Genomic DNA, 56,886 nt, shown 5'->3' with positions numbered 1-56,886 from the left:
TCCTGGTGCTATCGCCGCTACACCCGCGCCTTGCGGCTGGCGGAGACGCAGTGGCCCCTGCCGGACGGGCTTCCCGTCCCGCCCGGCGAGCAACCGCAGCCATGGCGGCGCTACCGGGCGATGCGTACGCCGCACCAGTTCAGTTTCGACTTCGATCCGGTGCTGGCGCTGGACGTGCCGCTAGCGGACCAGCGCTTCCAGTTCCTCGAAGGCGGACCGTGGCAGGCGCCGCCCCTCCTTGGCCGCATTGACCTGTAGCGCCACCTGCGCCACCTCGAACATGGCCGGCGCGATCGCATAGCCGCCCCTGGCCTTCAGCCAGGCCAGCACGTCGGCCAGATGCCAGATCGACGCGCTGCCCTCGTGCACCGGCGCCGGGAAGCTGCCCGCATTGACCAGCATCAGCTTGCGCATGTTCTGCCGCGACACGCCCACGATCTCGGCCACGTCGGTGAGCCCCACCAGGTCGGGCGCCACCTCGATCAGCCGCGCGCCGGGCACCGCGCGGCGCACGTCGGCCAGTGCGCTGCGCACGGCGGTTTCCGCGTCGGCGGCTTCGCGGGTGAACTCCAGCGCCAGGCGGCCCGGCAGGCCGGTGCCGATCAGCGCGTCATCGCAGCCGGCTTCGCCCAGGCGGCCGACCAGGGCATCCGGGTCGCGGTCGTCGTCGGCCAGCTGGTATTTGAGGGTGAAGATGTATTCCATCGTGCTGCTCCCCGGCATCGCCGTCGGTGTCGCTAGTGATACGCCGTGCAGTTGTCCACCACGCGCCGCAAGGCGCGCGCATGGTTGTGCGGGTTCTTCGGCGTGCTCCAGATGCTGCTGATGCAGAACTCGCCGCAACGGCAGTCCTGGCTGTTGCGCGGGCAATACACCCGGCCCCAGGCATGGCTGCCGCCGGCCTCGACGCGCCAGCCCCGCTCTTCGGCGTGCCGCAGGGCGAGCTCGACGTTTTTCTTGGGATGAGAGGGACGGGCCATCCATGGTCTCCAGTCTGAGGGGGACTGGCCGGGTTGTCAATTGACAACTTATCCGAATCTTGGACATCGACACCGAGCGGCATCGATATCGGGCAAGCGGCCCGGCCACCTGCGTGGTGGCTCACCCTCGCGGCGCATGGCGCATCGAACCGGCCAAATTAGGCCTAGTTCTAGATTTCCTGGCGAGGAGCATCCGTGCTCGTGCGCCAGTTCGAAAAATCAAAGATTTACGACAACTTCCTATGGGCCGATGAAGCGGCGCGGGTCAGGGGAACTCACTCCCACTCAATGGTCGCCGGCGGCTTGCCGCTGATGTCATAGACAACGCGAGAAACACCGCGCAACTCATTGATAATACGATTGGAAACCTTACCGAGGAACTCATACGGCAAATGCGCCCAATGCGCCGTCATGAAGTCGATCGTCTCCACCGCGCGCAGGGCGATCACCCATTCGTAGGCCCGTGCATCCCCTACTACGCCGACAGATTTCACCGGCAGGAACACGGCGAAGGCCTGGCTGGTCTTGTCGTACAGGTCCCAGCGGCGCAGCTCCTCGATGAAGATGGCGTCGGCGCGCGCCAGCAGCTCGGCGTACTCCGGCTTCACCTCGCCCAGGATGCGCACGCCCAGGCCGGGGCCCGGGAACGGATGGCGGTAGACCATCTCGCGCGGCAGGCCGAGTTCGACGCCGATGCGGCGCACCTCGTCCTTGAACAGCTCGCGCAGCGGCTCGACCAGCTTGAGCTTCATGTGCTCCGGCAGGCCGCCGACGTTGTGGTGGCTCTTGATGACGTGGGCCTTGCCGGTCTTGCTGCCGGCCGACTCGATCACGTCCGGATAGATGGTGCCCTGGGCCAGCCACTTCACCTGGCCGCTGCCCGCGGCGGTGACCTCGGCCGATTCCTCGTCGAAGATCTCCACGAACAGGCGGCCGATGATCTTGCGCTTGGCCTCCGGATCCGCCACGCCTTCCAGCGCCTTGAAGTAGCGCCCGGCAGCGTCCACGCGGATCACCTTCACGCCCATGTGCTGGGCCATGGTCGCCATCACCTGGTCGCCTTCCTGCCAGCGCAGCAGGCCGGTGTCGACGAACACGCAGGTGAGGCGGTCTCCGATCGCACGGTGCAGCAGCGCGGCGACCACGGAGGAATCCACGCCGCCGGACAGCCCCAGCAGCACGTGGTCGTCGCCGACCTGGGCGCGCACGCGCTCGATCTGGTCTTCGATGATGTGGGCGGCCGTCCACAGGGTGCGGCAGCCGCAGATCTCGGTGACGAAGCGCTTGAGCAGCGCGGTGCCCTGCTTGGTATGCGTCACTTCCGGATGGAACTGCACGCCGTACCAGCGCCTGGCTTCGTTCTCCATCACCGCGACCGGGATGCGGTCGGTGGTGCCGGTGACGACGAAGCCCGGCGGCGCCTTGGCGACGTGGTCGCCGTGGCTCATCCATACGTCCAGGCGGTGCGCGTCGGCGTGGTCGCTGAGTCCCGCGAACAACCGGCTCGATGCGTTGATGTCGACTTCGGCATGGCCGAACTCGCGCGCATCCGCCGCTTCGGTGGCGCCGCCGAGCTGGGCGGCCAGGGTCTGCATGCCGTAGCAGATGCCCAGGATGGGCAGGCCCGCCTCGAACACTTCCTGCGGCGCGGCGGGCGCGCCTTCCAGCGTGGTGGACTCGGGGCCGCCGGACAGGATGATGCCCTTGGCGCCGAACGCGGCGATCTCGGCCGGATCGTGGTCCCAGGCCCAGATCTCGCAGTACACGCCGATCTCGCGCACGCGGCGGGCGATCAGCTGGGTGTACTGCGCGCCGAAATCGAGGATGAGGATTTTGTCGCTGTGGATGTCGGTCATGAGGGCCGGGAATCGGGAATGGAGAATCGGCAATAGAAAAGGGCAAGGCGCCGTGGCGCGCCCTGCCCCGATTGGCTTTGGCGAGGGGGCACGGGGAATGCAGGAGATGCTTTCACTATTCCCTTCTCCCGATTCCCTATTCCCTCAAGAATTCAGCCGGTAGTTCGGCGCTTCCTTGGTGATCTGGATGTCGTGCGGGTGCGCTTCGGTGACGCCGGCCGAGGTCACCTTCACGAACTGCGCCTGGTGGCGCACGTCCTCGATGGTGGCCGCGCCCAGATAGCCCATGGAGGCGCGCAGGCCGCCGATCAGCTGGTGGATGATGTTGCGCAGCGGGCCGCGGTAAGGCACGCGGCCTTCGATGCCTTCGGGCACCAGCTTGTCGGCGTCGGCTTCGTCCTGGAAGTAGCGGTCCTTGGAACCGAGCGCCATCGCGCCGAGCGAACCCATGCCGCGGTAGCTCTTGTACGAGCGGCCCTGGAACAGCTCCACCTCGCCGGGGGATTCCTCGGTGCCGGCGAACATCGAACCGAGCATCACGCTGGACGCGCCGGCGGCGAGCGCCTTGGGGATGTCGCCGGAGTAGCGGATGCCGCCGTCGGCGATCAGCGGGATCTCGTCCTTCAGCGCGGTGGCGACCATATCGATCGCGGTGATCTGCGGCACGCCCACGCCGGCCACCACGCGGGTGGTGCAGATGGAACCCGGGCCCACGCCGACCTTCACCGCATCGACACCGGCGTCCAGCAGCGCGCGCGCCGCTTCGCCGGTGACGATGTTGCCGGCGATCACCTGCACCTGCGGGTAGTGCTTCTTGACCCATGCGGCGCGCTCGATCACGCCCTGCGAATGGCCGTGCGCGGTGTCGACCACCAGCACGTCCACGCCGGCGTCCACCAGCGCGGCCACGCGCTGCTCGGTGTCGCCGCCCACGCCCACCGCCGCGCCGACCAGCAGGCGCTCGTGGCGGTCCTTGGCGGCGTGCGGGTTGTCGCGGGCTTTCTGGATGTCCTTGACGGTGATCAGGCCGCGCAGCTGGAAGTCGTCGTTGACCACCAGCACCTTCTCGATGCGGTTCTGGTGCAGCAGCTGCAGCACGTCGTCGTGGCTGGCGCCCTCGCGCACCGTGACCAGCTTCTCCTGGCGCGTCATGATGTTGCGCACCGGGTCGTCGTGCTTGCGCTCGAAGCGCAGGTCGCGGCTGGTGACGATGCCGACCAGCTTCTCGCCTTCCACCACCGGCACGCCGGAGATGTTGTGCGCGCGGGTGAGCTGCAGCACTTCGCGGATGGAGGTGTGCGGGGCGACGGTAATCGGGCTGCGGATGACGCCGGCTTCGAACTTCTTTACCAGGCGCACTTCGGCGGCCTGCTGCTCGGCGGTCATGTTCTTGTGGATGATGCCGATGCCGCCCTGCTGGGCCATGGTGATGGCGAGGCGGGCTTCGGTGACGGTGTCCATGGCGGCGGACACGATCGGGATATTCAGCCGGAGGTTGCGGGTGAGCCGCGTGGAGGTGTCGACGTCGCGTGGGAGGACGGCCGAGTGGGCCGGAACGAGGTACACGTCGTCGTAGGTGAGGGCCTCGGCGAGGATGCGCATGCGATTTTGTCCCGCTGCAAAGATGGAATTATACGCTCCCGCCCGTGGCGCCGCCAGAGCGCCACGGCTGTACGGAACGTCGCAGCCGCCGCCGTTCGTGGCCTCCCGGAAGCGGGCGTTTCCTCAATGCACCTTGTGCGTGGCACCGCGGGTTTCGGCTGCTTCCAGCGTGTTCTCCAGCAGCGTGGCGACCGTCATCGGACCGACGCCGCCCGGCACCGGCGTGATCCAGCTGGCGCGCTCGGCGGCCGGTTCGAATTCCACGTCGCCGACCAGGCGGCCGTCGTCCAGGCGGTTGATGCCGACGTCGATCACCACCGCGCCCGGCTTGATCCATTCGCCCTTGATCAGGCCCGGGCGGCCCACCGCGACGATCACGATGTCGGCCTGGCGGATATGGCTTTCCAGGTCGCGGGTGAACTTGTGGCAGGCGGTGGTGGTGCAGCCGGCGATGAGCAGTTCCAGCAGCAGCGGACGGCCGACATGGTTGGACACCCCCACCACCACCGCATGCTGGCCGCGCACCGGCCGGTCGGTATGGCCCAGCAGGGTCAGCACGCCGCGCGGCGTGCACGGGCGCAGGCCGAAGCGGCGCAGCGCGAGGCGGCCGATATTGATGGCCTGGAAGCCGTCGACGTCCTTGGCCGGGTCGATGCGGTCGACCAGGGCGTCCTCGTCGATATGTTCCGGCAGCGGCGACTGCACCAGGATGCCGTGCACGGCAGGGTCGGCGTTCAGCTGGTCGATCAGCGCGAACAGTTCTTCCTGCGTGGTGCTGGAAGGCAGGTCGTAGCCGAAGGAGTTGAAGCCGACCTGCTTGCAGGCGGCGCGCTTGTTGCGCACGTAGACGGCGGACGCCGCATCGTCGCCGACCAGCACCACCGCCAGGCCCGGCTCGGCCAGGCCCTGCGCCTTGCGTTCGGCCACGCGGCGGCCGATGCGGTCGAGCAGCTCCTTGGCGATGCGTTTGCCGTCGATGATCCGTGCGCTCATGGTGTCTGCCCGCCTGCAAAGATGCCTATTATCCGGACTCGCTCCGACCCGCACAAACCGCCCATGTCTCAGGACCAAGCTCCCTGGCCTTCCTTTCCGCTGCCGCCCGGCACGCTGCGGGTGCGTCCGTGGCAGCCGGAAGACGCCGACGCGCTGTTCGCCGCGGCCAGCGAGTCGATCCAGAGCGTGGGACGCTGGCTGCCGTGGTGCCGCGCGGGCTATGCGCGCGAGGACAGCGTGGCGTGGATCGCGCACGCCCAGGGCTGCTGGCAGCTGGAGGAACTGTTCGCCTTCGCCATCGTCGACGAAGCCGACGGCAGCGTGGCCGGCGGCGTGGGGCTGAACCAGTTCAACCGGCAGCACCGCAGCGCGAACCTGGGCTACTGGGTACGGCAGTCGCGCCAGGGCCAAGGCATCGCGCCTCGCGCGGTGCCGGCGGTGGCGCGTTTCGGTTTCGGGACGCTGGGCCTGGTGCGGGTGGAGATCGTCGCCGCAGTGGACAACGTGCCCAGCCGCCGTTGCGCGGAAAAAGCCGGCGCGCGGTTCGAAGGCATCGGACGGCAGCGGCTGGTCATCGACGACACCGCCGTGGATGCGGCGGTGTATGCCTTGATTCCGTCCGACCTGGCCTAGCGCTCAGGCCGAGGCGCAGAGTTCGGCGATGTCTTCGTAGCCATGGAAGACCGCCTCATGCCCACAGCCGGGGCATGCCGGGTCGCGCCGCAGCCGCGTCTCGCGGAAACGCATGGCCAGCGCATCGACGTGGAGCAGGCGGCCGGACAAGGTCTCGCCCAGATCCAGGATCAGCTTCAGCGCTTCGGTCGCCTGCAGCAGGCCGATCAGGCCGGGCAGCACGCCGAGCACGCCGGCTTCGCTGCAGTTCGGCGCTTCCGCCGCCGAGGGCGGTTCCGGGAACAGGCAGCGGTAGCACGGCGCGTCGTCGCGGCGCGGATCGAACACGCTGACCTGGCCAGTGAAGCGCTCGACCGCGCCGTAGACCATCGGCAGGCCCAGGCGCCGCGTCGCGGCGGCGATCAAATAGCGCGCGGGAAAATTGTCGGCGCCGTCGATCACCAGATCGTGGCCGGCCAGCAGGCGCTCGACGTTGTCGGCGCGCAGGCGCTCCTCGCGGGTCTCGATGCGCACGCGCGGATTGAGCGCGTTCAAGGCCAGCCGCGCCGATTCGGTCTTGGCCATGCCCACGCGCGCATCGGCGTGGATCACCTGGCGATGCAGGTTGGAACGCTCCACCCGATCGTCGTCGATCAGGGTGAGCTGCCCCACTCCCGCGGCGGCGAGATAAAGCGCCGCCGGCGCGCCAAGGCCGCCGGCGCCGAGCAGCGCGATTCTTGCCGCGCCCAGCTTCGCCTGCCCCGCTTCGCCCACCTGCGGCAGGCGCAGCTGGCGCGAATAGCGTTCGGCCGCGTCGGCGTCGAGCGCGCCGGTGACGATGGGCAGGCCTTCGGCCTTCCAGCGGTTGAAGCCGCCGGCCACCGACGACACCTGCCGATAACCCATGCGCTGCAACGCCTCGGCCGCCAGCAGCGAACGCTGGCCGCTGCCGCACAGCGCGAGAATGGGACGTTCGCGGTTCGCTTCGGCCTGCTCGATGCGCAGCTCCAGAAAACCACGCGACAGGCCCAGCGCGTCGGCCGGTGTGCCGTCGGCGCGTTCGTGGTCTTCGCGGACGTCGATCAGGAGGGCGCCGCCGGCCTGCCGGGTGAGCGCTTCCGCCGGGGAGATCTCCGGCACCTGCTGGCGCAGCTGCGCGAGCCAGCTCTCGCGATTGAATGACTCGGTCATGCGGGGGAGTTTAGGACGATCCGGGGAGGGGCGCGCGATCGACCGACGACGCGCCCCTGCTCGTCATTCCGGCGCAGGCCGGAATCCAGTGGCGATAACGCGAGTACAAGCTTCACCGCCCGGGACGCTTTTAAAGCATTGAGCCTGGAGCACATCGCCAGGTCCAGCTCTTCCGCTACTGGATTCCGGCCTGCGCCGGAATGACGAGGGTGTGGGGTGGCGCCAGGGACGAGGATGCGGGGTGACGCCAGGATCGAATCAGCGCTTGCGCTTCTTCATCTCGCGGATCATGCGCTGGCGCTTGCGCATCTGGCCTTCGGTGAGCACGTTCTTCTTGCCGGCGTAGGGATTCTCGCCGTCGCGGAACTCGATGCGCACCGGCGTGCCTTCCAGGCGGAAGCGCTTGCGGAAGAAGTTCTCGAGATAGCGGCGGTAGGCCGGCGCGATGTGCTTGGTGCGGCTGCCGTGGATCACGATGGTCGGCGGGTTGCTGCCGCCGGGATGGGCGAAGCGCAGCTTCGGCGCGTGGCCGCGCACCAGCGGCGGCTGGTAGCCCTCGTAGGCGCGCTCCAGCGTACGGGTCAGTTCCGACGAGCCGAGCTCGCGGTTGGCCGCGTCGTGCGCGCGCACGATCGCGCGCATCAGCTCGCGCAGGCCGGAGCCGTGCAGCGCGGAGATGAACACGTTCTTGGCCCAGTCCACGAACTGCAGGCGGCGCTCCAGCGCGCGTTCGCACTGCTCGCGCTGGTACTGGTCCATGCCGTCCCACTTGTTGACGGCGATGACCAGCGCCCTGCCCTCGTCCACGGCGTGGCCGATCAGGGTGAGATCCTGGTCGGCCAGGTTCTCGCGCGCGTCGACCATCACCACCACCACCTGGGCGGCGGCCATGGACTGCAGCGTCTTGATGACGCTGAACTTCTCCACCGCTTCTTCCACGCGCGCCTTGCGGCGCACGCCGGCGGTGTCGATCAGCACGTAGCGCCGGCCGTCGCGTTCCAGCGGCACGCGGATCGGGTCGCGCGTAGTGCCGGCGACGCTGGAGACGATCAGGCGCTCTTCGCCGAGCAGGCGATTGATCAGGGTGGACTTGCCGGCATTCGGGCGGCCGACAATGGCCACGCGGATGGCGCCTTCGTCTTCCGGCGCGAGTTCCTCGTGCGCGTCTTCCGGCAGCAGCGGCAGTACGTGGCGCACCAGCTCGTCGGTGCCGCGGTTGTGCGCGGCCGACAGCGGCAGCGTGGACCCCAGGCCGAACACGGCGAACTCGGCCAGCGCGTTCTGCAGGTCCAGGCCATCGGTCTTGTTGACCGCGGCGATGATCGGCTTGCCGCTGCGGCGCAGGTCGTCGAGGATCGCGCGGTCCTGCGGCAGCAGGCCGTCGCGCGCGTCGAGCACGAACACCAGCACCTGCGCTTCCTCGACGGCGAGGCGGACCTGCTGCGCGGTGAGCGCATCCAGGCCTTCCTCGACGCCGGAAAGGCCGCCGGTGTCCACCACCACGAAGGGGCGGTCGCCGATGCGGCAGACGCCGTAGTGGCGATCGCGGGTGACGCCCGGCATATCGGCCACCAGGGCGTCGCGGCTGCGCGTCATGGCATTGAAGAGGGTCGACTTACCGACGTTGGGGCGGCCGACCAGGGCGACGACGGGCAGCATTTACGGGTACAACCTCGCCGGCTCAGTGCCCGCCGAGGCGGTAGGCGCCGATATGGCCCTTCACGTCCTCGACGTACACGGTATCGCCCACCACCAGCGGCTGGGCGCGGATCGGCTTCTTGGACAGGCGCTCGCGCGCGGCCAGGGCGCCATCGCTGGTCTGCAGCCAGTGCACGTAGCCTTCGCTGTCGGCGACCACCACGTAGTTGTTCTGCACGCTCGGCGCGGTGAGCCAGCGGTACTTGAGCTTCTCGTTCTTCCACATGTCGGCGCCGCCGCTCTTGTCGAACGACCACACCTGGGAATCCTCGTTCACGCCGAACAGCGCGTTGCCGCCGATGTCGACCGAGGTGAAGGTGGAGAACGGGCGCGCCCACAGCGGGCGGCCGCTGGGGCCGTCCACCGCCACGAGGTTGCCGTGGTAGGCGGCGCCGTACAGGGTGCTGCCGTCGAGCACGATGGCGCCGTCGGCGTCGTTCAGGCGGTCGATCTCGGTGCGGCCTTCGCCGCTGGCCATGTTCTGCTCCCACAGCTTCTCGCCATTGTCCAGGCGCAGGGCGACCAGCTTGCCGTTGTCGCTGCCGAAGAAGATCACGCCGTTGGCCGCCAGCAGCGGGCCGTTGCCGCGCAGGCTGAGCAGCGGGACGTTGCCCTGGTCGTAGGCCCAGCGGCGCTCGCCGGTGCCGCTGTCCAGGCCGTACAGGCGGCCGTCGCCGGCACGCACCACCACCAGGTTGCCGACCACGGCCGGCGCGGCCAGCACTTCGGAGCTGACGCTGGCTTCCCAGCGCGGCGAACCGTCCTTGGCATTGATGCCGTAGACGTGGCCGTCCAGCGTGCCGATCGCCAGCAGGTCGCCGGACACGGCCGGGCCGCCGGCATAGAACGCATCCTTGCGCTTCTTGTCGCCCCAGCCGAACCAGCCCTTGGTGCTGGAGCTCTTGGACCACAGCGTCTTGCCGCTGGTGGCGTCCAGCGCCTCGATCTTGCCGTCGGTGCTGGCCACGTAGAGCACGCCGTCGGCGAAGGCCGGGCGCAGGCGCAGGCCGGATTCACCGGCGCCCTTGCCGACGCTGCTGGTCCACAGGCGCGTGACCTGCGCGGTCGGCTTGAAGTCCTTGTCGAGCGGCGTGGGCGGCTGGACGTTTTCCTTCTTGAAGGAATGGCAGCCGGCCAGGGTCGCCATCGACACCAGACCGACCAGCAAAGCTCGTTTCATCACACCAGCTTTCATGCACCCTGCTTCCCGGCCACGGCCAGATTGTCGAGTTTCAACTGCAAGGCGCCGCTCTGCGGCGCACCCACGCCCAGCACGGCCTTGGCGGCCTCGTAGGCCTTGCGCGCGTCATCCGGGCGACCAAGCTTGACCAGGGCGTCGCCGCGTAGTTCCTGGCTCAGGCCTTCGTAGTTTTTCGCGCCCATGCGGTCGAGCGTGGCCACCGCGTCGGCGGCCTTGTCCTGCGCCAGCTGCAGCTGCGCGATGCGCAACTGCATCAGGGCCTTCAGATTCGGATCGGCGGCATGGCTCTCGGCCCAGTTGAGCGAGACCAGCGCCTTGTCCAGCTGCTTGGCATTGGCCTGGCGCACCGCGCGGTCGCCGGCGGCGAACACCGCGTACGGCGAATCGGCGTAATCCTTGAAGAGCTGTTCGGTGAGCGTCTCGGCCTGGTCGTTCTTGCCGCCGGCGATGGCGCTCTGCACCTGCTGGTAGAGCTGCGACGCCTCGCTCTCGCGGCCGGCCTTGTGGTTGCTCCACTGCTGCCAGCCGAAGATGCCGACCAGGCCGATCGCGACGCCGACCACGATCGAAAGACCGTTCTGGCGCAACCACTTCTGTACGCGTTCGCCCTGCTCGTAGTCGTCGTAGACTTCAAATGCCATGCAATCACCCTTGAAGGGAACGGATGCCGCCGGAGGGCGCGGCGACCTTCCTGGCGCGATAAGAAAAACTGGAACGGACCCGGCCCGACGCTGCCGTCGAGCGGGCAAAGGGCAAGCATAACCGATCGCGCTACTGAGCGTGGCCCGCGGCACGCACCGCAAGTCAGCCCGCAGGCGGTGTCGCGCCAGCCGGCGCGACCCGCGCAAGCACGCTCAGACGCCGGCCGGAGTGGCCTTGCCGTCGCGCACGTCCACCTTGAAATGCGCCACGTTGGCGCGGCGGTAGCTGTCGAGCGCGACCGGCTGGCCGTCGATCGAGACCTGGGCGCCGGTGGCATTGCCGATGCGCACCGTCAGCGGCTTGTCGCTGTGGTAGGTCTTGCTGCTGCCGGCCGGCAGCAGGCCGTATTCCAGGCGGGAACCGTCCGTCGCGACCACTTCCACCCAGCTGGCGTTGGGCAGCTGCAGCGACAGGCTGTGCGCGCCGTCGCCCACCGGTTCGGCCTGGGCCGCCGGCTTGGGCTGCGCGGTGTCGGCGCTGCCCAGGTTCGGGAACGGCGCCATCGAGGCGAGCAGCGGCTGTTCCTGCTGCGCGTCGACCGGCGGCTGCTCGGCGGGCTTGGGCGCGGCGGCCGGCGCATGGGCCGCCAGCGTGCCGGCACTCGCCGCGCTGGTGGCTACCGCGGGCAGGTCCGCCTGGGCGACCGGCTTCGAATCCAGCGGCGCCAGGTGGCTGACGTCGCGGTCGAGCGTGCCGCGCACGCCCAGCCAGATGGTCGGCACCACGATCGCCGCGGTCAGCACCACGTAGGTGGCCGCGCGTGCATAGCGTTCGAGCAGATAGCGCGAATGCGAGATGCCGCCGGTGGCCACCAGGGTCGGCTGCACCGGGGTCAGGCGGGTGAGTTCGGCTTGCAGCGCCGACTCTTCCACGCCGACGTGGCGGCCGTACTTGGTGAGATAGCCGGCGAGATAGACCTGGTAGTCGATGCCGGCGTAATCGCCGCTCTCGAGCTGGCGCAGGACGCGCACCGGCAGGCGCAAGACCTGGCCGCAGCTTTCCACGTCCAGGCCGCGGGCCTCGCGTGCGGCGCGCAGGCGCGCGCCGAAATTATCCGTTACGGCGTTGTCCATCATGGCGGTCGCCCCCTGCGCGCTCGCGTCGAACAGACCTTTTTCACCGGCCTCCGGACCGGTTGGCTGTGACTGCATGGATGTCATTGGCTTGCGGTCGAGTCGATGGCGCGGGCCTGCTCCGAATCCGGGAACTGGCTCTGCAATCGCCTGCTGTAATTGCGGGCAGCGTCCTTGTTGCCCAGTCGGAGTTCGATGTCGTGGCCCAGCTTGAGTCCGGTCGGCGAGACCTGGCCCAGGCTGTCGTAGCGCTGCAGGAAGGCCCGCGCGCGGAAAGCATCGTTGCGCTGGAACAGCAGCGAGGCAACCTGCAGCAGCGCGTCCGCGTTCTGCGGATCGAGCGCGATCGCCTTGCGGTAGTCGTCTTCGGCGCCGGCGACGTCGCCGGTGCTTTCCAGGCAGCGGCCGGCATTGGTCCAGGCCGTGGCCGGCGTCTGGTAGAACGGATCGGCAACCGCCTTCTGGAAATACTGCGCCGCCTCCGCGCCGCGGCCGGTCTTGCACAGGAAGGCGCCGAGATTGTTGTTGGGATCGCCCTTGTCGGGCGCCAGCGCGGCGGCGCGGCGGTAGTGCTTTTCCGCCTCGGCCTGGTTGCCGATGCGCTCGTACAGCACCGCCATCACGGTGTGCGCCGGCACGTAGTTCGGATCGAAGGTCAGCGCCTTGTTGAGCTTGGTCAGCGCGCCCTGCAGGTCGCCGTTCTGCATGTACGACTGGGCCAGCTCGGTATGCACGCGGGCGCCTTCCAGCGCGTTGTCGCTCTTGGCGACGCGCGGGTTCGGGCCCGGGTCCACGCCGGTGGTCTGGCAGGCGGTGAGCGATGCAGCCAGGCAGGCGGCCAGCAGGATCCGGTCAAGCCGCATGGCTGGCGCCCTCGTCGAGTCGTTTACGGAATTCGGCCTGGCGGCGCGTGCGGTCCAGCACCTGTCCCTTCAGCTGGCCGCATGCCGCATCGATGTCGTCGCCGCGGGTGCGGCGCAGCATGGTGAGGATGTTGGCGTTGAGCAACTGGGTCTGAAAGGCGCGGATCGTGTCGGCGTCGGAGCGCTCGAAGCGCGTGCCGGGGAAAGGATTGAAGGGAATCAGGTTGACCTTGCAGTTGGGCATCTTGCGCATCAGCTTGATCAGTTGGCGCGCGTGCTCGGGCTGGTCGTTGACGCCCTTCATCAGCGTGTATTCGAAAGTGATCGAGGTGCGCGCCCGGCGCTCCAGCCAACGGCGGCAGGCGCCCATCAGCTCCTCGATCGGATAGCGCTTGTTGAGCGGCACCAGCTCGGTGCGCAGCTCGTCGTTGGCGGCGTGCAGCGACACCGCGAGCGACACGTCGATGGCCTCGGACAGCTTGTCGATCATCGGCACCAGGCCGGCGGTCGACAGCGTGACGCGCTTGGAGGCCAGGCCGAAGCCCAGGTCGTCGCGCATCAGGCTCATCGCCTTGACCACGTTGTCGAAGTTCAGCAGCGGCTCGCCCATGCCCATCATCACCACGTTGGTGATGCGGCGGTTCTGGTGCGTGACGTTGCCCAGGTACTTAGCGGCGACCCACATCTGCCCGATGATCTCGGACGTGGCCAGGTTGCGGTTGAAGCCCTGCGTGGCGGTGGAGCAGAACTGGCAGTTCAGGCCGCAGCCGACCTGCGAGGACACGCACAGCGTGCCGCGGGTGGGCTCGGGAATGTACACCGCCTCCACCGCGTTGCCGCCGTCCATGCCCAGCAGCCACTTGTGCGTGCCGTCGGCGGCGCCCTTGTCGAACATGGTCTTGGGCGGGCCGATGTAGCAGGCCGCCTCGAGCTTGGTGCGCAGCGCCTTGCCGACGTCCGTCATGTTTTCGAAGTTGTCTTCCAGGCGGTGGTAGATCCACTTCATCACCTGCTCGGCGCGATACGGCTTCTCGCCGAGCTGGGCGAAGAAGTCGCGCAGCCCCTGGCGATCGAAATCGAGCAGGTTGACCTTGTCGGTGGATGGAGTGGAAACGGCCTGGTTCATCGTCTTCAAAAAGCGCGGCCGCGTTGGCCGCATGGCGGACGGCGCCCGTTGCACGGGCGCCGCGGTGGATTACCTGGAATGCACTTCGGTCGCGGCGAAGAAATACGCAATCTCGACCTGTGCGGTTTCAGACGCATCCGAACCATGCACCGCATTCGCGTCGATCGAATCGGCGAAATCGGCGCGGATGGTGCCCGGCGCGGCTTCCTTCGGATTGGTGGCGCCCATCAGCTCGCGGTGCTTGAGCACGGCGTTGTCGCCTTCCAGCACCTGGATCATCACCGGGCCGGAGATCATGAATTCGACCAGCGCCTTGAAGAACGGGCGCTCCTTGTGCACGGCGTAGAAGCCTTCGGCTTCCTGGCGCGACAGCTGCTTCTGCTTGGCGGCGACGACCTTGAGGCCAGCCTTCTCGAAACGGGCGTAGATTTCGCCGATGACGTTCTTGGCGACGGCGTCGGGCTTGATGATGGAAAGGGTGCGCTCCAGCGCCATGAGTAGTCTGCTCCGGAAAAACTGGTATCTGAGTGGGCGGTCTGGCCAGGCTAGCCAGCAAAGTAGGCCAAATCCGATGACGTTTAGAGGATTTAGCTCACGAAAGTCTGACAGATTCTAACTGATTCGCAAGCCGGGCGCCGGGCGTTGTAAACGATCGTTTGACGGCAGGGATTCCTCCCCCGTATGCTCAAACGATCGTTTGATTCCTGCCGTAGCCACCCGGGGGACCGCCCGCTTGCAAGCCGTGCCGCATTCGACCAAGGAACGCATCCTGACCGCCGCCGAGGAGCTGTTCGCCCGGCACGGTTTCGACGGCGCCTCGCTGCGCCAGCTCACCGCCGCCGCGGGCGTCAACCTGGCCGCCGTGAACTACCACTTCGGCAGCAAGGACCGCCTGATCGAAGAGGTCTTCCGCCGCCGCCTGGACCAGCTCAACGGCCACCGCATGACCGCCCTGTCGCGCATCGCCGGCCTGCCGGAAACCAGCCTCGAGGACGTGCTGGCCGCCTTCATCAAGCCGGCGCTGGAGCTGTCCCACGAAGGCAGCGGCTCGCTGTTCATGCGCGTACTGGCGCGCGCCTTCGCCGAGCACGACGACACCCTGCGCAAGTTCCTGTCGGAGAACTACGGCCACGTCATGCGCCAGTTCACCGCCGAGTTCGGCCGCCTGCTGCCCCAGCTGAGCCGGGAAGAACTGTACTGGCGGGTCGACCTGGTCACCGGCGCGCTGACCCATGCCATGTCCGGCTTCGGCATGATCCAGCGCAAAAGCGATGTCACCGAGCGGGTGCATCGTGAACAGACGGCGGAGCACCTGATCCGCTTCGCCGCCGCCGGCCTCAACGCCCCCTGATTTCCTTACGGAGGCCGGCAACGGTCTCCTTCGCGTTTCAACACCCCTCAAGTGTCCGTCCCACGGAGAAGCCAATGACCGCTCCAGTCGCATCCCATCCGCTGCGCATCCGCAAGGCCGCGGTGCTCGGCGCCGGCGTCATGGGCGCGCAGATCGCCGCGCACCTGACCAACGCCAATGTCGAGACCGTGCTGTTCGACCTGCCCGCCAAGGAAGGTCCCAAGAGCGGCATCGCCCTCAAGGCGATCGAGAACCTGAAGAAGCTCTCCCCCGCTCCGCTGGCCGACGGCAGCCGCGCCGCCGCGATCATCCCGGCCAACTACGACGACGACCTCGAACACCTCAAGGACGTCGACCTGGTGATCGAGGCGATCGCCGAACGGATGGACTGGAAGCTGGACCTCTACAGGAAGATCGCGCCCTACGTCGCGCCGCACGCCGTGCTGGCCAGCAACACCTCGGGCCTGTCGATCAACGGCCTGGCCGAAGCGCTGCCGGAAGACATGCGCCACCGCTTCACCGGCGTGCACTTCTTCAATCCGCCGCGCTACATGCACCTGGTCGAGCTGATCCCGACCCGCCTCACCGACGCCAACGTGCTGCAGGGCCTGGAAGCCTTCCTCACCACCGTGGTCGGCAAGGGCGTGGTCTACGCCAAGGACACGCCGAACTTCATCGGCAACCGCATCGGCGTGTTCTCCATGCTCGCCACCATGCACCACACCGAGCAGTTCAAGCTCGGCTTCGACGTGGTCGACGCGCTCACCGGCCCGGCCGTGGGCCGTCCCAAGAGCGCCACCTACCGCACCGCCGACGTGGTGGGCCTGGACACCATGGCGCACGTGATCAAGACCATGGCCGACACGCTGGCCGACGACCCGTGGCACGAGTACTTCAAAGCGCCCGCCTGGCTGCAGGGCCTGATCGACCAGGGCGCTCTGGGCCAGAAGACCGGCGCCGGCTTCTACCGCAAGGCCGGCAAGGACATCGTGGTGCTGGACGTGGCCAAGCGCGACTACCGCGCCTCGGAGCAGAAGGCTTCCGACGAAGTGGCCGCCATCCTCGCCATCAAGGACCCGGCGGAGAAGTTCGCCAAGCTGCGCGCCAGCGCCGACCCGCAGGCGCAGTTCCTGTGGGCCACCTTCCGCGACCTGTTCCACTACACCGCCTATCACCTGGCCGACATCGCCGACACCGCGCGCGACGTCGACTTCGCCATCCGCTGGGGCTACGGCTGGAAGCTCGGCCCGTTCGAGACCTGGCAGGCCGCCGGCTGGCAGCAGGTGGCCAAGTGGATCGAGGAAGACATCGCCGCCGGCAAGGCCATGAGCAAGGCCCCGCTGCCGAAGTGGGTGACCGACGGCCGCAGCGGCGTGCACGGCAAGAGCGGTTCGTACTCGGCCGGCGCCAACGCCGACAAGCTGCGCTCGCAGCATCCGGTGTACCGGCGCCAGCTGTTCCCGGATCCGATCCTGGGCGAGAAGTTCGACCAGGGCAGCACGGTGTGGGAGAACGACGGCGTGCGCCTGTGGACGCTGGGCGACGACGGCGTGGGCATCATCTCGTTCAAGACCAAGATGAACACGGTCAACGACCAGGTGCTCGACGGCATCCAGCAGGCGATCGACGTCGCCGAGCAGCAGCTGAAGGCCGTGGTGATCTGGCAGACCGGCGAACCGTTCTCCGCCGGCGCGGACCTGAAGGGCGCGCTGGGCCTGCTGCAGGCCGGCAAGCTGGGCGACTTCGAGGCGATGGTGGCCAACTTCCAGCGCACCAGCATGCGCATCAAGCACTCGCTGGTGCCGGTGGTGTCGGCCGTGCGCGGCCTGGCCCTGGGCGGCGGCTGCGAATTCCAGATGCATTCGGCGCGCACCGTGGCGGCGCTGGAAAGCTATATCGGCCTGGTCGAGGCGGGCGTGGGCCTGCTGCCGGCCGGCGGCGGCCTGCACGAGCTGGCGATCCGCGCGGCGCAGGCCAATCCGGCCGATCCGTTCGAGGCGCTGAAGAAGGTGTTCGAGACGGTGGCCATGGCCAAGGTCTCCGGCAGCGCGCTGGAGGCCAAGCAGCTGGGCCTGCTGCGCGACAGCGACGTGGTGGTGTTCAACGCCTACGAGCTGCTCTACGTGGCCAAGCAGGTGGCGCGCGCGCTGGCCGAGAGCGGCTACCGCCCGCCGCTGCCGGCGCGCAGCATCCCGGTCGCCGGCGACGTCGGCACGGCCACTTTCCGCGCCTCGCTGGCCAACATGCTGGCCGGCTATTTCGCCTCCGAGCACGACGTCGAGATCGCCACGCGCATCGCCGACACCTTGTGCGGCGGCGTCATCGAGCGCGGTTCGCTGGTGGACGAGGAATGGCTGCTGGCGCTGGAGCGCAAGCACTTCGTGGAACTGGCGCAGACGGAAAAGACCCAGGCGCGCATCGCTCACACGATGAGCACCGGCAAGCCGCTGCGTAATTGAGAATCGGGAATAGAGAATGGGGAATAGGTAAAGCGCCGTTCCCCGAACCTCGCTATCTATCAATAGTCAGTTAGGCCGGATTCGCGACGGGCTGGGACTCGATTCCCTATTCCCTATTCCCGATTCCCGGCTTTCGGAGAAAGCCAATGAGCAAGCAAGTGCAAGACGCCTACATCGTCGCCGCCACCCGCACCCCGGTCGGCAAGGCGCCGCGCGGCGTGTTCCGCAACACCCGTCCCGACGACATGCTGGCCCACGTGATCCGCGCCGTGATGGCGCAGGCGCCGGGCATCGACGCGCACCGCATCGGCGACGTGATCGTCGGCTGCGCCATGCCTGAGGCCGAGCAAGGCATGAACGTGGCCCGCATCGGCCTGCTGCTGGCCGGCCTGCCGGACACCGTGCCGGGCGTCACCGTCAACCGTTTCTGCTCGTCCGGCGTGCAGGCCATCGCGCAGGCCGCCGACCGCATCCGCCTGGGCGAGGCGGACCTGATGATCGCCGCCGGCACCGAGAGCATGAGCATGGTGCCGATGATGGGCCACAAGGTGGCGATGAATCCCGGCATCTTCGATAACGAGCACATCGGCATCGCCTACGGCATGGGCATCACCGCCGAGAACGTGGCCAAGCAGTGGAAGATCAGCCGCGAGGAACAGGACAGCTTCGCCGCCGCCAGCCATGAGCGCGCGCTGGCCGCGATCAAGGCCGGCGAGTTCAAGGACGAGATCACCCCGTTCAAGCTCGACGACCATTACCCGGATCTCGCCACGCGTTCGATCAAGACGGACAGCCGTCTGATCGACACCGACGAAGGCCCGCGCCCGGGCAGCACGGTCGAGGTGCTGGGCAAGCTCAAGCCGGTGTTCCGCAACGGCCAGTTCGGCGGCTCGGTCACCGCCGGCAATTCCTCGCAGACCTCCGACGGCGCCGGCGCGGTGCTGCTGGCCAGCGAAGCGGCCATCAAGGAATACGGCCTCACCCCGATCGCCCGCTTCGTCAGCTACTCGGTGGCCGGCGTGCGTCCGGAGATCATGGGCATCGGCCCGAAGGAAGCGATTCCCAAGGCGCTCAAGCAGGCCGGCCTGACGCAGGACCAGCTGGACTGGATCGAACTCAACGAAGCCTTCGCCGCGCAGTCGCTGGCGGTGATCAAGGACCTGGGCCTGGATCCGTCGAAGATCAACCCGCTCGGCGGCGCCATCGCGCTCGGCCACCCGCTCGGCGCCACCGGCGCCATCCGCGCCGCCACCCTGGTGCACGGCATGCGCCGGCGCAAGCAGAAGTACGGCATGGTGACGATGTGCATCGGCACCGGCATGGGCGCGGCGGGGATTTTCGAGTCGCTGTGAGCTTGAGCCCCTCTCCCGTCGGGAGAGGGGCTGGGGTGAGGGTGCGGGCGAAGCGCAAGAGTGATGTGTATCGCTCCGGCCGAACCCTCATCCGGCTGCCGCCACCTTCTCTCCCACGGGGACTACCTTCGGGTCGCCGGAGGGAGAAGGGTTCGCCCCTGGGAAGTAGAGAGAAGAAGCGCCGCCTAGTGCGGCGCTTTTTCATGGCAACGATCACAGCAAGAACCGGAGTGTCCGCAGCTCGCGCGAAACCTAAGCTGGCTTCACCCTCGAACCAGGAGACGCGCCATGAACGCTGCCGCCCGCATGAAAGACCACATCGACGCCACCCTGCGCGATCCGCGCTGGAGCCAGCTGCGCAACCGCGACCGGAGCGCGGACGGCTCGTTCTGGTACTCGGTGCGCAGCACCGGCGTGTATTGCAAACCTTCGTGCGCGGCGCGCCCCGCGCGGCCCGAGAACGTCGCCTTCCACGCCAGCCGCGAAGAGGCCGAGCGCGCCGGCTTCCGTCCCTGCGCGCGCTGCCATCCGGAGCGCGTGCGCGAAACGCTGCGCTACGGCATCGGCAGTTCGCCGCTGGGCCTGCTGCTGGTGGCGGCGAGCGAACGCGGCGTGTGCGCGATCCTGTTCGGCGAGCACGCCAAGGCGCTGGAAGCGGATCTGCGCCAGCGCTTTCCGCAGGCCGATCTGTCGCGCGACGACGGCGCGCTGGCCGGCACGCTGGTGCAAACCGCTGCCTTGATCGAGCATCCGCACGCGCCCTTCGACGCCACGCTCGACCTGCGCGGCACGCCGTTCCAGCGCAAGGTGTGGGAAGCGCTGCGCGCGATCCCCGCCGGCGCCACCGCCAGCTACAAGGAAGTCGCGCTGCGCATCGGCATGCCGGACGCCTCGCGCGCCGTGGCGCTGGCCTGCGGCGCCAATGCGCTGGCCATGGCGGTGCCCTGCCACCGGGTGATCCGCGGCGACGGTGCGCTGTCGGGTTATCGCTGGGGCGTGGAACGCAAGCGCGCGCTGCTGGCGCGGGAGGCGCGGGCATGAGCGCGATGCTGGAAGCGGCGCTGGGCGATGACGTCGAGGCACGCCTGGCCGCGTTCGACTGGCCGCTCGTGCTGCAGCAGCTCGACGCGCAAGGCCACGCCATGCTCCCGGGCCTGCTCGCGCCGGAAGCCTGCGACCGCATCGCCTCGCTGTACGACCGCCCCGCGCTGTTCCGCAGCAAGGTGGTGATGGCCCGCCACGGCTTCGGCCGTGGCGAATACCAGTACTTCGGCTATCCCCTGCCCTCGCCCGTCGGCGAATTGCGCGCGGCGCTGTATCCGCGGCTGGTGCCGCTGGCCAACCAGTGGAACGAAACCATGGGCATCGGCGTGCGCTATCCGCAGCGGTACGCCGAGTTCCTCGAACGCTGCCACCACGCCGGCCAGCAGCGACCCACGCCGCTGCTGCTGCGCTACGGCACCGGCGACTACAACTGCCTGCACCAGGACCTCTACGGCGAGCACGTGTTTCCGCTGCAGGTGGCGGTGCTGCTGTCGGAACCGTGGCGCGATTTCACCGGCGGCGAGTTCGTGCTGACCGAGCAGCGCCCGCGCATGCAGTCGCGTCCGCACGTGGTGCCCCTGAGCGAGGGCGATGCGGTGATCTTCGCCGTGCATCACCGCCCCGTGCGCGGCAGCCGCGGCAGCTACCGGGTGAACCTGCGGCACGGTGTGAGCGAGCTGCGCTCGGGGCGGCGCCATACGCTGGGCATCATCTTCCACGACGCCAGCTGAGCCTTATCCGGTGGGCGGCTCCTGCCCGCCCGCCGCGCGCGGCAGGTGCCAGCCGTGGCGGATCGCCATGAAGCGCAGGCCGAAGCACACCGCCGCACCGGCCAGGGTGGACACGGTGGGCGGCACCTGCAGCAGGTCGCCGGCCACCACGATGGCGGCGCCGGCCAGCGCGGCCACGGCGTACAGGTCCGCGCGCAGCACGGTCGGAATCTGCGTGACCAGCACGTCGCGCAGGATGCCGCCGCCCACGCCGGTGAGCATGCCGAGCAAGGCGGCCATGGCGGGATTGAGCCCATGCGCCAGCGCCTTCTGCGCGCCGGCCACGGCGAACAGCGCCAGGCCCGCCGCGTCGGACATCTGCACCGGATTCTTCAGCCGTTCGATCAGCCCGTAGCGGTAGAAGGTGACGATGCCGGCCAGCACCGACACCGCCAGGTAGCGCCAGTCCGCGATCGCCGCCGGCGGCGTGGCGCCGATCAGCAGGTCGCGGGTGATGCCGCCGGCGTTGCCCGCGGCGAAGGACAGCACCAGCACGCCGAACAGGTCCAGCTGCCGGCGCACGCCGGTCAGCGCGCCGCTGAGGGCGAATACGAAGGTGCCGAGCAGGTCGAGCACCAGGAGCAGGTAATGCGTCATGAGAGCGGGGGTCATGGCGTCGGATCCAGCGGCGGTCCGTGCATGTCTAGCCTTTGCCGCGGTGCGGCACAAGAGCCGGCGCGCGGGCGCGCTCCAGTTTGCTACGCTGCGGCGCGTGTCCCACGGCGAAGGCGGATATGGCTCCCTCACACGGCATCCACGTCATCGACACCGGCTTCGTGCGTCCACGCTTCGATGCCGCCTACCTGGTGGCCGAGCAAGGCCATGGCGCCTTTATCGACTGCGGCACCAACCATGCCGTGCCGCGCATGCTCGAAGCGCTGGACCAGGCCGGCCTGACGCCGGAACAGGTGGACTGGCTGATCCTCACCCACGTGCACCTGGACCACGCCGGCGGCGCCGGCGAACTGATGGCGCGGCTGCCGAACGCCAGGGCGGTGGTGCATCCGCGCGGTGCGCGGCACCTGATCGATCCCACGCAGTTGTGGGCCGGCGCCAGCGCCGTGTACGGCGAAGCGGTGATGGAGAAAACCTACGGACGGCTGCGGCCGATTCCCGCCGAACGCGTGGTGGAAGCGCCGGAAGGCCACGTGGTGGAACTGCAGGGACGTCCGCTGCGCTGCCTGGATACGCCCGGCCATGCGAAGCATCATCTGTGCGTGTACGACGAGCGGGGCCGGGCCTGTTTCACCGGCGATACCTTCGGCCTGTCCTATCGCGAGTTCGACACGGAACGCGGCCCCTACGCGATCCCCACCAGCACGCCGGTGCAGTTCGAACCCGACGCGCTGCACCAGTCGATCGACCGCCTGGTCGCGCTGAAACCGGACGCCATGTACGTCACCCACTTCGGCCCCGTCGGCGATATCGAGCGCCTCGCCAAGGGGCTGCACCAGCAGATCGACGCGATGGTGAGCCTGGGCCATGCGGTGCGCGGCGAGCCGAAGGACAAGCGCCACGAGGAGCTGAAGTGGGCGCTGACCGATCTCTACGCCGGGCGCCTGGCCGCGCATGGCTGGAAGGGAACGCGCGACGAGCTGCTGCGGATCCTGGGCATGGATATCGAGCTCAATGCGCAGGGGCTGGAGGTGTGGCTGGATCGCGGGGGTTGATGCATCACTGCCCCACGCGCCTCATCCTCCCAAGCTCGTCATTCCGGCGCAGGCCGGAATCCAGTGACTGTAACGTCCGATTGCCGCGGGGGCATTCAAGAGCTGCATCTTGGAGCTGCACGCATTGAATGCAGCACCTCGCTACTGGATTCCGGCCTGCGCCGGAATGACGAGGTAGGCGCCCTCAGGGCTTCTTGGCAGCCCGCTCTTCCTTCAGCTTCTCCTCGAACTTCACCACTGACGACTGCGCCAGCGCCTTGCATGCGTTGCGGTCGAACAGCGGGTCCGGCTGCTTGCCCGCGCGATGCGCGGCGGCGCGTTCGAGGAAATCGCTCATGTCCGGATGCGTGGTGACCAGCACGTCGCAGGGCAGCGCGCCGACGATGTCGAAGGTCTTGCGGAAACCCGTGACGCGCTCCGGATGCGCCGGATCGCTGTAGCGGTACACGCCGTTGGTGAAGGCGGTGATGCTGTCGGCATAGACCACGTCCAGGCAGCGCTGCTTGTCGCAGGAGCGCCAGGTCCAGGTGGTCGCGCCCGGCGTATGGCCCGGCGTGTAATGCGCGGTCACCACGATGTCGCCAACCTTCACCGTGCCGCCGTCGGGCACTTCGTTGACCTTGGCCACCTTGGGGAAATGCGGCGCCTCGCCGTTCTGCGGATCTTCCGCGTAATCGCCGCCGGCCTTCAGCTCTTCCGCGCCGTAGTGGCTGGCGTAGACCTGCGCACCGCTGGCCGCGGCCAGCGCGGCGATCGCGCCGGCATGATCGGCATGCGCGTGCGAGTTGAGGATGGCCTTGACGTCGCCGAGGCGGAAGCCGAGCGCGCGGATGTTCTGCTCCACCAGCCTGGCGTTCTCCGGCAGGGTGCCGTCGATCAGCACGTGGCCTTGCGGCGAGGTGATCAGGATGGCGCTGAGGCCGTGCGTGCCGACGTACCAGGTATCGCCGTAGATGCGGAACGGCTTTTCCGGCGTGGTCCAGCCGCGGTCGTCGGCATCGCTGGCGTGGAGCTGGGCGCAGGCCAGCGCGACGGCGCCGGCGAGAAGAAGGCGGAGCGGCTGGTTCATCGTTCGTCCTGATCGTGGGAGGTGCCGCAGCATGCCGGCCCTGTATGGAGCGGATATGGCCGGCCGCGGGCGAGCCGTGGTCTAAGCGAGGCGCGTGCCGTTCGGCACCGGCCGTTCGATCGCCGTCAGCACCACGCCCTCGTCGGTGGGAAATCCGGTCAGCAGGAACTGCGAGCGGAACGGCCCGATCTGCTTCTCCGGAAAATTGATCACGCCGACGACCTGCCGGCCGACCAGATCTTCCGCGCGGTATAGCGCGGCGATCTGCGCGCTGGTCTTCTTCTCGCCGTAGGGGCCGAAATCCACCCACACTTTCCAGGCCGGCTTGCGCGCCTCGGGAAACGCTTCCACCCGCGTGACCGTGCCGGCCACCAGCAGCACTTTCTCGAAGTCGGCCCAGGTGATTTCCGCGCTGTGTTCGTTCGTCATGCTTCCAGTCTCGTCTTGAACCAATCGCGGCCCTGGTGCCACCAGTAGCTCGCCTGTGCCGCCAGATAGCCGGCGGGACGATGCGCGCTGGCCAGGCCGTAATCGGCGAACTGCTTCCAGCCGCCATCCCGCTCGGCAATGGCCGCGGCCAGCAGCCCGCCCGCCGCGCAGGTCGGCGCCAGGCCATGGCCGCCGAAGGCCTGCGCCCACCACAGGCCTTCCTCGCCGCCTCCGATCTGCGGCATCTGGTGGCGCGCGTAGCTCATCAGGCCGGACCAGGCGAAGTCGACGCGCACGTCCTTCAGCGACGGGAACACGCGCAGCAGGTCGCGCATCAGCAGGCGGCGCACCGCCTGCGGCGAGCGGTTGCGGATGGAAATGCGCCCGCCCCACAGCAGGCGCGTGTCCGGCAGCGGGCGGTAGTAGTCGAAGGCGAAGCGCGTGTCGTAGATCGCCGCGCGCGTGTCCAGGCAGTCGCGCAGGCGCTCGCCCAGCGGCTCGGTGGCCATCACATAGGTGGCGATCGGCAGGATGGCGCGGTCGATGCGCCGCTGCAGGCCGGCCAGGTAGCCGCCGCAGGCCAGCACCACGTGCTCGGCCAGCACCGTGCCCTGGTCGGTTTCCACGCGCCAGCGCAGGCCGTCGCGGCGCAGCTGCCAGGCGTCGGTGTTTTCATGGATGCGCACGCCCTGCCCCGCGGCGGCCGCGGCCAGGCCGATGGCGAAGTTGAGCGGATGCAGATGGAAGGCGTTGCGCTCGTACAGTCCGTCGAAATAGCGCGCGGTATGCACGCGTTCGCGCAGCGCCTGCTGCGGCACCCATTCCCATTGCACGCCGTAGTGTTTTTCCAGCAGCGCCTGGCGCGCGCGCAGCACGGCCGGGTCGCGGAACCAGTTGGCCCACAGCACGCCTTCGTCGACCAGGCCGCAGTCGATGCCATAGCGCAGTACTTGCGCGCGGATGCGTTCCACCGCCGCGGTGGTCAGCCCGAACAGCGCGCGTGCGCGCTCCTCGCCGAGCTGGTCCAGCAGGCTCTGCTCGCCCAGCGAATAGCCGGCGAAGACGAAGCCGCCATTGCGGCCGGAGGCGCCGAAGCCGACCTGCTCGCGCTCCAGCAGCAGCACGTCGCGCACGCCGCGCTCGGCCAGCGCCAGCGCCGTATGCAGGCCGGCGAAGCCGCCGCCGATAATGGCCACCTTGGCTTCCGCGCGGCCGCGCAGCGCGGCGTACGGCTCGTAGGCGTTCGCCGTGGCGCGGTAATAGGAAGGGGCCGGTGGCTGCTTCATCGTGGCGCTCGGAGGCAGGCTGCGCGGGACAGGCCTGGGAGCATAGCGCAGCCCCGCGCGGGCTCCGGCGTGACCGTTGGCAGGGTCGTTCGATCCTGCTTCATCTGGGTACCCGTTATTCGACCAGGCTCACACCCAGCGGCCGGGTATCGCTCATGCCGCGGTCGTCCACCACGCGCACGTCGTAGTTGCCCGCCGCCGGCGGCTGCCAGAACAGCGGCTGCCCCGGCGCGCTGCTGCCGACATAGGCGTCGTTGACGAACCAGTACAGCGTGCGCGTGGCGGCGTCGCCGTTCGCGCTGAAGGCAATGCGGCTCTCGTCGCTCCGCTTCAGCCGCAGCGCGTAGATGCTGCCGCGCAAGGGCGAGGTGATGCGCGGCGGCTCGCCCACCGCCTCGCCGCCGTTGACGCAGGCCTCGTTGCGCGGCGGCGTGCGGCGCGGGATGCCGGCCTGGATAAACACCTGCTGCAGTTCGGACGGCCAGAACTCGTACACCTCCAGATGGGTGCGCTTGCCGTCGTAGGGCGGACAGGCCGGCTTGCCGGTGGCGTCGTCGATCACCACCGGGCGATGCACCTGGCTGACCCGGATCGGCGACTTGCCCGGAATGAACCAGGTGGTGCCCTTCTGCGGGCACCATTGATTAGGCAGCTCGCCGCTGGCCAGGCAGATCGACACGCGCTTGAGATTGGCCGGCATGCGGCGGATCGGCTCGGCCATGCCCGGCTGCTCGGCGCGCAGCGCGTCGACGATCTGGAAGAACAGCGGCGCCGCCGCTTCCACGCCGACGAAGGCCGGATTGCTGCTGCCGTCGAAATTGCCCACCCACACCACCAGCACGTAGGGGCCGAAGCTGCCGGCGGTCCAGGCGTCGCGGAAGCCCCACGAGGTGCCGGTCTTCCAGTACACCGGCAGGCGGTAGGGCTGCGCGCCGGTGGTTTCGTCGGGGCGCGGGTTCTGCCGCAGCATGTCCATCACCATGAAGCTGGCTTCTTCGCTGAGCAGGCGCGTGCCCTGCTTCGGCAGCGGATCGTTCGCGGCCAGGCGCAGCGGCTTCAGTTCGCCGCGGTTGGCCAGCATGGCGTACAGGCCGGCCAGCTCCTGCATGGTCACTTCGCCGCCACCCAGCACCAGGGCCAGGCCGTAGTGCTTCTCGCTGGCCAGGCGGCCGATGCCGGCCTCGCGCAGGAACTGATAGAAGCTCGGCCCGTGCAGCTGCGAGGCCACCCACACCGCGGGGATATTGCGGCTGCGCACCAGCGCTTCGGTCGCGGTGACCGGCCCGAGAAAATGGCCGTCGAAATTCTCCGGCGTGTACGGGCCGAACGAGGTCGGCACGTCGCGCAGCACGGTCTGCGGATGCAGCACGCCCTGGTCGAAGCCCAGCGCGTAGATGAAGGGCTTGAGCGTCGAACCCGGCGAGCGCTTGGCCTGGGTGCCGTTGACCTGGCCGTGGATGGCGGCGTCGCCATAGCCGGCCGAGCCGATCATCGCCTTGATCGCCATGTCGCGCGTATCGACCAGGATCGCCGCCGCATTGCGCACGCCGCGCGACTGGTTGCGTTCGATATAGCGCGCGACCTGGCGTTCCAGGTCGTGCTGCAGGTCCAGGTCCAGCGTGGAGGCGACGCGGCTGTCGGTGTTGCCGGCCTCCAGCCGCCGCGCATTGAGCAGCTGCTCCACCGCATGCGGCGCCTCGAACGGCAGGCGCGACAGCGAACGCAGGTTGAGCGGCAGCGCGAACAGCGGCTTCAGCGCGGCGTCGGCGGGGTGCTGCTGCAGCCAGCGCGCGTAGAGGCGGTTGCGCGAGTCGGCGAGGTGGCGGTTGATCACGTCCGGCGCGGCGTCCGCTGCCTCGCCGCCGGCGCGCAGGCGGCGGGTCGGGTCCTGCGGCACCACGGCCAGGGTCAGCGCTTCGGGCAAGGTGAGCGCGGCGGGCGGCCGGTCGAAATAGGCCAGGCTGGCGGCGCCCACGCCTTCCACGTTGCGCCCGTACGGCGCGTAGTTGAGATAGGCCTCGAGGATCTCGTCCTTCGAATAGAACAGCTCCAGCTGCACCGCGCGCCCGAGCTGGCGCAGCTTGCCCAGCGGCGAACGCGTATTGAGCCGCCACAGCAGGCGCGCCAGCTGCATGGTCACGGTGGAGCCGCCCTGCGGATTGCCGTGGCGCACATAGGTGACCCAGGCGCCGCGCGCCAGGCCATAGGGATTGAAGCCGGCATGCCAGCGGTACCAGCGGTCCTCGTGCAGCAGCACGCCCTGCACCAGCTGCGGCGAGATGTCCTTCAGCGGCACCCACAGGCGGTAGCGGTCGTCGCTGGCCAGGGTGAGGCGCAGCAGGCGGCCCTTGGCGTCGTAGACGGCGGTGGAGGAAGGCAGCCATGTGCGCAGGCGCTGGTGCGGCCACAGGCGCAGGCCCGCCAGCACGGCGGCGATCAGCACGGCGCCGACGAGCCAGTTCTGCCAGCGGAGGATCCAGCGGGTGAGGGCTTTGACGGCGGAGTTGGCGAGTACGGCTTTCATCGTTCCAGCAGCGCTGGCGTAGGTTGGGGTGAGCCGGAGGCGAACCCCAACGGGACTGGCCGCGTGGCCGCCACGTTGGGGTTCGCTGCGCTCACCCCAACCTACGCCGGTCGATAGGTCTTACGGCTTGCTCACCGTCAACGTCGTACCGCCCGGCGAGCGCGCCTGGATCGTGCGGTCGTACATCGACTCGCCGTACGCCGGCGGCACGATGAACTTGCCGGCGTTGGTGGCCTTGATGCGGTACACGAACTGGCGCACGTCCGGGGTGGCGGTGCCGTAGATCACCACGCGGTCCTCGCGGATGTCGGCGTATTCCGGCATCCAGGTGGAACTGGACAGGCCGATCGGCGAGCGCCAGGCGCTGGCCTCGACCTTGCTGTCGCCGCCGGCGTCGTTCTGCTCGCTGCCGTCCTCCTGGTGGTCAGTCACTTCCGGCGGCGGCTGGATCACCGGCTCGAAGCCGCCGGGCAGCAGGTCGACGATGGCCACGTTGGAGACGCCCTCGTCGCGGGTGGCGCGGATCTTCACGTGCACGTCGATCTCCTCGCCCACCTTCACCTCGCTAAGCGCCTTGCCGCTGGTGTCGGTGTATTCGCGGATGATCTCGATGCCGTCCTTCACCGCCTTGGCCGGCGCGTCGCGGTCGTAGCCGCCCTGGCTGGCCACGTACCAGGCCGGCAGCGCGCCGCCGTTGACGTAGCGCAGGCGGGCCGCCGCGGCGCTCCAGCTGCCGGCCTGCACCAGGTTGCCCTGCAAGGTGGCGATGGCCTTGACGCTGCCGTCGGCGTGCACTTCGTCGATGCCGAGCTTGGCCACGTCGGCGGCCGCGTCGTTGGCGTAGGCGTCCAGCGCCAGGATGGTCATCGACGAGGACAGCGTGTTGTACCAGCGGTGCGACAGCGCGTAGCCGATGTTCTCCCACACGCGCGGCGACAGGTTCTTCGCCCGCTCGGGGAAGTGCTTGCCCAGCACATAGAGCACGCTGGAATCGCGGATCAGCGCGTCGTAGTAGTAGCCGTAGACGTAGTGCTTGTCGCGGTCGCTGCGCTCCAGCAGCTTCTGCGGGCCGGCGATCAGCTGCGCGGCCTGCTTGTCCTGCTTCAGCAGCTGGTACGAAGCGGCCAGCCAGGCCGCGGCCAGGTCGTTCTTCCACTGGTCCGGGTACGCATCCTGCAGGCGCTTCTGCACGGCCGCCAGGTCGTTGGTGGTGACATTGCCCTGGCGGGTCAGCAGGTACACGGCGTAGGCGCGCTGGCGCAGCTTGTCCAGCGAGTCCATGCCGTTGTCGCCGGCGAGCTGGCGCAGGTAGGTGTTGCCGGCATTGAACATGTCCGCCGGCACGCTCACGCCGCGGTCGCGCGCTTCGATCAGGAAGTTCATCGCATAGGCCGACACGAACGGCTCGGCGTCGGGCGTGGCCGCCCACAGGCCGAAGCCGCCCTGCCCGTTCTGGCGCGAATGCAGCACGTCGAGGAAGTTGGACAGCGCTTCCTCGTTGCTGAGCTTCTTGGCTTCGAAGGCCGGCTGCAGCGCATGCGCGAACACCGGCACCACCGGCCACTTCGGCAGCACCAGGCGCGGCATGGCCGAGCTGATGATCTGCTCGCTGCAGTAGTTCTGGTAGTTCACCAGATAGCTGGTGAGGCCCTGCGCCAGCACCACCGGCAGCGGCGAGATGGCGGAATCGCGCGCGGCGTATTCGTCGTAGAGCTTGCGCAGGTCCGGCAGGTCGGCCTTGGCGCCGGCATCGACGCGGCCCACGTCGACCTGGGTGCGGTAGGCCGAAGCCGGGCGCACGGAAAGGTCCACGCTCTGCCTGGCCGACTTGCCGCCATAGCCCGCGCTGAAGCTGAGATTGCCCGAGCCGAGCTTGTCGGTGGCCTTCACGCGGAACAGCGCCACGCCTTCGCGCATCTCGCCCAGGCTCAAGGATTGCGTGGCCTCGCCCAGCACCTGCAGCTGCGGGCCGGTCTTCAGCGTGACCGCCACCGGCACCGGCTTGCCACCCAGGCCCGTGAGATTGTTGGCCACGCCCACGCTCACTTCGGCCTCGTCGCCCGGGGCCAGGGTGGTGGGCACGTTCGGCGACAGCACGAAATCGCCGCGCACGGTGGTGGCGCCTTCGAAGGTACCGACGCGATCCGGCGACACGCTGACCGCCATCACGCGCAGCTTGCCGTTGAAGTAGTCCGGCACCTGGTAGGTCAGTTCCTTCTCGCCGTCCACGTCGACGATGCCGGACCAGAACGCCACCGGCTTGTCGCGCTTGCGCTTGAAGGGATTCAGCTGGCGGCCGATCGCCGCATCCGCATCGCCGCCGGGGGCAGCCATGGCCATCAGCTTCTCGAAGTCCGGCAGGATCAGGTCGAGGATCTGCGAGGTGCCCACTTCCAGCATGCGCTTGCGGAAGAAGAACTTCAGCGGATCGCCCAGCTTGTAGCGGGCCACCTGCAGGATGCCTTCGTCCACCGCGAACACCACCGCCCTGGTCGGCTGCGGCGCGCTGAGCTTGAAGGTCACCGTCTCGCCCGGCTTCACCAGCGCGGGCGCGTCCACCTTGATGGCATTGCGGCGCGCATCGAGGTTGACCGAGAACGGCACCACGCCATAGCTCAGCGGGCTCATGAAGATCTCGTCCGAGGACGGATCGCGGATGTACTGCACGTTGATGTAGCCGTTGCCTTCGAAGTCCGCCGGCACGGTGATGTGCTGCACCGAGCTGGTGGTGTCGGCATGGAACCAGGCGTGCGCGTAGACCTTGTCGCGCTCGATGGTGATCAGGCCGCTGCCCGCGTAAGGCGCACGCACGGCGATCTCGACGGCTTCGCCCGGCGCGTAGTCCGGCTTGCTCAGGCTGAGCTGCAGTTCGGCGTTGCGGTCCAGCGAGCGCGACACGTTGGCGTCGCCGGCCACCGAGAAGTCCACCCGGTTGACCTCGACGCGGTCGCTGCCGCGCAGGATCACCAGGGCGTAGTTGCCCGGCTTGTCGGTGGGCAGCGCGTAGTCCATGCCGGCGGCCGTCAGGGTCAGCGGCTTTTCGCTGACGGCGATTTCCTTGAGCTTGGACTGGTACTTGTAGACGCCCGAATCCTGCTTGGTCAGCACCGAGATATAGCGGCGCTCGATCAGCTCGGCGCGCAGGTCCTTCACCTCGGTGGCCTTGGCGTGGCTGTCGATCGCCACCAGGTGCACGCTGCGCGGCGAGCCGCGGCCGACGTAGTCCAGGCTGTCCGCGGCGCGGTAGCCGACCAGCCAGTCGTTGCTGGAGACCAGGGTCTGCGCGGCGGCGGCGACGTTGCGGCCGCCCTCGGCTTCATAGGCCTTGGCCAGGAAGTACAGCTGGTAGGTGGCGTCGGCGTACTTCTTCAGGTCCAGCGCGAATTCGGCATGGCCCTTGTCGTCGGTGGTGCCGTCCTGCAGGGCTTCTTCGTAGCCCTCCTTGGCGCGGCGCACGTCGTAGAAGTGGTAGTCCTGCCAGCTGCGGAAGGCCGGCCAGGCCGGACGCAGGGTGAGCGAGGCTTCGACGCGGCGGTTTTCCGCCGGGGTGCCGAACAGGTTCTGCACGTCGACCAGGCCCTTGAGCTGGTCCGGCTTGACCCAGCCTTCCGGCACCTGCTGCGACAGCCTGGCCTCGACCTTCATGCGGTCGGGCAGGAATTCCTTCACCTGCACGGTGGTGCTGCCGATCTGCGCGCCGGCCTTGCCGTCCTTGACGATGTACAGGTTCACCGTCCAGGTGCCGGTGGGCGCGGTTTCCGCCGGTGCGTAGGAGAGTTCGCCGAAGCCGCTGGCGTCCATGCTCATCGGCAGCTGCTTCACAGTCACGCCGCGCGGGTCGACGATCTCCGCCTGCAGCGGCACGCCGGCCACGCTGCGCGTCCAGCTGGCGGCGCGCACGATCAGGCCGATATGGAAGGTGTCGCCCGGGCGGTAGATGCCGCGGTCGGAGAACAGGTAGCTGGACAGCTGGCCCTGGTTGGTGGCGTTGCGCTCGCCGCCGATGTCGAAGCGCGAATAATCGAGCTGGCGGTCGTAGCTGCCGATCGGCAGGAAGGAGAGATCCTCGCCCTTCTTCACCAGGTACAGCACCGGGCGCTTCTCGCGCTCCAGGCCCTTGAGCGTGGGGAAATGCACCACGCCGTCGGCGCCGGTGCTTTCGCTGAACAGGGTCTGCCCGTTCACCGCCAGCACCGACACGGTGGCGCCGGCCACCGGCTGGCCGTCGTGGATGGACTGCACGAACACGTCCTGGCTGCCGTCGACGGCACGCTTGACCAGCATGCCCAGGTCGGTGACCACCACCAGGCGGGTGTCGGCCGGGTCGGGCGTGCTGGTGTCGGCTTCGGCGGCATCGCCCTCGGCCTCGCCTTCGCCTTCCGCGTCGGCGCCTTCATCCGCGGCGGTGCGCGGCGCGGCTTCCGGCCCCTGCTCCGCCGCCTTGGCGGCATCGGCGCGCTTCTTCTCGGCGGCCGCGTCGTAGGCGGACAGATGCAGCAGGAACACGCCGCGCTTGCCGTCCTTCAGGTACTGCGCGAGATCCACGCCCTCGTAATGCGCCTTGCCCGGGTCGCCCTTGGGGAAGCTGCGCTTCTGCTCGAAGCGGTCGACGATGTGGTCTTCGCTGAACGCGTAGTTGAGCGACGGATGCGCGTAGTTGCCTTCGTTGAGGCTGACCAGGTGCTGCAGCTGGTCCGGCAGCACGCGGCCCACTTCCACCCGCATGCCGGGCAGATTGCGCGACACCACCGAGATGCGCTTGCTGCCGCTGAGCGACAGCAGCGAGCCGTCGGCCATGAAGCGCAGCAGCTTGGGGTAGTCCGGCACGGTCAGCGCCTGCACCCTGGGCTGGCCCAGGATGTAGCCGCCGAACGACTTCAGGCCCTTTTCCACGCGCACGTAGATGCGCTGGCCGGGTTCGGCGTGGAACTTGAAGCTCTGGCCGGCTTCGTATTCGTTCTCGGTCGGCACCAGTTCCAGCTTGAGCGGCTGCGACTTGCGCAGCAGGTCTTCGCTGACCTGGGAAACGTCCCACGGGTACGGCGAGTCGTCGTCGGACTGGTCCACCTTCGGATTGCGGTTCGGCAGGATCCAGGCCTTGGTCAGGCCGGCCAGCTCGCTGTCGCGCACCGTGCCGCCGAGGCCCATCACCAGCACCTGCTCGGGCTCGTACTTGTCGTTGTCGACCAGGGTGGGCGAGATGTCGTCGATGGTGAGGCTGTACAGGCCCGGCACCTTCACCGCGGTATCGAGTTTTTCCTTGTAGGCGTCGCCGCCGCGCAGGCTGCGCACGCCCTTGTCGAGCGCGTACTTCACCGCGCCGTCGTCGCGCGGCAGGGCCAGCGGCTGGGAATGGATCCAGGCCTGCAGCTTGTACGGGTCGTACACGACGGTGAACTTGAGATCGCTGTCGGCGCTGCCCTTCTGGCTGAGCGTGAGCGCGATGCGCTTCTCGAACTGCGCGGTGTCCACCGGATAGTTGAAGCTCACCGGCTGGATGGTTTTCTTGGCGGTGGCGTCCTGCGGGTCCTGGAAGAATTCGCCGCGGCCGAACTTCACCACGAAGGGTTCGGTGTCGAAGCTGAAATGGTCGTCGGCCATCAGCACGTGCGGCGCGAACATCCTGGGGATGTCGAAGCGCACTTCGAAGTGCTTGCCGACCGGCCAGTCCTCGCTGGGGGCGAAGCGCAGGGTGCGGTCGTCCTCCCAGGTCCACTGCCCCTTCATCACCGGGTCCATCACCACACCCGCGGTGACTGGCTTGCCGACGCCTTCCAGCGGCGCGGCCGAACGCGAGAAGCGCACGGTGAGCGGGTCGTAGCTGATGGTCTGCGCGGTGTAGTTGGTGATGCCCGGCTTGCTCACCTCGAAGGTGATGCGGGTGGGTTCGACCGGCTTGGGGCGGTTCTTGTACCACTCCCAGCCGAACCAGCCGCCCGCCGCCAGCGCCACCACGCCGACCAGCAGCCCGGCCGACTGCAGCGGCTTGCGCCTGACGAAGGCGCCCGTGGCGGGCACCCAGCCCGGCGCGGACCAGGACACGTTGCCGATCAGCGGCCGCAGCAGCAGCGCGATCACATAGAGCAGGCCGCGCAGCAGGCGCAGGGGCAACGAGAGCAGAAACCGCAGCAAATCCATAATGCTTCCTGGCAATTCATCCGATGAAGACGCAAGACGGCGCTAGGCCGACCCTGGGCCGGAACCCGCATGCGACAAAGCCGCTCCAGCGAGTGGAACAGCGTCGTGATCAGGTCTTTCCCCTTGACGCATCCTGCCTGCGATTCCTGGCGGAATGCTGATGGGATTGTGGCATGGGCGCGTTGAGATTTGGGCGGCGAAGAGTATTGCGCGCCTACAAATCAGAGTTCTTCTCCCCTCCGGGGAGAAGATGCCGGCAGGCAGATGAGGGGCCACTCTAGCGACAGTGTTTCTATGGAGCGGAGAAAAGCTTTCAGGCTTTCTCGACCCTCAGCTCACCGCTCCGGCCGGCCCCTCACCCCAACCCTCTCCCCGGAGGGGAGAGGGGGTAGGTCGTCGTGGGCTGGGAGGCTGCTCTTTACAGGCCGGCGAGCAGCTCGCGCACCACCGGCGCCAGCTTCGGATCCTGCAGCGCCATGTGCATGGTCGCGCGCACCAGGCCGGCCTTGTTGCCGCAGTCGAAGCGGGTGCCTTCGAAGCGGTAGGCCAGCACCTTGCCCTGTTCCTTGAGCAGGGCGTCGATCGCGTCGGTCAGCTGGATCTCGCCGCCGGCGCCCGGCGTGGTCTTTTCCAGCAGCTCGAAGATGCGGCCCGGCAGCACGTAGCGGCCGACCACGGCGAGGTTGGACGGCGCCTCGGACGGCTTGGGTTTTTCCACCATGTGGCGGATCTGCGCGCTGCGCGGATCGATCGGGGTGGCGTCGACGATGCCGTACTTGTCGGTGTCGTTCTGCGGCACTTCCTCCACCGCGATCACGCCGCCGGCGCCCTGGCTCTGCGCCAGCTCGGCCATCTGGCCCAGCGCGCCCTTGCCCTTGTTCCAGATCAGGTCGTCCGGGAGGATCACGCCGAACGGCTCGTCGCCGACCACGGGCTTGGCGCACAGCACGGCGTGGCCCAGGCCCAGCGCCTCGGGCTGGGTGACGAAGATGGCGCGCACGTTGCGCGGCAGGGTGCCCTGCACCAGGGCCAGCAGTTCGTCCTTGCCCTTTTCCTGCAGCTTCGCTTCCAGCTCGTAGGCCTTGTCGAAGTAGTCGGCGATGGCGTGCTTGTAGCGGTTGGTGACGAACACCAGGGTGTCGGCGCCGGCATCGACGGCTTCATCCACCGCGTACTGGATCAGCGGCCTGTCCAGCACCGGCAGCATTTCCTTGGCGACCACCTTGGTGGCCGGCAGGAAACGCGTGCCCAGGCCCGCCACGGGAAACACCACCTTGCGCAAAGGCTTGCTCACTCACTTCTCTCCTGATTCGTTGCGACGGATCGACACCACATTGTCCGGCTGCGCCACATCGCTCCAGCGGAACGAGGGCAGCAGGCTGGACACGCAGCGCCTGAGGGTTTCCTCATCGTAGGCGACCGTGGCTTCGGACGCCTTCACCAGCTGGGCCTGCAGCAGGTCCCAGCTGACCTGGCGGTACTGCGCCAGGAAGATCTTGGCGTGCGCGGTCGCCGTGTAGTTTTCCAGCGGATGGAACAGTTCCTCGAACAGCTTCTCGCCGGAGCGCAAACCGGTGAACACGATGGGAATCTCGGTGCCCGGCTTCTTGCCGGCCAGGCGGATCATCTGCTCGGCGAGGTCGCGGATCTTCACCGGCTCGCCCATGTCCAGCGCGAAGATCTCGCCGCCCTTGCCCAGGCTGGCCGCCTGCAGGATCAGCTGGCAGGCCTCCGGGATGGTCATGAAATAGCGCGAGATCTCCGGGTGCGTGATGGTGACCGGGCCGCCCGCGCGGATCTGCTTGCGGAACAGCGGCACCACCGAGCCGGCCGAATCGAGCACGTTGCCGAAGCGCACGGTGATGTAGCGCGTGGTGGAGCGGGCATCGAGGTTCTGGCACCAGATCTCGGCGATGCGCTTGCAGGCGCCCATCACGCTGGTGGGGTTGACCGCCTTGTCGGTGGAGATCAGCACGAAGCATTCGACGTGGTGGCGGTCGGCCAGGTCGGCCATGTTGCGCGAGGCCAGCACGTTGTTGCGGAAGGCCGAGCGCAACTGGCCCTGCAGCAGCGGCACGTGCTTGTAGGCGGCGGCGTGGAACACCACCTGCGGCTTGTATTCGACGAACAGGCGCGTCATGGCGGCGGGGTCGCCGCAATCGGCCAGGATCGGGTCGAACAGCAGCTCGGGGAATTCCTGGCGCAGTTCCTGCGCGATCTGGTAGAGGTTGAACTCGCCGTTGTCCACCACGCACAGCGACTGCGCGCCCAGGCGCGCCACCTGCCGGCACAGTTCCGAACCGATCGAGCCGCCGCCGCCGGTGACCAGCACGCGCTTGCCGGTGAGGGTTTCGCGGATGGCCGTCCAGTCCAGCTCCACCGCGTCGCGGCCGAGCAGGTCCTCGATGGCGACTTCCTTGATCTCGTTGAACTGGGCGCGGCCGGCGACCACGTCCTCGAGCTTGGGCACCGTGCGGTACGGCAGGCCGGTCTGGTCGCACAGCTCGACCACGCGGCGCATTTCCTCGGTGGAGGCGCCGGGCATGGCGATCAGCAGCATCTGCGCGGCCACTTCGCGCGCCAGCTCCGGCAGCAGCTCCACCCGGCCCAGCACCGGGCGGCCGTTGATGCTGGCGCCGCGCAGGCTGTCGTGGTCGTCGACGAAGCCGACCACGGCGTAGCGGCTGTCGCGGTGCAGGTCGCGCGCCAGCGCCTCGCCGGCGCGGTCGGCGCCGACGATCAGCACGCGCTGCACCGGCTGCGACTGGAACATGTCGATGCGGCTGTCCTTCCAGAAGCGGTAGGCCAGGCGCGGGCCGCCGAGCAGCATGGACAGCACCACCGGATAGACCAGCAGCACCGAGCGCGGCACGTCTTCCAGGCGGTTGTAGAGGAACAGGATCAGGCCGATGGCGAGCGAGCCGATGACCGTGGCGCGCAGGATGTTCCACAGGTCCGGCAGGCTGGCGAAGCGCCACAGGCCGCGGTACAGGCCGGTCCAGTTCAGCACCAGGCCCTGCACCGCCAGCACCAGCGGAAATTCCAGCAGGTGGAAGTGCACCGACACGCCACCCACCAGGGCGTAGCGCAGCGACTTGGCGATCCACCAGGCCAGCGCCGCCATCAGCAGGTCGTGCAGCACGACGGCCGCACGCGGATGGATGACAGCGATGAATTTACGTAGCGACATGACTAGCCTTGTGCTGGATACGCCACAGACAGTAGCGCTTGGCGAGCACCCAAGCTGCGCCCGCGATCAAATAGGTGACGACGCCTATGGTCCATCCCCATCCCGGACAGCAGCATGACAGCCACGCCAGCGGCGCCGCCACCAGTACGTTCCAGGCCAGATAACAGGCATCCCCCCTGGCGTGCGAAAAGCCGCTGCGAACCAGCCATTGATACAGGTGCTCGCGATGCGGGGCGTACCAGCGCCGTCCCTTCAGGAAACGGTTCAGCAGGGTAAGGCTGGCGTCCGTTACGAAGGATGAACTCAGGATCACGGCCGGCCAGACCAGAGCATGGTCTACCCGCCATAGCAGCGCGGTGAAGGCAAACAGCAGGAAACCCAGGGTGCCGCTGCCCACGTCGCCCATGAAGATGGCCGCCCGCGGCCGGTTGTAGCACCAGAAGCCCAGCGCGGCGGCCGCGAGGCAGGCGGCGGACACGGCCAGGGCCGGCTGCCCCGCCCCGCCGGCCAGCAGGGCCAGTCCCACCGCCACGAACAGGCATTGCTGGGCCAGGATGCCGTCGATGCCGTCCATGAAGTTGTGCAGGTTGATGCTCCAGGCCCCGCCCAGCACCAGCAGCGGCAGCCACAGCCAGGACACCTCGCCCAGGGCCGGCGCCCCCGCGATCAGCGCGCCGCCGAACAGCAGGCTGGCGCCCAGCTGCACGCCCAGGCGCGGCAGCACGGGCAGCGAATGATGGTCGTCCCACCAGCCGATCGCGGCCACCAGCACGGTGCCCAGCGCAAAGGCCAGCGCCACCTGCCACGGCCACGCCGGCGCGAACAGCAGCAGCGCCCACGGCGAGGTCGCCAGCACGGCGGCCACCATGCCGATGCCGCCGCCGCGCGGGGTGGGAATGGAATGCGAGCGGCGCTGGCCGGGGTGGTCGAGCATGCCGCGCCAGCGCGCATAGGCGATCGCGGCGAGCACGATCAGCAAGGCAAGGATGAGCGAGGCCAGCACCATTCCTGAGGCCAGCACGAGGGGCGTCATCATCGCGGCCTCACTCGTTGGCGACGCCGTGGATCGGCCGGATCGTGCTCCAGCTCTTGCAGCTGGGGCATTGCCAGTGGTGGGCCTTGGCGCCGAAGCCGCAGCGGCTGCAGCGGTACATGGCCTGGCCTTCCAGCAGCTTCTTGGTGAGGTCGCGCAGGATCAGGAAGTTCTCGCGCGCCTCGCCTTCGACCTTGTCCATGGTGGCGTCGATCAGCGCCATCAGGCCGCGCACCGAAGGACGCTGGCGCAGCTGCGAGGTGAGGAAGTCGATCGCGGTGCGCTCGCCGTCGCGCTGCTGGTACAGGCGGGTGAGCGCGAGCACCGGCGAGATGCCGTGGTAGCGCTCCAGGATGTCGCGCAGGAAACGCTCGGCGCGTTCCATCTGCTGCGAGCGCGCGTAGCTGTTGAGCAGCGGCGGCAGGATTTCCGGCACGAAGGCGATATCCGCTTCCACCGCCGCCTCGTAGGCCTCGATGGCCTTGCCGTGCTCGCCCTCTTCCGCATGCAGGCGGCCGGTGAGCATGAAGGCGCGCACGCTGTCGTGCTGGCAGGCGAAGGCCTGGCGCAGGTACTCGCGGGCGTCCTGGCGCGCGCCGTGCTGGCGGGCCTGCTCGGCCAGTTCGCAATAGAACTGCGCGATCATGCCGGCCTCGTCTTCGCCGGTCATGGCTTCGAGGCGGCGCGCGTGTTCGATCGCCTTGTGCCAGTCGCGCTCGTGCTGGTAGATCGCGATGAGGTGGCGCAGCGCGGACGGCGCGTGCGCATCCATCGCCACCAGGTCGGAGAACAGCGTTTCGGCGCGGTCGAGCAGACCGGCGCGCATGTAGTCCTCGCCCAGTTCCAGCAGCGCGACGGTCTTCATCGCATCGGACAGGCCCGGACGCGAGACCAGATGCTGGTGCAGGCGGATCGCGCGATCCACTTCGCCGCGGCGGCGGAACAGGTTGCCCAGGGCGAGATGCGTTTCCACCGTGTCGCGGTTGTATTCCGCCAGGCGCAGGAACACTTCGATGGCCTTGTCCTGCTCCTCGTTGAGCAGGTAGTTCAGGCCGCGGAAGTAGTCGGAGGAAAGCTCGCTGACCTGCGCGCCCGAGCGTTTCGCTCCGGCGCTCCGGGCGGTCCACCAGCCACTGATGAAGGCGACCGGGATCAGCAGGGCCAGCACATAGAGGGCGATCATGCGTCGGCGGGGAGCTTGGAATCCGTGCCGCGGGCGCTCTGCCGGCGCTGGCGGCGATGCCGCGCGCTGGTGCCCAGCCATGCCGTCAGCCCGCCCAGCAGCCAGCCCACGGCCATCGCGGCGAGCAGGGCCGCGCCCTTGGGCAGCTGGAAGCGTGCGAAGCCGAGGTCGTAGCCGACGAGGTCGGCGTTGAGCGCGCCCAGCGCCACGCCGGCGGCGATGAAGAGCAGGAGAACGAGCGTGACGATCAATCGCATGCCCGGGACTTTAACCGATTGATGCCTACCGGCACAGGCGTCCGCGAGGCCAGTGTTCATGCGGTGTGCGCAGGTTTTCGCATTCACGACGCACAGACAAAAAAGAAGGCAGGACCGGCTCGACGCCGCCTGCCTCCATCGCTTGCCTGGCCTGAAGCCTTCAGGCCGCGGAAGCCGCTTCCGCTTCGGCCAGGGCCTGGTTGACGCGTTCGCGCAATTCCTTGCCCGGCTTGAAATGCGGCACGTGCTTGCCCGGCAGGGCCACCGCTTCGCCGGTCTTGGGATTGCGGCCCATGCGCGGCGGACGGTAGTGCAGCGCGAAGCTGCCGAAACCGCGGACTTCGATGCGTTCGCCGTGGGAAAGCGCGTTGCTCATCTGCTCGATGACGCTCTTGACGGCCAGTTCGACGTCGCTGAAGGCCAGATGGGTCTGGCGCCGTGCCAGCGCTTCGATCAATTCGGATTTGGTCATGGGTCCCCAATGTCCGTGACGATGGAACCACGGGGCGGCGAGCGCCGCCCCGTGTCTTGCGTGTGTTGCTTAGTCGGCCTTGTTCAGCTGCTCTTTCAGCAGGGCGCCGAGCTTGGTGGTACCGCCGGAAGCCGACGAGTACTCCTGCATCGCGTCCTGCAGGTCTTCTTCATCCTTGGCGCGGATGGAGAGCTGCAGCTGGCGACCCTTGCGGTCCATGCCGGTGAACTTGGCTTCGACCTTGTCGCCCACCTTCAGGTGCTGGGTGGCGTCGTCGATGCGCTCCTTGGCGATGTCGTTGGCGCGGATGTAACCCTCCACGCCCTCGCCCAGGTCGATCACCGCACCCTTCGCGTCGACTTCCTTCACGGTACCGTTGACGATGGTGCCGCGCGGGTTGGTCGCCATGAACTGGCCGAACGGGTCCTGCTCCATCTGCTTGATGCCGAGGGAGATGCGCTCGCGCTCCGGATCCACCGCCAGCACCACGGCCTCGATCTCGTCGCCCTTCTTGAAGTTGCGCACGAGGTCTTCGCCGGTGCCCTGCCAGGAGATGTCGGACAGGTGGACCAGGCCGTCGATGCCGCCGTCCAGGCCGATGAAGATGCCGAAGTCGGTGATCGACTTGATCTGGCCCGACACCTTGTCGCCCTTCTTGTGCATGGCGGCGAAGGCTTCCCACGGGTTCGAGCGGGTCTGCTTGATACCCAGCGAGATGCGGCGACGCTCTTCATCCACGTCCAGCACCATCACTTCGGTCTCGTCGCCGACCTGCACCACCTTGGCCGGGTTGACGTTCTTGTTGGTCCAGTCCATCTCGGACACGTGGACCAGGCCTTCCACGCCCGGCTCGATCTCGACGAAGCAGCCGTAATCGGTGACGTTGGAGACCTTGCCGAACAGGCGGCTGCCGACCGGGTAGCGGCGGGCGATGGCGACCCACGGGTCGTCGCCCAGCTGCTTCAGGCCCAGCGACACGCGGTTGCGCTCGCGGTCGTACTTCAGCACGCGCACGTCCAGCTCGTCGCCGACGTTGACGACTTCGGACGGGTGGCGCACGCGCTTCCACGCCATGTCGGTGATGTGCAGCAGGCCGTCGATACCGCCCAGGTCCACGAACGCGCCGTAGTCGGTGAGGTTCTTGACCGTGCCCTTCACCACCGCGCCTTCGGTCAGGCGCTCAAGCAGCTTCTCGCGCTCCTCGGAGAACTCGGTCTCGACGACGGCGCGGCGGCTGACGACCACGTTGTTGCGCTTGCGGTCCAGCTTGATGATCTTGAACTCGAGGTCCTTGCCCTCGAGGTACACCGGGTCGCGGACCGGGCGCACGTCGACCAGGGAACCCGGCAGGAACGCGCGGACGTCCTTGATGTCGACGGTGAAACCGCCCTTGACCTTGCCGGAGATCTTGCCGGTGATGGTCTCTTCCTTCTCGAAGGCGGCTTCCAGGTCGTCCCACACCATGGAACGCTTGGCCTTCTCGCGGGAGAGCTTGGTCTCGCCGAAGCCGTCTTCCAGCGCGTCGAGAGCGACCTTCACTTCGTCGCCCACCTGCACCTCGAGCGTGCCGCTCTCGTCCTTGAACTGCTCGATCGGGACGATGCCTTCGCTCTTGAGGCCGGCGTTGATGACCACGACGTCGTTGCGGATTTCCACAACGATGCCGCTGACGATCGCGCCCGGCTTCAGCTTGGAGATGGCCTGTTGGCTCTGTTCAAACAGCTCGGCAAAACTTTCAGTCATGTTGATTCCAGAAATGAGAAAAGGCCTGCTCCACCGCGCGCATGGGAAAGTTTGCGCAATGTGGATCGGCCCACCGGTTGTGGGTGTCTACAGAGGAGGATCCCCTTCGGCACCGTTGACCAAAACCCCGCTCGAGGCGGGGCGCCTTGATGCCTTCGCGCAGCCCTAGGGCTGCAGGACGGCAAGTACTTTCGCGACGACGTCGTCGATGCCCATGCCGGTGGTATCCACCAGGACCGCATCGTCGGCGGGCTTGAGCGGCGCGACGGTCCGGGAGGCATCCCTGGCATCGCGCGCTTCAATCTCTCGCTGAAGGCCGGAGAGTGTAACGCTGAGACCCTTTGCTTTCAACTGTTTATAGCGCCTTTTCGCCCGTTCGGCGGCGCTGGCGGTCAGGAACACCTTGTAGGGGGCGTCCGGGAAGATCACGGTGCCCATGTCGCGCCCGTCGGCGACCAGGCCCGGCGCCTTGCGGAAGCCCAGCTGCAGGTCGACCAGGGCAGCCCGCACCGAGGGGATCGAGGCGATGGCCGAGGCCGCCGCGCCGGCGGTCTCGGTGCGCAGTTCGTCGGTGGCGTCGTGGCCGTTGACCAGCACGTGGGTGTCGCCGCCGTCCGGGGCGGCCTGGAAGCGGATCTTCACGTGCTGGGCGCAGCGGGTCACAGCCTCGGCGTCGGACAGGTCCAGCCCTTCCATGCCGGCGGCGTAGCCGACCGCGCGGTAGAGCGCGCCGGAATCGAGCAGGCGCCAGCCCAGGTGCTCGGCCACCAACCGGCTGATGGTGCCTTTCCCGGATCCCGAGGGCCCGTCGATGGTCAGCACGGGAACGGGGGTCGAGGGACTCATGGGGGCTCCGGCGGCGGGCAAACCACTATGTTAACGCGTTGACCCCACCCGGAGCGCATGCTATCTAGCCGGCCGCCTCCGTCCTGCCGCGTGCCCAAGCCCATCCATGAGCGACGATCTTCAAAGCGAGTTCCAGCAAGCCGCCGAGGACGTCCAGGGGCTGGGCGAGCGCCCGGACAACGACACCCTGCTCAAGCTCTACGCCCTCTACAAGCAGGGTTCGGAGGGCGACGTGCACGGCACCGTGCCCGGCTTCTTCGACTTCGTCGGCACCGCCAAGTACGAGGCCTGGGCCAAGCTGCGCGGCAGTTCCCGCGAAGACGCCATGCGCCGCTACATCGCCCTGGTACGCCAGCTGCTCGCCTGAGCCTTGCTTTTGAGCCCGCCCAGCGGGCACATTCATACGACCGTTTGAACCGACCGGGCCGTATGGACTACCCCCACCTCTTCGCACCGCTCGACCTGGGCCACACCACCCTGCCCAACCGCATCCTGATGGGCTCGATGCATACGGGCCTGGAGGACAAGGCCGCCGACTACGACAAGCTCGCCGCGTATTTCGCCGAGCGCGCCCGCGGCGGCGTGGGGCTGATGGTCACCGGCGGCATCGCGCCCAGCATCGAAGGCTGGCTGAAACCCTTCGGCGGACGCCTGTCCATGCCCTGGCACGTGGCGCGGCACCGCAAGCTGACGCGGGCGGTGCAGGCGGAAGGCGGCAAGCTGTGCATGCAGATCCTGCATGCCGGCCGCTACGGCTATCACCCGCTGTCGGTGGCGCCTTCCAGGCTCAAATCCCCGATCACCCCGTTCACGCCGCGCGGCCTCTCTTCGCGCGGCGTCGAGCGCACCATCGCCGACTTCGTGCGCTGCGCGAAGCTGGCGCGCGAGGCCGGCTACGACGGCGTCGAGGTGATGGGTTCGGAGGGTTACCTGATCAATCAGTTCCTGGCCGAGCGCACCAACCGCCGCAGCGACGGCTGGGGCGGCAGCGCGGCCGGGCGCATGCGTTTTCCGGTGGAGATCATGCGCCGCATGCGCGAAGCGGTGGGCCGCGATTTCATCATCATCTACCGCCTGTCGATGCTGGACCTGGTCGAGCAGGGCCAGGACTGGGGCGAGATCGTCACCCTGGCCAAGGCCGTCGAAGCCGCCGGCGCCAGCATCATCAACACCGGCATCGGCTGGCACGAGGCGCGCATCCCGACCATCGTCACCAGCGTGCCGCGCGCCGGCTTTGCGTGGGTGACGCGCAAGCTCAAGGGCGAGGTCGGCATTCCGCTGATCACCACCAACCGCATCAACATGCCCGACGTGGCCGAGCGCATCCTGGCCGGGGGCGATGCCGACATGGTGTCGATGGCGCGGCCGCTGCTGGCCGATCCGGAGTGGGCGAAGAAGGCCGCCACCGGGCGCGCCGACCGCATCAACACCTGCATCGCCTGCAACCAGGCCTGCCTCGACCACGTGTTCCAGAACAAGCGCGCCAGCTGCCTGGTGAATCCGCGCGCCTGCCACGAAACCGAACTGCCGATCACCCCGGCCGCGCAGCGCAAGCGCATCGCCGTGGTCGGCGCAGGCCCCGCCGGCATGGCCTGCGCCAGCACCTTGGCGGAGCGCGGGCACGAAGTGACCCTGATCGACCGGGCCGAGGAGATCGGCGGCCAGTTCAACTATGCGAAGCGGATTCCCGGCAAGGAGGAATTCCACGAGACGCTGCGCTATTTCCGCCATCGCCTGGCGGATCTCGGCGTGAGCCTGCGCCTGCGCACCAGGGCAGACGTCGAGGCGCTGCGCGGCTATGACGAGGTGGTGATCGCCACCGGCATCGCGCCGCGCAAGGTGGCCTTCCCCGGCAGCGACGATGCGCGCGTGCTGAGCTATCTGGACGTGCTCGCGCACAACCGTCCCGTCGGCCAGCGCGTGGCCATCATCGGCGCCGGCGGCATCGGCTTCGACGTGGCGGAATTCCTGGCCGAGCATGCGCCCTCCCCGACCACCGACGTGCTGCGCTGGACGCGCGAATGGGGCGTGGACATGCGGCTCGACGCGCGCGGTGGACTGCTGGCCGCGGCGCCGGAAAAACCCGCGCGGCAGATCTGGCTGATGCAGCGCTCCGAAGGCCGCCCCGGCGCGCGCCTCAACAAGACCACCGGCTGGGTGCACCGCGCCACGCTGAAGAACAAGCAGGTGGCGATGCTGGGCGGCGTCAGCTACGACCGCCTCGACGAGGCCGGCCTGCACATCACCGTCGGCGGCAAGCCGCAGCTGCTGCCGGTCGACCACGTCGTGGTCTGCGCCGGCCAGGAGCCGCTGCGCGAACTCGCCGACGCCCTGCTCGCCGCCGGCATCAGCGCGCACGTGATCGGCGGCGCCGACGTGGCGGCCGAACTGGATGCGAAGCGCGCGATCGCCCAGGGCACGCGCCTGGCCAGCACCCTCTGAGGGGCTGGTCAGTCGCGTTTCCGGGGAGCAGAAAAGAAAGCGCCCCGCTAGACGACGCGTCGATAGCGGGCCAGGGGGAGGGGGCCGGGTATCGCGGGGGTAGCGTCGCTGCGGGGCGAGGGTCGCCGCCACCTGGGGGGAGGGGACGGTGGCGGGACGAACGGAAGCATAGGTTCGACAGACCGCATCGGCCAATATATATTTCGGACGATTCTTATATGTAAACCCTATATGTTCGATTTCCGCCAGCTCCGCTACTTCGTCGCCGTGGCCGAGGAACTCAGCTTCACCCGGGCCTCGCAACGCCTGCATATCTCCCAGCCGCCGCTGTCGCAGCAGATCCAGGCGCTGGAAGCGGACCTGGGCGTGCGCCTGCTCGACCGCGACAAGCGCAACGTGGCCCTGACCGAACCCGGCCGCGTGTTCCTGGAGCAGGCCCGGCAGATCCTGGCCAAGGCCGACGAGGCGCGCAGCCAGGTCTCGCAGGCCGCGGCGGGCTTCAGCGGGCAGCTGCGACTGGCCTACACCGTGTCGGTGACCTTCCACCCTTCCCTGCCCCAGACCCTGCTGCGCTACGGGCGCCACGCGCCGCACGTGCGGGTGATCCTCAGCGAGATGTATACCGAGCCGCAGTTCGCCGCCCTGCTGGCCGGCGAGCTGGACGTAGGCTTCGTGCGCGACCTGCCCAGGCACGAGGCGGACACCCACACGCTGCGCATCGACGAGATCGACCGCGAACCCCTGCTGCTGGCCCTGCCCTCCGAGCATCCGCTGGCCGCGCGCCGCAAGATCTGGCTGCGCGAAGTGGCCGACGCCCCCTTCGTGGTGCAGCCGCGCGAGCTGGCCGCCACCCTGTACGACCGCCTGACCCTGATCGCCGCCAAGGCCGATTTCCACCCGCTGATCCGCCAGCACGCCCAGCAGATCAACGGCTTGCTGATGCTGGTGGCCGCCGGCATGGGGCTGGCGCTGATTCCCGCCTCGATGTGCTCGGTGGCCCTGGCCGGGGTCAGCTACGTACAGCTGGAAGACCCGGACGCCTACATGCTGCTGGCCGTGGCCAGCCGCCGCGACGACGCCTCCCCGGTGCTGGCCCAGTTCCTATCCCTGGTGGCCGAGGCGCGCTCCGTACCGAATTTGTTGTGAGGACGTACTTGTTCCAGGGCAATCAAGCAGCTACACTTGCGAGCTTGTCTTTTCCCGTTAGTGTCAGGAGCTGGCCGTGAAGGTGCTTTCCTCTTTGAAGTCCGCCAAGCAGCGGCACCGTGACTGCAAGGTTGTGCGCCGTCGCGGCAAGGTGTTCGTGATCTGCAAGAGCAACCCGCGTTTCAAGGCCCGTCAGCGCTGAGTTTCAGCCGCGACGAGTCATAAAAAGGGCCGCATCAGCGGCCCTTTTTTATTGCCTGGGTTTCGTAGCACGTAGGTTGGGGTGAGCCGCAGGCGAACCCCAACATCGCAGACTTCACACGTGTCGTACTGTTGGGGTTCGCCTGCGGCTCACCCCAACCTACGGCGCTCGATCAGTTGTAGCGCACCCCGGTGATCACATACCGCTTCGTCCCGTTCGGCGCCTGGAACTCGAAGCTGTCGTCCGCGCTCTTGCCGATCAGCGCGCGGGCGATCGGCGAAGACACCGCGATCAGGCGCTGTTTGATGTCCGCCTCCAGGTCGCCGACGATCTGGTAGGTCACCGCCTCGCCACTGTCCTCGTCCTCCAGGTCCACGATGGCGCCGAACACCACGCGCGAACCGGGATTGAGACGGGTGACGTCGATCACCTCGGCGGTGGACAGCGCGGCTTCGAGTTCGGCGATGCGTCCCTCGGTGAAGCTCTGCTGCTCGCGCGCCGCGTGGTACTCGGCGTTTTCCTTCAGGTCGCCGTGCGCGCGCGCCTCGGCGATGGCCGCGATGATGCGCGGCCGGTCCACGGACTTCAGCCGTTCCAGTTCCGCGCGCAGGCGCTCGGAACCCAGTTTGGTGATAGGGGCGCGACTCATGCTGTGAGCTCCTTGTGCAGCTCCTGCAAGCTGTGCACTTCACCGGCGCCGTGGTAGTCCAGCGAATGCACCAGTGCACGGGCACCGGCGACGGTGGTTGAGTAGGTGACGCGATGCTGCAGGGCTTCGCGGCGGATCGAGAACGAGTCGGCGATCGCCTGCTTGCCCTCGGTGGTGTTGACGATATAGACGATCTCGCCGTTCTTGATCAGGTCGACGATATGCGGGCGGCCTTCGGCCACCTTGTTGATGCGCTCGCAGGCCACGCCATGCCCGGCCAGGTACGCGGCCGTGCCTTCGGTGGCGACCAGGCTGAAACCGCGCGACACGGCGTCCTTGGCCACCGGCAGCAGGCGGTCCTTGTCGGCATCGCGTACCGACACGAACACCTTGCCCTTGGGCGGCGTCTTGATGCCGGCGGCGTCGTGGCCGCGCGCGAAGGCGGCGCCGAAGCTGCGGCCCACGCCCATCACCTCGCCGGTGGAACGCATCTCGGGGCCGAGGATCGGGTCCACGTTCTGGAACTTCAGGAACGGGAAGATCGCTTCCTTCACCGAGTAGTACGACGGGATCACTTCCTTGGTGGTGCCCTGCGCGGTCAGCGTGCGGCCGGCCATGGCGCGCGCGGCGATCTTGGCCAGCGGCACGCCGGTGGCCTTGGACACGAACGGCACCGTGCGCGAGGCGCGCGGATTCACTTCCAGGATGAACACGGTATCGCCCTGGATGGCGAACTGCGTGTTCATCAGGCCGATCACCTTCAGCTCCCTCGCCATCAGCGCGGACTGGCGGCGCAGCTCGTCCTGCACTTCCTTGGAGAGCGAATACGGCGGCAGCGAGCAGGACGAGTCGCCGGAATGCACGCCGGCCTCCTCGATGTGCTCCATGATGCCGCCGACCAGCACGTTGCCTTCGGCGTCGGCGATGATGTCCACGTCCACCTCGACCGCGTGGTCGAGGAAGCGGTCCAGCAGCACCGGCGAATCGTTGGAGACCTGCACCGCCTCGCGGATGTAGCGCGAGAGATCGGCATCGCCGTAGACGATTTCCATCGCGCGGCCGCCCAGCACGTAGCTCGGGCGCACCACCAGCGGGTAGCCGATCTCGCGCGCCAGCGCCAGCGCCTCGTCGGCGTTGCGCGCGGTGCGGTTCGGCGGCTGCTTCAGGCCGATCTTCTCGATCATCTGCTGGAAGCGCTCGCGGTCCTCGGCCAGGTCGATCGAGTCCGGCGAGGTGCCGATCACCGGCGCGCCGGCCGCTTCGAGCGCGCGCGCCAGCTTCAGCGGGGTCTGGCCGCCGTACTGCACGATCACGCCCTTGGGTTTTTCAAGGTCCACGATCTCCAGCACGTCTTCCAGCGTCAGCGGCTCGAAGTACAGGCGGTCGGAGGTGTCGTAGTCGGTGGACACGGTTTCCGGGTTGCAGTTGACCATGATGGTCTCGAACCCGTCCTCGCGCAGCGCCAGCGCCGCATGCACGCAGCAGTAGTCGAACTCGATGCCCTGGCCGATGCGGTTCGGACCGCCGCCCAGCACCATGATCTTGTCGCGGCTGGTGGGGTTGGCTTCGCACTCTTCCTCGTAGGTCGAGTACATGTAGGCCGTGGTGGTGGCGAATTCGGCGGCGCAGGAATCCACGCGCTTGTACACCGGGCGCACGCCCAGGGTACGGCGCAGGTGGCGCACGGCGGCTTCGTCGGTGCCGGTCAGTTCCGCGATGCGCGCGTCGGAGAAGCCCATGCGCTTCAACTCGCGCATGCGCAGTGCGTCCAGCGCGCTGATGCCCTGCGCCTGCACTTCGTTCTCGGTCAGCACGATGTCCTCGAACGCGGCGAGGAACCACGGATCCACGCGGCTGAGGCCGTACACCTCTTCCAGCGACAGGCCGGCGCGGAACGCGTCGCCCAGGTGGAACACGCGGTCCGGGCGCGGCTCGCGCAGCTCGCGCTTGAGCGCGGCCAGGCCTTCGTCGCTGGTGAAATCCACGCCGGTCGGGTTCAGGCCGGTCTTGCCGATCTCCAGGCCGCGCAGCGCCTTCTGCAGCGACTCGTGGAAGGTGCGGCCCATCGCCATCACCTCGCCCACCGACTTCATCTGCGTGGTCAGGCGCGCATCGGCCGAGGGGAATTTCTCGAAGGCGAAGCGCGGAATCTTGGTGACCACGTAGTCGATGGTCGGCTCGAACGAGGCCGGGGTGAGGCCGCCGGTGATGTCGTTCTTGAGCTCATCCAGCGTGTAGCCCACGGCCAGCTTCGCCGCGATCTTGGCGATCGGGAAGCCGGTGGCCTTGGAGGCCAGCGCCGAGGAGCGCGACACGCGCGGGTTCATCTCGATCACCACCACGCGGCCGTCCTCGGCATTGATGCCGAACTGCACGTTGGAGCCGCCGGTGTCCACGCCGATCTTGCGCAGCACGGCGATCGAGGCGTCGCGCAGGCGCTGGTATTCCTTGTCCGTAAGCGTCTGCGCCGGCGCCACGGTGATCGAGTCGCCGGTGTGCACGCCCATCGGATCGAGATTTTCGATCGAGCACACGATGATGCAGTTGTCCGCCTTGTCGCGGACCACTTCCATCTCGAATTCCTTCCAGCCCAGCACCGATTCCTCGACGAGGATTTCGTGCACGGGCGAGAGATCGAGGCCGCGCCTGGCGATCTCCTCGAATTCTTCCTTGTTGTAGGCGATGCCGCCGCCCGAACCGCCGAGGGTGAAGCTGGGGCGGATGATGGTGGGGAAGCCCACCTTGGCCTGGATGTCCAGCGCCTGCTCGAAGGTCTTGGCCACCTCGGCCTTGGGGCATTCCAGGCCGATGTCCTTCATGGCGATGCGGAACAGCTCGCGGTCCTCGGCCATGCGGATGGCTTCGCGCGAGGCGCCGATCAGTTCCACGCCGTACTTTTCCAGCACGCCGTTGTCGGCCAGGTCCAGCGCGCAATTGAGGCCGGTCTGGCCGCCCATGGTGGGCAGCACCGCGTCGGGGCGCTCCTTGGCGATGATGCGTTCCACCGTCTGCCAGTTGATCGGCTCGATGTAGACCGCGTCGGCGGTTTCCGGGTCGGTCATGATCGTGGCGGGGTTGGAGTTCACCAGGATCACCCGGTAGCCCTCTTCCTTCAGCGCCTTGCAGGCCTGCGCGCCGGAGTAGTCGAACTCGCAGGCCTGGCCGATCACGATCGGGCCGGCGCCGATGATCAGGACGCTCTTGATGTCTGTGCGCTTGGGCATCTCAGCGGGACTCCTGCATCAGCTGGGCGAAACGTTCGAAGAGGTAACCGATGTCGTGCGGGCCGGGGCTGGCTTCCGGGTGGCCCTGGAAGCAGAACGCCGGGCGGTCGGTGAGCGCGAAGCCCTGCAGCGAGCCGTCGAACAGCGAGCTGTGGGTGACGCGCACGTTGGCCGGCAAGGTGGCCGGGTCGACCGCGAAGCCGTGGTTCTGCGAGGTGATCAGCACGCGGCCGTCGTCGTGGTCCTTCACCGGATGGTTGGCGCCGTGATGGCCGAACTTCATCTTCAAGGTCTTGGCGCCCAGCGCCAGGCCCATGATCTGGTGGCCCAGGCAGATGCCGAACAGCGGGATCTTCGCGTCCAGGAATTCGCGCGTGGCGGCCACCGCGTAATCGCAGGCCGCCGGGTCGCCGGGGCCGTTGGACAGGAACACGCCGTCCGGCTTCATCGCCAGCACCTCGGCGGCGGGCGTCTGCGCCGGCACCACGGTGATGTCGCAGCCCTGCGCGGCGAGCAGGCGCAGAATGTTGAACTTCACGCCGTAGTCGTAGGCCACCACCTTGAAGCGCGTGGCCGGCTGTTCGAAGGCCTGGCGGTCCAGATCGTAGGTGCCTTCCTTCCAGGCGTAGGGACTGGTCACGCTGACCACCTTGGCCAGGTCCATGCCGTTGAGGCCCGGGAAGGCGCGCGCCTTGGCCAGCGCGGCCTCGGCGTCGGCGTGCTCGCCGGCGACGATGCAGCCGGCCAGCGCGCCCTTGTCGCGCAGGATGCGGGTAAGGCGGCGGGTGTCGATGCCGGCGATCGCCACGATGCCCAGGCGCTTGAGGTAGTCCGGCAGGCTCTCGGTGCTGCGCCAGTTGCTCGCGCGGCGCGGCACGTCACGCACGATCAGGCCGGCGGCGTGCACGGCCAGCGACTCAGCGTCCTCGGCGTTGACGCCGGTGTTGCCGATGTGCGGATAGGTCAGGGTGACGATCTGACGCGAGTACGAGGGATCGGTGAGGATCTCCTGGTAGCCGGTCATGGCGGTGTTGAAGACCACTTCGCCAACGGTTTCACCAGTCGCACCCACGGCCTGGCCGTGAAATACGCTGCCGTCTTCGAGGGCAAGCAGAGCGGGAATAGGCATGGAGGGGGCCGCCTTTTAGGTGCAGCAAAGTCCGCAAGCCGCTACCAGCTGGCTTGTGGACCTTGGTCGAGGAAAGTCTTTGGGCGGGTCGCAATGATAGGTGCGAAGGCCTGTTCTGTCCACCGATCTCTACCGCTGACACCGCCGTGAACGTGGCGTGTTCTTGTCCGCCGGACGACAGGACAGGCGCTACACTAGCGCCCGTTCCAAAGGAGATGCACACGCCCATGAGCGCCGCCGTTCTGCTCGATCCTGCCCGCCTCGACCGACCGGACACGGATATCAGGCTGGAGCCCTTCCCGTTCCTGATCGCCCACGGGCAGCTGCCGGACGAGTCGCGCACCGACCTGGAACGCGATTTCCCGCGCTACGCCAGCGCCGGTTTCTTTCCCTACGACGCCAGCGACTGCGGCCCCACCGTCAACGCCCTGGTCGAGCGCCTGACCACGCCGGAATTCGCCGGCGCGATCGGCAAGCGCCTAGGGATAGAGAACCTGGGCCAGTACCCCACCCTGGTCACCCTGTGCCGCTCGCTCAACAAGCGCCACGGCACCATCCACACCGACAGCAAGTCCAAGGTCGCCACCGCCCTGCTCTACCTCAACACGCAGTGGCCGGACACCAGCGACGGCTGCCTGCGCTTCCTGGGCAGCATCGACAATATCGACGACATCGTCGCGCCCGAACTCAAGCCGCTGTACGGCGAGTTCGCGGTGTTCAAGCGCTGCGACAACTCCTTCCACGGCCACCTGCCCTACGAGGGCGAGCGCCGGGTGATCCAGGTGGCCTGGCTCACCAGCGAGGAGGAAAAGCTGCGCAAGACCAAGCGCGGCAAGTTCGCCCGCGCCTTCAAGAAGCTGTTCGGCTCGCTCGACCGCAAGCTCGGCGCGGACCGCGACCGCAACGCAGCGCACCGGGACTGAGCGCCCCGCGCGGCTTGCCGCAATGAAAAGCGCCGGCCGCAAGCCGGCGCTTTTTTTGGTTCACGCGGCGAAATGCCAGGCCACGTACAGCGCGAACACGCCGTACAGGCCGCCCACCGGCACGATCCAGCGCGCATCCACGCGGCCGCGGCGGAACAGCCACCACAGCGCGATCACCGCCACGCCGGTCAGCACGCCGGCCACCATCAGTGGCGCATCGAACAGCCAGGGCGTGGCGAAGATCGCCAGCGCGCTGGGAATGGTGGCCTGGATCATCATGGCGCCGGAGATATTCGCCAGCGCCAGCCGCTCCTTGCCCTGGCGCACCCAGATCAGCGCATTCACCGTCTCCGGCAGCTCGGTCGCCACCGGGCTCAGCACCAGCGCCACCAGGTGCGGCGACAGCTGCAGGGCCAGGCCGATCGCCTCGATCTGCTTGACGAAGGTATGCGAGGCGAAGGCGATTACCAGCAGCGCCAGCGTGGTCTGCAGCAGCACGCGCGACAGCGCGGGGTCCAGCGCCTTGGGCTGGAATTTCAGCGGCTCCAGTTCCTCTTCTTCCGGCGCGGTGTCGGCGTTCTGCAGCTCGCGCCACACGTACAGGCCGTACGCGGCCAGGAACAGCACGCCCAGCCAGGGCTTCCACGCGAACGCGATCAGGCCCAGGCCGCACTTGACCACGAAGATGCCGAGGAACCAGCCCTGGTCGCGCGCCAGGCGTCCGTGCTCCACGCGCACCAGGTTGTCGGTGCGCTGCAGCCGGCGGCGATTGGCCCACAAGGCCAGGCCGACCACCGCATAGGCGATCGTCGCCAGCACCAGCGGGCCGCCCAGCGCGGCGCCGACGCCGATGTCCTTCTGCTCGGGCGTGCGGCCCAGCACCACCGCGACGAAGGTGACGGCGCTTTCCGGCAGCGCCGTGCCGAACGCGGCCAGCACGGTGCCGGTGGCGGTGGCGCCGAGGTTGAGCTTGCGCCCGAACCACTCGACGCCGTTGACGAAGTATTCGCAGGCGACGTAGATCGCGCCGGCCGAGAGCAGGAACAGGAAGGCGGTGAGCATGGGCTTCGAATCCTAGGCCGGGCGAGCGGATAACCGATGGCAACGACGCACCTCGCCCGGCCGGGCAAGCGCGTCGCGCCAAAGGTCTCGCCGGGCATGCGGCCACCGTGACCGGTAGCGGCTGCCATTCGCGCCATGAAGCCGAAGCTTCAAGTCTGTTGACGCGAATTCCTCTGGTGGTGGAAGCGAAGCTTCCGGGAGCGAGGATGGCTACTCCCCAATGACAACGGGCGGCATGGTAGCGGCGCCGCCGGGCCGCAGCAAGCCGCTCAGCGCCGCAGGCGCTCGGACAACATGGTGTCGATGTCCCAGGCGCCGGGCTGGCGGCCGGCCAGCCAGTGCGCGGCTTCGATGGCGCCGCGGGCGAAGATCGAGCGGTCGGTGGCGCGGTGATTAAGTTCCACCCGCTCGCCCTGCCCGATCATCCACACCTCGTGCTCGCCGACGATGTCGCCGCCGCGCACCACGGCAAAGCCGATGCTGCCGTGCTCGCGCGGACCGGTGGTGCCTTCGCGGGCGTAGACGGCGCTGTCGCTCAAGGACAGGTTTCGTCCGGCAGCCGCCGCTTCGCCCAGCGCCAGCGCAGTGCCGGAGGGCGCGTCCACCTTGCGGTTGTGGTGGGCTTCGAGAATGTCCAGGTCCCAGTCCGGCAGGGCCGCCGCGGCTTCGCGCACCAGGCGGCGCAGCACGGCCACGCCGAGGCTGAAGTTGGCGGCGCGCAGTACGGGGATCTCGTGCGTGGCGGCGGCGAGTTGATCCTGCAGCGCCTGATCCAGCCCCGTGGTGCCGGTGACCAGGGCGATCCCGTGCGCACGGCAGTGCGCAAGCGCGGCGCCGAGACCAGCGGGGCCGCTGAAATCGATCGCCACCTCCGGCGCCACGGCCGGCCATTCGCGCGTGTAGCGCAGGCCTTCCTCGCCGGCATGCACCGGCTCGCCCAGCCGCGACGACGAGGCCAGCGCCGCCACCACCTCGAACCGGGCGTCGTCCTTCAGCAGGTCCAGCAAGGCGCGTCCCATGCGGCCCGTGGCGCCGACGACGGCGAGGCGGAGAGGACGGCTCATGCGGGAACTCCTGCGGACGGTGAAGCGGCGATGCTAGCGCCGGCACGCGCCGGCGCAACATCCCGACAAAGATCGGCTGTTACGACGTGACGCGCGACCAGAACTGCTTCACGCCATCCACCCAGGTCTTGGCGCGCGGCGTGTGCTGGTCGGCGTCGTCATGGGTGAAGGTGGCTTCCAGCTGCTCCATCAGCTCGCGCTGCTGCCTGGTCAGGCGCACCGGCGTTTCCACCACCACGTGGCAGATCAGGTCGCCCGTGCGCCCGCTGCGCACCGACTTCACGCCGCGGCCGCGCAGGCGGAACTGCTGTCCCGTCTGGGTTTCCGGCGGCACCTGGATCGACACCTCGCCTTCCAGCGTCGGCACCAGCAGCTCGGCGCCGAGCGCGGCCTGGCCGAAACGGATCGGCAGCTCGCAGTAAAGATCGTTGCCCTGGCGCTGGAAGATGGCGTGGTCGCGCACGTGCACTTCCACGTACAGGTCGCCGGCCTCGGCGCCCGCGCCGCCGGCTTCGCCCTGGCCGGTGAGGCGGATGCGGTCGCCCGTGTCCACGCCGGCCGGAATGCGCACCGACAGCGTGCGGTTTTCTTCCAGGCGGCCTTCGCCGCGGCAGGGGCGGCAGGGTTTCTCGATGGTCTGGCCGGCGCCGCCGCAATGCGGGCAGGTCTGCTGGATCGAGAAGATGCCGTTCTGCATGCGCACGCGGCCGTGGCCGTTGCAGGTGCGGCACTGCGCGGTCTTGCCGTCTTCGGAGCCGGAGCCGTTGCAGTGGTGGCAGTTCACCTGGGTCGGCACCTGGATGTTCTTCTCGACGCCGAACACGGCTTCCTCGAGATCCAGTTCCATCAGGTAGCGCAGGTCGGCGCCGCGGCGCGTGCGTCCGCGCCCGCCGCCGCCCATGCCGAAAATGTCGCCGAAGATGTCGCCGAAGATATCGCCCATGTCGCCGAAGCCGCCGGCGCCGCGCCCGCCCATGCCGCCTTCGAACGCGGCGTGGCCGTGCTGGTCGTACAGCGAGCGCTTCTGCGGATCGGACAGCACTTCGTAGGCCTCCTTGGCCTCCTTGAACTTCTCCTGCGCATGGGGATCGTCCGGACAGCGGTCCGGGTGGTACTTCATCGCCAGGCGGCGGAAGGACTTCTTCAGTTCGACCTCGGTCACCGTCCGTTCGACGTCGAGGATTTCGTAATAGTCGCGCTTGCTCATGCTGGTTTCCGACTTGGATCGCTGCTTTCCATGAATCGGCGGCGATCCATGACTCTCCTCACGAAACAGCCCGCGCCTCGGTTTCCCCAGGCGCGGGCTGCGTCAGATCGGCCATGACGGCCGCTCCATCACTTCTTGTCGTCGCCCTTCACTTCGGTGAACTCGGCATCGACCACGTCATCGGCCGCACCGGAAGCGCCGCCCTGCTGACCGGCCTGCGGACCGCCGGCACCGGCGCCCTGGGCCGCCGCGTTCAGCGCCTGCGCGGCCTGCTCCAGCTTCTCGATCTTCGCCTCGATCGCGGCCTTGTCGTCGCCGTCCTTCGCCTTCTCGAGCTCCGACAGCGCGCCTTCGATCGTGCTCAGCTGCTCGCCCGGCACCTTGCCGCCGTGCTCCTTCAGCGCGCTGCGCGTGGCATGCACCAGCTGGTCGGCCTTGTTGCGGGTGCTGACCAGTTCCTGGAACTTGCGGTCTTCTTCCTTGTTGGCCTCGGCGTCCGCGACCATGCGGGCGATCTCCTCCTCGGACAGGCCCGAGCCGGCCTTGATCTCGATCTTCTGTTCCTTGCCGGTCTTCTTGTCCTTGGCCGACACGTGCAGGATGCCGTTGGCGTCGATGTCGAAAGTCACTTCGATCTGCGGCATGCCGCGCGGCGCGGCATCGATGCCGGTGAGGTCGAACTTGCCCAGCGACTTGTTCGCGCTGGCGCGCTCGCGCTCACCCTGCAGCACGTGCACGGTCACCGCGGTCTGGTTGTCGTCGGCGGTGGAGAACACTTGCGAGGCCTTGGTCGGCACCGTGGTGTTCTTCTCGATCAGCTTGGTCATCACGCCGCCCATGGTCTCGATGCCCAGCGACAGCGGGGTCACGTCCAGCAGCAGCACGTCCTTGACCGAACCGCCCAGCACGCCGCCCTGGATCGCGGCGCCCACGGCCACGGCCTCATCGGGGTTGACGTCCTTGCGCGGCTCCTTGCCGAAGAAGTCCTTCACCGACTCCTGCACCTTGGGCATGCGGGTCTGGCCGCCGACCAGGATCACCTCGTCGATGTCCGAGACGCGCAGGCCCGCATCGTTCAGCGCGGTGCGGCAGGGTTCGATGGTGCGCTTGACCAGGTCTTCCACC

Annotated in this window: 47 protein-coding genes and 1 riboswitch (2 of these 48 only partly in view); of the genes, 13 read left to right on the top strand and 34 right to left on the bottom strand. The window is 68.2% G+C overall.

The features are described 5' to 3' along the window. Positions 1–258: the final stretch of a hypothetical protein gene (locus tag ISN75_RS09550; RefSeq protein WP_343821322.1), read on the top strand. The gene continues 492 nt to the left of window position 1, outside the view; the window shows 258 of its 750 coding nt (coding positions 493–750); its start codon lies beyond the left edge, outside the window; its stop codon occupies positions 256–258. Here the strand turns inward: ISN75_RS09550 and ISN75_RS09545 are convergent. The 5 genes from ISN75_RS09545 to folD all read right to left on the bottom strand — a co-directional run bounded on the left by ISN75_RS09545 (position 181) and on the right by folD (position 5,431). Beyond that, positions 181–705 carry a helix-turn-helix transcriptional regulator gene (locus ISN75_RS09545; protein WP_168649555.1) on the bottom strand — a complete coding sequence of 175 codons (525 nt, stop codon included), beginning with the start codon at positions 703–705 and terminating at the stop codon, positions 181–183. The two genes, ISN75_RS09550 and ISN75_RS09545, sit on opposite strands and share 78 nt — an antisense overlap. A gap of 32 nt (positions 706–737) precedes the next feature. Next, a complete protein-coding gene (locus tag ISN75_RS09540; RefSeq protein ID WP_343821324.1) occupies positions 738–980 on the bottom strand; it encodes a hypothetical protein in 243 nt (80 codons plus the stop codon). 275 nt (positions 981–1,255) lie between these two features. Further along, entirely contained in the window at positions 1,256–2,836 is a 1,581-nt protein-coding gene (gene guaA, locus ISN75_RS09535; protein WP_343821326.1) for a glutamine-hydrolyzing GMP synthase, read from the bottom strand. Between the two features lie 144 nt (positions 2,837–2,980). Next, positions 2,981–4,438: an IMP dehydrogenase gene (guaB, locus tag ISN75_RS09530; RefSeq protein ID WP_167257656.1), complete on the bottom strand. Its 1,458-nt coding sequence runs from the start codon at positions 4,436–4,438 to the stop codon at positions 2,981–2,983. Between the two features lie 123 nt (positions 4,439–4,561). After that, complete coding sequence (gene folD / locus ISN75_RS09525; RefSeq protein WP_167257657.1) at positions 4,562–5,431, bottom strand: bifunctional methylenetetrahydrofolate dehydrogenase/methenyltetrahydrofolate cyclohydrolase FolD; 870 nt, start codon at positions 5,429–5,431, stop codon at positions 4,562–4,564. 63 nt (positions 5,432–5,494) lie between these two features. Here folD and ISN75_RS09520 point away from each other — a divergent pair, with 63 nt between their 5' ends. Continuing rightward, on the top strand, positions 5,495–6,064 hold the full coding sequence (locus ISN75_RS09520; protein ID WP_167257658.1) for a GNAT family N-acetyltransferase: 570 nt from the start codon (positions 5,495–5,497) through the stop codon (positions 6,062–6,064). A 3-nt stretch (positions 6,065–6,067) separates the two neighbouring features. Here the strand turns inward: ISN75_RS09520 and moeB are convergent, their stop codons facing one another. The 8 genes from moeB to ndk all read right to left on the bottom strand — a co-directional run bounded on the left by moeB (position 6,068) and on the right by ndk (position 14,392). Next, positions 6,068–7,234: a molybdopterin-synthase adenylyltransferase MoeB gene (gene moeB / locus ISN75_RS09515; protein WP_343821328.1), complete on the bottom strand. Its 1,167-nt coding sequence runs from the start codon at positions 7,232–7,234 to the stop codon at positions 6,068–6,070. Between the two features lie 258 nt (positions 7,235–7,492). Then, on the bottom strand, positions 7,493–8,893 hold the full coding sequence (gene der / locus ISN75_RS09510) for a ribosome biogenesis GTPase Der (protein WP_167257660.1): 1,401 nt from the start codon (positions 8,891–8,893) through the stop codon (positions 7,493–7,495). Positions 8,894–8,915: 22 nt separating this feature from the next. Then, positions 8,916–10,112: an outer membrane protein assembly factor BamB gene (gene bamB, locus ISN75_RS09505; protein WP_243868209.1), complete on the bottom strand. Its 1,197-nt coding sequence runs from the start codon at positions 10,110–10,112 to the stop codon at positions 8,916–8,918. Positions 10,113–10,123: 11 nt separating this feature from the next. Further along, on the bottom strand, positions 10,124–10,774 hold the full coding sequence (locus ISN75_RS09500) for a YfgM family protein (protein ID WP_167257661.1): 651 nt from the start codon (positions 10,772–10,774) through the stop codon (positions 10,124–10,126). A 213-nt stretch (positions 10,775–10,987) separates the two neighbouring features. Beyond that, complete coding sequence (locus ISN75_RS09495; protein WP_246866839.1) at positions 10,988–11,986, bottom strand: helix-turn-helix domain-containing protein; 999 nt, start codon at positions 11,984–11,986, stop codon at positions 10,988–10,990. 5 nt (positions 11,987–11,991) lie between these two features. Next, positions 11,992–12,771: a type IV pilus biogenesis/stability protein PilW gene (pilW, locus tag ISN75_RS09490; protein ID WP_167257663.1), complete on the bottom strand. Its 780-nt coding sequence runs from the start codon at positions 12,769–12,771 to the stop codon at positions 11,992–11,994. Then, positions 12,761–13,897, bottom strand: coding sequence for a 23S rRNA (adenine(2503)-C(2))-methyltransferase RlmN (gene rlmN / locus ISN75_RS09485; protein ID WP_167257664.1), 1,137 nt, complete (start codon positions 13,895–13,897; stop codon positions 12,761–12,763). Before rlmN ends, pilW begins: the two co-directional genes overlap by 11 nt. Positions 13,898–13,966: 69 nt before the next feature. Continuing rightward, on the bottom strand, positions 13,967–14,392 hold the full coding sequence (gene ndk / locus ISN75_RS09480) for a nucleoside-diphosphate kinase (RefSeq protein WP_167257665.1): 426 nt from the start codon (positions 14,390–14,392) through the stop codon (positions 13,967–13,969). Between the two features lie 238 nt (positions 14,393–14,630). Here ndk and ISN75_RS09475 point away from each other — a divergent pair, with 238 nt between their 5' ends. The 5 genes from ISN75_RS09475 to ISN75_RS09455 all read left to right on the top strand — a co-directional run bounded on the left by ISN75_RS09475 (position 14,631) and on the right by ISN75_RS09455 (position 20,834). Next, positions 14,631–15,248 (top strand): TetR/AcrR family transcriptional regulator, encoded by a 618-nt coding sequence (locus ISN75_RS09475; RefSeq protein ID WP_167257666.1) that lies wholly within the window; start codon positions 14,631–14,633, stop codon positions 15,246–15,248. 74 nt (positions 15,249–15,322) lie between these two features. After that, positions 15,323–17,707 (top strand): 3-hydroxyacyl-CoA dehydrogenase/enoyl-CoA hydratase family protein, encoded by a 2,385-nt coding sequence (locus ISN75_RS09470; protein WP_343821333.1) that lies wholly within the window; start codon positions 15,323–15,325, stop codon positions 17,705–17,707. A 146-nt stretch (positions 17,708–17,853) separates the two neighbouring features. Continuing rightward, the gene (locus ISN75_RS09465; RefSeq protein WP_167257668.1) at positions 17,854–19,059 is read left to right on the top strand and encodes an acetyl-CoA C-acyltransferase; all 1,206 of its coding nucleotides are present in this window, start codon (positions 17,854–17,856) and stop codon (positions 19,057–19,059) included. A 288-nt stretch (positions 19,060–19,347) separates the two neighbouring features. Beyond that, a complete protein-coding gene (locus tag ISN75_RS09460; protein WP_343203722.1) occupies positions 19,348–20,100 on the top strand; it encodes a methylated-DNA--[protein]-cysteine S-methyltransferase in 753 nt (250 codons plus the stop codon). Continuing rightward, positions 20,097–20,834: a 2OG-Fe(II) oxygenase gene (locus ISN75_RS09455; protein WP_343821335.1), complete on the top strand. Its 738-nt coding sequence runs from the start codon at positions 20,097–20,099 to the stop codon at positions 20,832–20,834. Before ISN75_RS09460 ends, ISN75_RS09455 begins: the two co-directional genes overlap by 4 nt. Before the next feature lie 3 nt (positions 20,835–20,837). On the opposite strand, the gene ISN75_RS09450 is transcribed toward ISN75_RS09455, so the two are convergent. Then, positions 20,838–21,485 (bottom strand): trimeric intracellular cation channel family protein, encoded by a 648-nt coding sequence (locus tag ISN75_RS09450; protein ID WP_168649549.1) that lies wholly within the window; start codon positions 21,483–21,485, stop codon positions 20,838–20,840. Between the two features lie 122 nt (positions 21,486–21,607). Here ISN75_RS09450 and ISN75_RS09445 point away from each other — a divergent pair, with 122 nt between their 5' ends. After that, complete coding sequence (locus ISN75_RS09445) at positions 21,608–22,543, top strand: MBL fold metallo-hydrolase (protein ID WP_168649548.1); 936 nt, start codon at positions 21,608–21,610, stop codon at positions 22,541–22,543. Between the two features lie 184 nt (positions 22,544–22,727). Here the strand turns inward: ISN75_RS09445 and bla are convergent, their stop codons facing one another. From bla to cmk, 13 genes are all read right to left on the bottom strand, one after another. Beyond that, positions 22,728–23,612: a subclass B3 metallo-beta-lactamase gene (bla, locus tag ISN75_RS09440; protein ID WP_168649547.1), complete on the bottom strand. Its 885-nt coding sequence runs from the start codon at positions 23,610–23,612 to the stop codon at positions 22,728–22,730. 81 nt (positions 23,613–23,693) lie between these two features. After that, positions 23,694–24,041 carry a tRNA-binding protein gene (locus ISN75_RS09435; protein WP_168649546.1) on the bottom strand — a complete coding sequence of 116 codons (348 nt, stop codon included), beginning with the start codon at positions 24,039–24,041 and terminating at the stop codon, positions 23,694–23,696. Continuing rightward, on the bottom strand, positions 24,038–25,327 hold the full coding sequence (locus ISN75_RS09430; RefSeq protein WP_168649545.1) for an NAD(P)/FAD-dependent oxidoreductase: 1,290 nt from the start codon (positions 25,325–25,327) through the stop codon (positions 24,038–24,040). Before ISN75_RS09430 ends, ISN75_RS09435 begins: the two co-directional genes overlap by 4 nt. A 115-nt stretch (positions 25,328–25,442) precedes the next feature. Continuing rightward, the gene (pbpC, locus tag ISN75_RS09425) at positions 25,443–27,851 is read right to left on the bottom strand and encodes a penicillin-binding protein 1C (protein WP_343821339.1); all 2,409 of its coding nucleotides are present in this window, start codon (positions 27,849–27,851) and stop codon (positions 25,443–25,445) included. 120 nt (positions 27,852–27,971) lie between these two features. Next, entirely contained in the window at positions 27,972–33,989 is a 6,018-nt protein-coding gene (locus ISN75_RS09420; protein WP_343821341.1) for an MG2 domain-containing protein, read from the bottom strand. Positions 33,990–34,407: 418 nt separating this feature from the next. After that, positions 34,408–35,283, bottom strand: a complete 876-nt coding sequence (gene galU / locus ISN75_RS09415; protein ID WP_167257677.1) for a UTP--glucose-1-phosphate uridylyltransferase GalU — start codon at positions 35,281–35,283, stop codon at positions 34,408–34,410. After that, a complete protein-coding gene (locus ISN75_RS09410; RefSeq protein ID WP_167257678.1) occupies positions 35,284–37,179 on the bottom strand; it encodes a polysaccharide biosynthesis protein in 1,896 nt (631 codons plus the stop codon). After that, positions 37,166–38,215, bottom strand: a complete 1,050-nt coding sequence (locus tag ISN75_RS09405; protein ID WP_343203629.1) for a glycosyltransferase family 4 protein — start codon at positions 38,213–38,215, stop codon at positions 37,166–37,168. Before ISN75_RS09405 ends, ISN75_RS09410 begins: the two co-directional genes overlap by 14 nt. 7 nt (positions 38,216–38,222) lie before the next feature. Next, on the bottom strand, positions 38,223–39,395 hold the full coding sequence (lapB, locus tag ISN75_RS09400; RefSeq protein ID WP_167257679.1) for a lipopolysaccharide assembly protein LapB: 1,173 nt from the start codon (positions 39,393–39,395) through the stop codon (positions 38,223–38,225). Next, positions 39,392–39,652 (bottom strand): lipopolysaccharide assembly protein LapA domain-containing protein, encoded by a 261-nt coding sequence (locus ISN75_RS09395; protein WP_167257680.1) that lies wholly within the window; start codon positions 39,650–39,652, stop codon positions 39,392–39,394. Before ISN75_RS09395 ends, lapB begins: the two co-directional genes overlap by 4 nt. Positions 39,653–39,812: 160 nt before the next feature. Beyond that, positions 39,813–40,124 (bottom strand): integration host factor subunit beta, encoded by a 312-nt coding sequence (locus ISN75_RS09390; protein WP_026634345.1) that lies wholly within the window; start codon positions 40,122–40,124, stop codon positions 39,813–39,815. Between the two features lie 69 nt (positions 40,125–40,193). Continuing rightward, complete coding sequence (gene rpsA / locus ISN75_RS09385; protein ID WP_167257681.1) at positions 40,194–41,867, bottom strand: 30S ribosomal protein S1; 1,674 nt, start codon at positions 41,865–41,867, stop codon at positions 40,194–40,196. Positions 41,868–42,032: 165 nt separating this feature from the next. Beyond that, positions 42,033–42,713, bottom strand: coding sequence for a (d)CMP kinase (gene cmk / locus ISN75_RS09380; RefSeq protein ID WP_167257682.1), 681 nt, complete (start codon positions 42,711–42,713; stop codon positions 42,033–42,035). Positions 42,714–42,819: 106 nt separating this feature from the next. Between cmk and ISN75_RS09375 the strand changes: the two genes are divergently transcribed. The 4 genes from ISN75_RS09375 to ykgO all read left to right on the top strand — a co-directional run bounded on the left by ISN75_RS09375 (position 42,820) and on the right by ykgO (position 46,503). Further along, positions 42,820–43,080 (top strand): acyl-CoA-binding protein, encoded by a 261-nt coding sequence (locus ISN75_RS09375; RefSeq protein WP_168649542.1) that lies wholly within the window; start codon positions 42,820–42,822, stop codon positions 43,078–43,080. Between the two features lie 62 nt (positions 43,081–43,142). Beyond that, on the top strand, positions 43,143–45,155 hold the full coding sequence (locus ISN75_RS09370) for an NADPH-dependent 2,4-dienoyl-CoA reductase (protein ID WP_343821345.1): 2,013 nt from the start codon (positions 43,143–43,145) through the stop codon (positions 45,153–45,155). 231 nt (positions 45,156–45,386) lie between these two features. Further along, positions 45,387–46,301: a LysR substrate-binding domain-containing protein gene (locus ISN75_RS09365; RefSeq protein WP_167257685.1), complete on the top strand. Its 915-nt coding sequence runs from the start codon at positions 45,387–45,389 to the stop codon at positions 46,299–46,301. A 76-nt stretch (positions 46,302–46,377) separates the two neighbouring features. After that, positions 46,378–46,503 carry a type B 50S ribosomal protein L36 gene (ykgO, locus tag ISN75_RS09360; protein ID WP_008215056.1) on the top strand — a complete coding sequence of 42 codons (126 nt, stop codon included), beginning with the start codon at positions 46,378–46,380 and terminating at the stop codon, positions 46,501–46,503. Between the two features lie 172 nt (positions 46,504–46,675). Here ykgO and greA read toward each other — a convergent pair whose 3' ends face one another. The 3 genes from greA to carA are packed head-to-tail and all read right to left on the bottom strand — an operon-like array spanning position 46,676 to position 51,505. Continuing rightward, complete coding sequence (gene greA / locus ISN75_RS09355) at positions 46,676–47,152, bottom strand: transcription elongation factor GreA (RefSeq protein ID WP_167257686.1); 477 nt, start codon at positions 47,150–47,152, stop codon at positions 46,676–46,678. Continuing rightward, positions 47,149–50,376, bottom strand: coding sequence for a carbamoyl-phosphate synthase large subunit (gene carB, locus ISN75_RS09350; protein WP_343821346.1), 3,228 nt, complete (start codon positions 50,374–50,376; stop codon positions 47,149–47,151). Before carB ends, greA begins: the two co-directional genes overlap by 4 nt. Before the next feature lies 1 nt (position 50,377). Then, positions 50,378–51,505 (bottom strand): glutamine-hydrolyzing carbamoyl-phosphate synthase small subunit, encoded by a 1,128-nt coding sequence (gene carA / locus ISN75_RS09345; protein ID WP_343821348.1) that lies wholly within the window; start codon positions 51,503–51,505, stop codon positions 50,378–50,380. A 227-nt stretch (positions 51,506–51,732) separates the two neighbouring features. Between carA and ISN75_RS09340 the strand changes: the two genes are divergently transcribed. Further along, on the top strand, positions 51,733–52,428 hold the full coding sequence (locus ISN75_RS09340; RefSeq protein ID WP_343821350.1) for a 2OG-Fe(II) oxygenase: 696 nt from the start codon (positions 51,733–51,735) through the stop codon (positions 52,426–52,428). Between the two features lie 60 nt (positions 52,429–52,488). On the opposite strand, the gene ISN75_RS09335 is transcribed toward ISN75_RS09340, so the two are convergent. The 4 genes from ISN75_RS09335 to dnaK all read right to left on the bottom strand — a co-directional run. Next, a complete protein-coding gene (locus tag ISN75_RS09335; RefSeq protein WP_343821352.1) occupies positions 52,489–53,490 on the bottom strand; it encodes a sodium:calcium antiporter in 1,002 nt (333 codons plus the stop codon). Between the two features lie 38 nt (positions 53,491–53,528). Continuing rightward, a riboswitch (yybP-ykoY riboswitch) is annotated at positions 53,529–53,721 on the bottom strand. Positions 53,722–53,759: 38 nt separating this feature from the next. Beyond that, positions 53,760–54,554, bottom strand: coding sequence for a 4-hydroxy-tetrahydrodipicolinate reductase (gene dapB, locus ISN75_RS09330; protein ID WP_343821354.1), 795 nt, complete (start codon positions 54,552–54,554; stop codon positions 53,760–53,762). A gap of 79 nt (positions 54,555–54,633) precedes the next feature. Next, positions 54,634–55,761 (bottom strand): molecular chaperone DnaJ, encoded by a 1,128-nt coding sequence (gene dnaJ, locus ISN75_RS09325; protein ID WP_167257696.1) that lies wholly within the window; start codon positions 55,759–55,761, stop codon positions 54,634–54,636. Between the two features lie 128 nt (positions 55,762–55,889). Beyond that, positions 55,890–56,886 carry the 3' portion of a molecular chaperone DnaK gene (dnaK, locus tag ISN75_RS09320; RefSeq protein WP_343821412.1) on the bottom strand. The gene runs 968 nt beyond the window's last position, so 997 of the gene's 1,965 nt are visible here — the last part of the coding sequence; its start codon lies beyond the right edge, outside the window — the gene reads right to left on this strand; it ends in the stop codon at positions 55,890–55,892.

Source organism: Dyella marensis, from assembly GCF_049532885.1.
GTDB classification, from domain to species: Bacteria; Pseudomonadota; Gammaproteobacteria; order Xanthomonadales; family Rhodanobacteraceae; genus Dyella_D; species Dyella_D marensis.
This window is presented reverse-complemented; position numbering and strand designations above follow the sequence as displayed.

What these genes read in the sequence shown, in the direction of transcription:
- ISN75_RS09545 (WP_168649555.1), bottom strand. Translation starts at nt 705, where the DNA reads ATGGAATACATCTTCACCCTCAAATACCAGCTGGCCGACGACGACCGC.
- ISN75_RS09540 (WP_343821324.1), bottom strand. Translation starts at nt 980, where the DNA reads ATGGCCCGTCCCTCTCATCCCAAGAAAAACGTCGAGCTCGCCCTGCGG.
- guaA (WP_343821326.1), bottom strand. Translation starts at nt 2,836, where the DNA reads ATGACCGACATCCACAGCGACAAAATCCTCATCCTCGATTTCGGCGCG.
- guaB (WP_167257656.1), bottom strand. Translation starts at nt 4,438, where the DNA reads ATGCGCATCCTCGCCGAGGCCCTCACCTACGACGACGTGTACCTCGTT.
- folD (WP_167257657.1), bottom strand. Translation starts at nt 5,431, where the DNA reads ATGAGCGCACGGATCATCGACGGCAAACGCATCGCCAAGGAGCTGCTC.
- ISN75_RS09520 (WP_167257658.1), top strand. Translation starts at nt 5,495, where the DNA reads ATGTCTCAGGACCAAGCTCCCTGGCCTTCCTTTCCGCTGCCGCCCGGC.
- moeB (WP_343821328.1), bottom strand. Translation starts at nt 7,234, where the DNA reads ATGACCGAGTCATTCAATCGCGAGAGCTGGCTCGCGCAGCTGCGCCAG.
- der (WP_167257660.1), bottom strand. Translation starts at nt 8,893, where the DNA reads ATGCTGCCCGTCGTCGCCCTGGTCGGCCGCCCCAACGTCGGTAAGTCG.
- bamB (WP_243868209.1), bottom strand. Translation starts at nt 10,112, where the DNA reads ATGAAACGAGCTTTGCTGGTCGGTCTGGTGTCGATGGCGACCCTGGCC.
- ISN75_RS09500 (WP_167257661.1), bottom strand. Translation starts at nt 10,774, where the DNA reads ATGGCATTTGAAGTCTACGACGACTACGAGCAGGGCGAACGCGTACAG.
- ISN75_RS09495 (WP_246866839.1), bottom strand. Translation starts at nt 11,986, where the DNA reads ATGCAGTCACAGCCAACCGGTCCGGAGGCCGGTGAAAAAGGTCTGTTC.
- pilW (WP_167257663.1), bottom strand. Translation starts at nt 12,771, where the DNA reads ATGCGGCTTGACCGGATCCTGCTGGCCGCCTGCCTGGCTGCATCGCTC.
- rlmN (WP_167257664.1), bottom strand. Translation starts at nt 13,897, where the DNA reads ATGAACCAGGCCGTTTCCACTCCATCCACCGACAAGGTCAACCTGCTC.
- ndk (WP_167257665.1), bottom strand. Translation starts at nt 14,392, where the DNA reads ATGGCGCTGGAGCGCACCCTTTCCATCATCAAGCCCGACGCCGTCGCC.
- ISN75_RS09470 (WP_343821333.1), top strand. Translation starts at nt 15,323, where the DNA reads ATGACCGCTCCAGTCGCATCCCATCCGCTGCGCATCCGCAAGGCCGCG.
- ISN75_RS09465 (WP_167257668.1), top strand. Translation starts at nt 17,854, where the DNA reads ATGAGCAAGCAAGTGCAAGACGCCTACATCGTCGCCGCCACCCGCACC.
- ISN75_RS09460 (WP_343203722.1), top strand. Translation starts at nt 19,348, where the DNA reads ATGAACGCTGCCGCCCGCATGAAAGACCACATCGACGCCACCCTGCGC.
- ISN75_RS09455 (WP_343821335.1), top strand. Translation starts at nt 20,097, where the DNA reads ATGAGCGCGATGCTGGAAGCGGCGCTGGGCGATGACGTCGAGGCACGC.
- ISN75_RS09450 (WP_168649549.1), bottom strand. Translation starts at nt 21,485, where the DNA reads ATGACCCCCGCTCTCATGACGCATTACCTGCTCCTGGTGCTCGACCTG.
- ISN75_RS09445 (WP_168649548.1), top strand. Translation starts at nt 21,608, where the DNA reads ATGGCTCCCTCACACGGCATCCACGTCATCGACACCGGCTTCGTGCGT.
- bla (WP_168649547.1), bottom strand. Translation starts at nt 23,612, where the DNA reads ATGAACCAGCCGCTCCGCCTTCTTCTCGCCGGCGCCGTCGCGCTGGCC.
- ISN75_RS09435 (WP_168649546.1), bottom strand. Translation starts at nt 24,041, where the DNA reads ATGACGAACGAACACAGCGCGGAAATCACCTGGGCCGACTTCGAGAAA.
- ISN75_RS09430 (WP_168649545.1), bottom strand. Translation starts at nt 25,327, where the DNA reads ATGAAGCAGCCACCGGCCCCTTCCTATTACCGCGCCACGGCGAACGCC.
- pbpC (WP_343821339.1), bottom strand. Translation starts at nt 27,851, where the DNA reads ATGAAAGCCGTACTCGCCAACTCCGCCGTCAAAGCCCTCACCCGCTGG.
- ISN75_RS09420 (WP_343821341.1), bottom strand. Translation starts at nt 33,989, where the DNA reads ATGGATTTGCTGCGGTTTCTGCTCTCGTTGCCCCTGCGCCTGCTGCGC.
- ISN75_RS09410 (WP_167257678.1), bottom strand. Translation starts at nt 37,179, where the DNA reads ATGTCGCTACGTAAATTCATCGCTGTCATCCATCCGCGTGCGGCCGTC.
- ISN75_RS09405 (WP_343203629.1), bottom strand. Translation starts at nt 38,215, where the DNA reads ATGATGACGCCCCTCGTGCTGGCCTCAGGAATGGTGCTGGCCTCGCTC.
- lapB (WP_167257679.1), bottom strand. Translation starts at nt 39,395, where the DNA reads ATGATCGCCCTCTATGTGCTGGCCCTGCTGATCCCGGTCGCCTTCATC.
- ISN75_RS09395 (WP_167257680.1), bottom strand. Translation starts at nt 39,652, where the DNA reads ATGCGATTGATCGTCACGCTCGTTCTCCTGCTCTTCATCGCCGCCGGC.
- ISN75_RS09390 (WP_026634345.1), bottom strand. Translation starts at nt 40,124, where the DNA reads ATGACCAAATCCGAATTGATCGAAGCGCTGGCACGGCGCCAGACCCAT.
- rpsA (WP_167257681.1), bottom strand. Translation starts at nt 41,867, where the DNA reads ATGACTGAAAGTTTTGCCGAGCTGTTTGAACAGAGCCAACAGGCCATC.
- cmk (WP_167257682.1), bottom strand. Translation starts at nt 42,713, where the DNA reads ATGAGTCCCTCGACCCCCGTTCCCGTGCTGACCATCGACGGGCCCTCG.
- ISN75_RS09375 (WP_168649542.1), top strand. Translation starts at nt 42,820, where the DNA reads ATGAGCGACGATCTTCAAAGCGAGTTCCAGCAAGCCGCCGAGGACGTC.
- ISN75_RS09370 (WP_343821345.1), top strand. Translation starts at nt 43,143, where the DNA reads ATGGACTACCCCCACCTCTTCGCACCGCTCGACCTGGGCCACACCACC.
- ISN75_RS09365 (WP_167257685.1), top strand. Translation starts at nt 45,387, where the DNA reads ATGTTCGATTTCCGCCAGCTCCGCTACTTCGTCGCCGTGGCCGAGGAA.
- greA (WP_167257686.1), bottom strand. Translation starts at nt 47,152, where the DNA reads ATGAGTCGCGCCCCTATCACCAAACTGGGTTCCGAGCGCCTGCGCGCG.
- carB (WP_343821346.1), bottom strand. Translation starts at nt 50,376, where the DNA reads ATGCCCAAGCGCACAGACATCAAGAGCGTCCTGATCATCGGCGCCGGC.
- carA (WP_343821348.1), bottom strand. Translation starts at nt 51,505, where the DNA reads ATGCCTATTCCCGCTCTGCTTGCCCTCGAAGACGGCAGCGTATTTCAC.
- ISN75_RS09340 (WP_343821350.1), top strand. Translation starts at nt 51,733, where the DNA reads ATGAGCGCCGCCGTTCTGCTCGATCCTGCCCGCCTCGACCGACCGGAC.
- ISN75_RS09335 (WP_343821352.1), bottom strand. Translation starts at nt 53,490, where the DNA reads ATGCTCACCGCCTTCCTGTTCCTGCTCTCGGCCGGCGCGATCTACGTC.
- dapB (WP_343821354.1), bottom strand. Translation starts at nt 54,554, where the DNA reads ATGAGCCGTCCTCTCCGCCTCGCCGTCGTCGGCGCCACGGGCCGCATG.
- dnaJ (WP_167257696.1), bottom strand. Translation starts at nt 55,761, where the DNA reads ATGAGCAAGCGCGACTATTACGAAATCCTCGACGTCGAACGGACGGTG.